Consider the following 57,671-nt stretch of genomic DNA (forward strand, 5'->3'; position numbering starts at 1 on the left):
TTCCGACGGACGGGGTATCAACATATCTGGCGTTGATTTTTGGCACGCTGTTGAGTTCTCAAGGAACGGTCGCTTCCTTTGTACTCACCCTCTCGGGCTTTCCTCCGGGCTCCCCTTCGGTGTTTCCGACTCTATCAGATCTTTTCTCGATCCGATTTCCTCGGTGCTTTCCAGGTTCTCGCTTTCGCGTTTCCCTTTCCGGCGGCTCCGACTTTATCAGAAGTTCTGAGCCGGATTTCCCACCCGCTCCGGGGCACCGTCGTCCAGCACACGAGGTACTGGGGGGTTCCCGGTTGGGCGGAGCCGTAAACGTACTGGAGCGGGGCGCCCCGATGCAAATCGAGGGGCCCCGCTCCGAGTTCACGCGGACGAGGTGTCAGACCTCCACCACGACCGGCAGGATCATCGGCCTGCGGCGATACGTGTCGGAAACCCACTTGCCGAGGGTGCGCCGAACGAGTTGCTGCAACTGGTGGGGCTCCACCACACCGTCCTGGGCCGAGCGCTCCAGAGCCTCGGTGATCTTCGGGAGGACGTCGGCGAAGGCGGAGTCCTCGATGCCGGAACCGCGGGCCTGGACGTGCGGGCCACCCGTGATCTTGCCGGTGGAGGAGTCCACCACCACGAAGACCGAGATGATGCCCTCGTCGCCGAGGATCTTGCGGTCCTTCAGGGCCGGCTCTCCGACGTCACCGACGGAGAGGCCGTCGACGTAGACGTAACCCGCCTGGACCTTGCCCGAGATCTTGGCCTTGCCCTCGATCAGGTCGACCACCACGCCGTCCTCGGCGATGACGATCCGGTCGTGCGGGACACCCGTGAGCGCGCCCAGCTCGGCGTTGGCGCGCAGATGCCGCCATTCGCCGTGGACCGGCATCAGGTTCCTCGGGCGGCAGATGTTGTAGAAGTACAGCAACTCGCCCGCGGAGGCGTGGCCGGAAACATGCACCTTGGCGTTGCCCTTGTGGACGACGTTGGCGCCCCAGCGGGTCAGGCCGTTGATCACGCGGTAGACCGCGTTCTCGTTTCCGGGGATGAGGGACGAGGCCAGGATGACCGTGTCGCCGTCGACGATGCGGATCTGGTGGTCGCGGTTGGCCATGCGGGACAGGGCCGCCATCGGCTCGCCCTGGGAGCCCGTGCAGACCAGGACCACCTCGTGGTCCGGCAGGTCGTCCAGCGTCTTGACGTCGACGACCAGGCCCGCCGGGACCTTCAGATAGCCGAGGTCGCGGGCGATACCCATGTTGCGGACCATGGAGCGGCCGACGAAGGCGACCCGGCGGCCGTACTCGTGCGCCGCGTCCAGGATCTGCTGGATGCGGTGGACGTGGCTGGCGAAGCTCGCCACGATGATCCGCTTGCGGGCGCCGGCGAAGACCTGGCGCAGGACGTTGGAGATGTCCCGCTCGTGTGGGGTGAAGCCCGGGACCTCGGCGTTCGTGGAGTCGGTGAGCAGGAGGTCGATGCCCTCGTCGCTCAGCCGTGCGAACGCGTGCAGGTCGGTGAGGCGGTTGTCCAGCGGCAGCTGGTCCATCTTGAAGTCGCCGGTGTGCACCGCCATGCCGGCGGGCGTGCGGATGGCGACGGCCAGGGCGTCCGGGATGGAGTGGTTGACCGCGATGAACTCGCAGTCGAAGGGGCCGATGCGCTCGCGGTTCCCCTCCGCCACCTCCAGGGTGTACGGGCGGATCCGGTGCTCCTGGAGCTTGGCCTCGATGAGGGCGAGGGTCAGCTTGGAGCCGATCAGCGGGATGTCCGGCTTCTCGCGGAGCAGGAAGGGGACGCCACCGATGTGGTCCTCGTGGCCGTGCGTGAGGACGATGCCCTCGATGTCGTCGAGGCGGTCCCGGATGGACGAGAAGTCCGGCAGGATCAGGTCGATTCCGGGCTGCTCCTCCTCGGGGAAGAGCACTCCGCAGTCGACGATCAGGAGACGGCCGCCGTACTCGAAGACCGTCATGTTTCGGCCGATCTCACCGAGGCCGCCGAGCGGGGTGACTCGCAGGCCGCCCTCGGGGAGCGGCGGGGGCGGGCCGAGTTCGGGATGCGGATGACTCAAAAGACTCTCCTCACCATGCGCGCCACGTACCGGTCGGGCACGTGGCGCGCATGACGTTCGTGCAGAAGCAGTTGTCGTTGTGGGGTGCGGGCACCGGTGGCCCGCTTATGCGGTTGTGTATTCAGTTGTGAAGCTCGGGTGGTGCCAAGTCTGTTGTCAGAGCTGTACCCCGCCGGCGGCAAGATCGATCTTGAGCTGGGCGATCTCCTCGGCCGAGCACTCGACCATGGGGGCGCGCAGGGGTCCGGCGGGAAGTCCCTGGAGGGCGAGCGCGGCCTTGGTGGTCATCACGCCCTGGGTGCGGAACATGCCCGTGTAGACCGGGAGCAGCTTCTGGTGGATCTCGGTGGCCTTGACGACGTCGCCCGAGGTGTACGCGTCGACGAGGGCGCGCAGGTCGGGGGTGACGAGGTGGCCGACGACCGAGACGAAGCCGACCGCGCCCACGGAGAGGAGGGGCAGGTTCAGCATGTCGTCGCCGGAGTACCAGGCGAGACCGGACTGGGCGATGGCCCAGCTGGCGCGGCCGAGGTCGCCCTTGGCGTCCTTGTTGGCGACGATCCGGGGGTGCTCGGCGAGGCGGACGAGCGTCTCGGTGTTGATCGGGACGCCGCTGCGGCCGGGGATGTCGTAGAGCATGACCGGCAGCCCGGTGGTGTCCGCGACGGCCGTGAAGTGCCGGTACAGGCCCTCCTGCGGGGGCTTGTTGTAGTACGGCGTGACGACCAGCAGGCCGTGTGCGCCGACACGCTCGGCCTCGCGGGCCAGCTCGATGCTGTGGTGGGTGTCGTTGGTGCCGACGCCGGCGACGATGTGGGCGCGGTCGCCGACCGCCTCCAGTACGGCTCGTACGAGGTCCGATTTCTCCGCGTCGCTGGTGGTGGGGGACTCGCCGGTGGTGCCGTTGATGATCAGGCCGTCGTTGCCTGCGTCCACCAGGTGGGTGGCGAGCCGCTGCGCGCCGTCGAGGTCGAGTGCGCCGTCCGCCGTGAAGGGCGTGACCATGGCGGTGAGGACCCGCCCGAAGGGGGTCTGCGGAGTCGAGGTCGGAGCCATGGGTAACACGCTACTCGGTGCTCCATGCGTGGTCTGCCCTTGGGGTGCCTGGAAAGTCCGGACAAATGCGGAGCCCGGCACTGCCTGCTCGGGGGTTCAAGCAGTGCCGGGTCCGTTTGATCAGGCTAGATGAACTTCTCCAAATGCCGCAATACGGACACTTCGCTCGGCTGATCCGTACATCCGTTCCGCGTGGGGAACAGGGCTTCGTTACGGGGCCACACGGCCGTTCGCATTGAAGGCGGCGTAGGTGAGCGGCATGAGCCTGGCCCACTCCGCCTCCATCTTCTCGCCGACCATCTCGATCTCCCGCTGCGGGAAGGACGGCACCTTCGCCAGCTCGTGCTGGGTGCGCAGGCCGAGGAAGTGCATCAGCGAGCGGGCGTTGCAGGTGGCGTACATCGAGGAGAAGAGGCCGACGGGGAGGACCGAGCGGGCGACCTCGCGGGCGACGCCGGCGTCGAGCATCTCCTGGTACGCCTCGTAGGCCTGCAGGTACGAGTCCTGCATGACACGGCCGACCAGCTCCTGCTGGGCCTGGGTGCCCTCGACGAAGACGTACTTGCCGGGACGGCCCTCCTGGACCAGCTTGCGAGACTCGTCCGGGACGTAGAAGACGGGCTGCAGCTCCCGGTAGCGGCCCGACTCCTCGTTGTACGACCAGCCGACCCGGTGCCGCATGAACTCGCGGAAGACGAAGATCGGGGCGCTGATGAAGAAGGTCATCGAGTTGTGCTCGAACGGGCTGCCGTGCCGGTCGCGCATCAGGTAGTTGATCAGGCCCTTGGAACGCTCCGGGTCCTTGTTCAGCTCGTCCAGGGACTGCTCCCCGACAGTCGACACACGGGCCGCGAAGAGAACATCGGAGTCCGCTGCGCTGTGTTTGACCAGTTCAACGGTGACATCACTACGCAGGTCGATCTTGAGCTGATCGTCGGGGGTGGGGGTCACGATTCGGCGGGTCCTTCCCATCTCGTCTGTTGCGGACGCCACTCTACGGCCCGCCAAACGGGGCGTTCGTCGTCGTGCCTGAATGAACTTGGTGAAACCGGGCACCGATTGCGACGCTTGTTCGTCTGTGTGGGTGAGACTCGTCCGTTTCCTCCCCGAAGGGAGCCGTACCCCCCATGTTCCGCAGCAATGTCGCTCCCCCGCCCCGTCAGCGGGCGTCCGCCGGCCGGATAGCCGGGAGCTGGCTGCTGGGCCTCACCATCGTGGCCGGGCTCGTCGGCGCGGTGATCCTCGGCATGCCGGCCCTGTCGACGCCGTCCAGTACGCCGGCCCCGCCGTCCCAGGCCTCGCAGGGGCGCTGACCCTTACGGCCGCCCAAGGGTGGTGAGCGGGAACCCGGCCGGATAGCCTCACCGGGCACAGCCCCAGCAAGGATTGAGTGAGGACCAGCCGTGCCCCTGCCCTTCCTGACGGCCGACCGCACCTTCGAGGCGGCTTCCGAGAGTCCGCTGCCCTTCGACGACCGGGAGCGCTGGCGGCGCCCCTACCGGCCCGGCCCCGGACGCGTGGGCGGAGCGGCCCTGTGGCTGCTGCTGTCCTCGTTCGTGCTGTTCGCCGCGGTCCTGATCGCCCTGACCGGCTCGGCGTCCTCGGCTGGCGTGGTCCTCGGCCTGGCGCTGACGGTCATCGCCTGCGCGCTGCGGATGCTGCGCATGGGCGTGTGGGTGAGCGCACACGGACTGCGCCACGTCAGCTTCCTCATGACGCGTACGGTGCCCTGGCAGCGGGTGATCTCGGTGCGGACGGCCCAGCAGCCGGTGCGCTGGCTGGGGCTGCCCCGCACGGTGCAGGGGCAGGCCCTGACGCTCGTACGCAAGGACCGGCCCACCGAGGACACCCCGCCCCTGCTGACCACGCACGGCCTGGACTTCCTGAACCGCCCCGTGGCCTTCGACCGGGCGGCGGACACGGTGGAGGCGTGGGCCGCGGAGTACGGCCGGAACGTTTGAGCTTCCGGTTGCGGTGATCTCCGCCCGACCACCGCAACCACTCGTTGAGGAACCACGACGGCGATCAGCCAGGTCCGCGAGAGCGGCGCCGGTTCAGGCGCAAAAAGGGGGTCTGCCGTCGTGCAGGGCGATGGCGCGCTGCATCGCCTTGCGGGCACGCGGGGTGTCCCGGGCGTCGTGGTAGGCGACGGCGAGCCGGAACCAGCTGCGCCAGTCGTCCGGAGCCGCCTCCGTCTCGGCCTTGCGCTTGGCGAACACCTCGTCGGCCGAGTCGCGGTCGATACGACCGCCCGCGGTGCGCTTCAGCTCGTCGACGGGGAGCCCGCCCTCGGCGTCGAGTTCGGCGGCGAGCTGGTTGGCCTTCCGGACGAACTGGGTGTTCTTCCACAGGAACCACAGGCCGATGACCGGCAGGATGAGCACCGCGATCCCGAAGGTGACGGTGAGGACCGTGCCGGACTGGATGAGCATGACGCCGCGGCTGCCGACCAGCACGAAGTAGAAGAGCAGGACGGCGGCCGTGACGAGGTAAGTGATCTTCGCGCGCATGACGTCTTCGGGCTCAGCTCAGGTCCAGGAAGTGCTCCAGGCCGAAAGTCAGGCCCGGAGTCGACACCACGCGGCGGGCGCCGAGCAGGATGCCCGGCATGAAGCTGCTGTGGTGCAGGGAGTCGTGTCGGATGGTGAGGGTCTCGCCCTCGCCGCCCAGCAGCACCTCCTGGTGGGCCAGGAGGCCGCGCAGCCGCACAGCGTGCACCGGGACGCCGTCGACGTCGGCACCCCGGGCGCCGTCCAGGGCCGTCACGGTGGCGTCCGGCGCCGGGGCCGTGCCGGCGGCGCGGCGGGCCTCTGCGATGAGCTGAGCGGTGCGCGTGGCGGTCCCCGAGGGGGCGTCCACCTTGTTCGGGTGGTGCAGCTCGACGACCTCGACCGACTCGAAGTACGGCGCGGCGATCTGCGCGAACTTCATGGTGAGGACGGCGCCGATGGAGAAGTTCGGCGCGATGAGCACGCCGGTCTCCGGGGACTGGGCGAGCCAGCCCTTCAGCTGTGCGAGGCGCTCGTCCGTCCAGCCCGTCGTACCGACGACCGCGTGGATGCCGTGGCGCACGCAGAAGTCGAGGTTGCCCATGACGGAGGCGGGGGTGGTCAGCTCGACGGCGACCTGGGCGCCGTTCTCCGCCAGCGTCTCCAGCTTGTCGCCCCGTCCGAGAGCGGCGACCAGCTCCATGTCGTCGGCGGCCTCGACCGCCCGTACCGCCTCGGACCCGATCCGGCCCTTGGCACCGAGGATCGCCACGCGCAGCTTGCTCATGTTCCCTGCTTCCTAACCGGTGGTGTTTCAGGCGACGGCGTCGTGCAGACGGGAGGCCTGCTTGTCCTTCAGCGGGCCGATGACCGACAGCGACGGGCGCTGTCCCAGGATGTCGCGGGCGACCGAGCGGATCTCGTCCGGGGTGACCGCGGCAATCCGGGCCAGCATGTCGTCGACCGACATCTGCTCGCCCCAGCACAGCTCGCTCTTGCCGATACGGTTCATCAGCGCGCCGGTGTCCTCCAGGCCCAGGACGGTGGAGCCCTGGAGCTGGCCTATGGCGCGGCTGATCTCGTCGTCGGACAGGCCGTTGGCTGCGACGTGGTCGAGTTCGTCGCGGCAGATCTTCAGCACGTCGTGCACCTGGCTCGGGCGGCAGCCCGCGTACACGCCGAACAGGCCGCAGTCGGCGAAGCCCGAGGTGTACGAGTACACGCTGTAGGCGAGGCCGCGCTTCTCCCGGACCTCCTGGAAGAGGCGGGAGGACATGCCGCCGCCGAGGGCGGTGTTGAGCACGCCCATGGCCCAGCGGCGGTCGTCCGTGCGGGCCAGGCCGGGCATGCCGAGGACGACGTGCGCCTGCTCGGTCTTGCGGGCGAGCAGCTCGACCTTGCCGGCCGTGCGGATCGTACGGCGGCCGTGGCGCGGGGCGATGGGCTGCGCGTCCAGGTTCTTGAAGGCGTCCGCCTTCTCGAAGGCCGCGCGGACCTGTCGTACGACCTTGTTGTGGTCGATGTTGCCGGCGCAGGCGACCACGAGGTGGGTCGGGTCGTAGTGCTTCTTGTAGAAGCGGCGGATGCGGTCGGCGCCGAGGGCGTTGACCGTGTCGACCGTGCCGAGGACGGGGCGGCCGAGGGCGTTGTCGCCGAACATCGTGTGCGCGAACAGGTCGTGCACACAGTCGCCCGGGTCGTCCTCGGTCATCGCGATCTCCTCGAGGATCGCGCCGCGCTCGACGTTGACGTCCTCTTCGAGGATGAGCGAGCCGGTCAGCATGTCGCAGACCACGTCTATGGCGAGCGGCAGGTCGGTGTCGAGCACGCGCGCGTAGTAGCACGTGTACTCCTTGGCCGTGAACGCGTTCATCTCGCCGCCGACCGCGTCGACGGCGGAGGAGATGTCCAGCGCCGACCTGCGGCCGGTGCCCTTGAAGAGCAGGTGCTCCAGGTAGTGCGTGGCGCCGTTCAGGGCCGGCGTCTCGTCGCGGGAGCCGACGTGCGCCCAGATACCGAAGGTCGCGGAGCGGACCGAGGGCAGGGTCTCGGTGACGATGCGCAGGCCGCCCGGGAGGGTGGTCTTGCGGACCGTGCCGATGCCGTTGGTGCCCTTGATCAGGGTTTGGGTACGGGCGACGGCCCGCGCCTCCGAAGAGGTGCGGGCCGTCGCCTTGGAGCTACGGGACGTCACTGCTCGGCGTCGTCCTTCTTCGTCTCGTCGCCTTCTTCGCCCTCGATCACCGGAACGAGGGACAGCTTGCCGCGGGAGTCGATCTCGGCGATCTCGACCTGGACCTTCTGGCCCACACCGAGCACGTCCTCGACGTTCTCCACGCGCTTGCCGCCGGCGAGCTTGCGGATCTGCGAGATGTGCAGCAGACCGTCCTTGCCGGGCAGCAGGGAGACGAACGCACCGAAGGTGGTCGTCTTCACGACCGTACCGAGGTAGCGCTCGCCGACCTCGGGCATCGTCGGGTTGGCGATGCCGTTGATCGTGGCGCGGGCGGCCTCGGCGGACGGGCCGTCGGCGGCACCGATGTAGATCGTGCCGTCGTCCTCGATGGTGATCTCGGCGCCGGTGTCCTCCTGGATCTGGTTGATCATCTTGCCCTTGGGGCCGATGACCTCACCGATCTTGTCGACCGGGATCTTGACGGTGATGATCCGCGGAGCGTGCGGGGACATCTCGTCGGGCCGGTCGATGGCCTCCATCATCACGTCGAGGATGTGGAGACGGGCGTCGCGGGCCTGCTTGAGGGCCGCGCCCAGGACGGAGGCCGGGATGCCGTCCAGCTTGGTGTCGAGCTGGAGCGCGGTCACGAACTCCTTGGTGCCGGCGACCTTGAAGTCCATGTCACCGAAGGCGTCCTCCGCACCGAGGATGTCGGTGAGGGTGACGTAGTGCGTCTCGCCCTCGATCTCCTGGGAGATCAGGCCCATGGCGATACCGGCGACCGGGGCCTTCAGCGGCACACCGGCGTTCAGCAGCGACATGGTGGAGGCGCACACGGAGCCCATGGACGTCGAGCCGTTGGAGCCGAGGGCCTCGGACACCTGGCGGATCGCGTACGGGAACTCCTCGCGCGTCGGCAGCACCGGCACGAGGGCGCGCTCGGCGAGGGCGCCGTGGCCGATCTCGCGGCGCTTCGGGGAGCCGACGCGGCCGGTCTCACCGGTGGAGTACGGCGGGAAGTTGTAGTTGTGCATGTAGCGCTTGCGGGTCACCGGGGAGAGGGTGTCCAGCTGCTGCTCCATGCGGAGCATGTTGAGGGTGGTGACGCCCAGGATCTGGGTCTCGCCACGCTCGAACAGCGCGGAGCCGTGCACCCGCGGGATGGCCTCGACCTCGGCGGCCAGGGTGCGGATGTCGGTGACACCGCGGCCGTCGATGCGCTTCTTCTCCTTGATCACGCGCTCGCGGACCAGCTGCTTGGTGAGCGAGCGGTACGCGGCGGAGATCTCCTTCTCGCGGCCCTCGAACTCCGGCAGGAGCTTCTCGGCGGCGAGCGCCTTGACGCGGTCCAGCTCGGACTCGCGCTCCTGCTTGCCCGCGATGGTCAGCGCGGAGGCCAGCTCCGGGCGGACGGCGGCGGACAGGGCCTCCAGGACGTCGTCCTGGTAGTCCAGGAAGATCGGGAACTCGGCGGTCGGCTTGGCGGCCTTCGACGCGAGGTCCGCCTGGGCCTTGCACAGGACCTTGATGAAGGGCTTCGCGGCGTCCAGACCGGCGGCGACGACCTCCTCGGTCGGGGCCTCGGAGCCGCCCTCGACCAGCTTGATCGTCTGGTCGGTGGCCTCGGCCTCGACCATCATGATCGCGACGTCGCCGTCCTCCAGGACGCGACCGGCGACCACCATGTCGAAGACGGCGTCCTCGAGCTCGGTGTGCGTCGGGAACGCGACCCACTGACCGCGGATCAGCGCGACGCGGACGCCGCCGATCGGGCCGGAGAAGGGCAGACCGGCCAGCTGCGTGGACGCGGACGCGGCGTTGATCGCGACGACGTCGTACAGGTGGTCGGGGTTGAGCGCCATGATCGTGGCGACGACCTGGATCTCGTTGCGCAGGCCCTTCTTGAAGGACGGGCGCAGCGGGCGGTCGATCAGACGGCAGGTGAGGATCGCGTCCTCGGAGGGACGGCCCTCACGGCGGAAGAAGCTGCCGGGGATCTTGCCGGCGGCGTACATCCGCTCCTCGACGTCCACCGTCAGCGGGAAGAAGTCGAGCTGGTCCTTGGGGTTCTTGGAGGCGGTGGTGGCCGACAGCACCATGGTGTCGTCGTCCAGGTACGCCACGGCGGAACCGGCGGCCTGCTTGGCCAGGCGGCCCGTCTCGAAGCGGATGGTACGGGTGCCGAAGGCGCCGTTGTCGATGACGGCCTCGGCGTAGTGGGTCTCGTTCTCCACTAGCGTTTTCTCCTCGTCTTCGTCCCTGGGCTGCCCGTGTGGCAGGGGGACGGTTACGGAGAAGCGCGCCGTGCTGTGCGGGCCGGTCTTCGATCGAAGCACCCGGGGCTCGCTTCCCCCCGGGGGCCACTACCGAGGACCGGCGGCGGCTAAGGAGCGCTTCTCCTTTTCGTTGTCGTGCTGTGTCGTCCGTACTGCGTTGTGCTACCACACTACAAAGCGTGAGTGACACTCCGCACGTTTCCGCACGTACGACGGGGGCTTGCCTGCATACGACAGGACTTCCCCGCATACGGCAAAGGGAGCGGTTCCCGAGTCCCTCCGGGAACCGCTCCCCTCATGCCGTCTTACTTGGCGCCCGCAGCACCGCGGCGGATGCCGAGGCGGTCGACCAGCGTACGGAAGCGCTGGATGTCCTTCTTCGCCAGGTACTGCAGCAGGCGACGGCGCTGACCGACCAGGATCAGCAGACCACGACGGGAGTGGTGGTCGTGCTTGTGGGTCTTGAGGTGCTCCGTCAGGTCGGAGATCCGACGCGAGAGCATGGCGACCTGGACCTCGGGGGAGCCGGTGTCGCCCTCCTTGGTACCGAACTCGCTGATGATCTGCTTCTTCGTAGCGGCGTCGAGCGACACGCGTACTCCTCATAGTCCGTGAGTGCCCACCGAGCGCCCCCGGTCTGCGTCTCGGGGGAGGCTTCCATGACTCGGAAGGCGGGGATCCGCTGGGCGCGGCCTCCGGAGCCTTCTGAGAAGGGTTCCGGGGGTGCGTACACAAACGGCCGTCACACAGCGTACCAGCCAGTGGCGGGAACCCCCTCCCGCCTTCAGGAACGGACCGGGTCCGCGGGATGCGGCCACTAGGGTGAGCGTGCTGATCGTACGTACGTCGGGAAGGGGTCGCTTCGGGATGGCGGAGACGGAAGCGGAGATCAAGGCGCGCAAGGAGCGGGAGCGCGACGAGCTGTACGCGCTCGACATCTCGGGCGTCGAATGGCACTGCGCCCCGGGTACGGAGGAGCACGAGGAGCGGGTCGAGATCGCGTACCTCCCGGACGGGGCGGTGGCGATGCGGTCCTCCCTCGACCACGGCACCGTGCTGCGGTACACGGAGGCGGAGTGGCGGGCGTTCGTCCTGGGTGCCCGGGACGGGGAGTTCGATCTGAAGCCGATGCCGCACAACGGCGGACTCGCTTCCGAGTGAGCGGACCGCAGAAATGGCAGAAAAGGGCGGCACGCGCGCGTGCCGCCCTTTTCTGCCATTTCTGCGTCCGGTGAGCCGGCGAGGACCTAGCTGGTCATCGCCCGCGCCCGCTCGTACACGTCGAACACGGCCAGCGCCAGCGGGATCAGCGTGAGCAGGACGAAGCTCTCGGCGATCTCCAGGAAGCGGCCCCAGAAGGGGGTGACACCGCGCCGCGGGGTGATCAGACCGATCGCGGTGACCAGGGCGGTGGCCGCGCCGACCGCCGCGGCGAGCCAGACGCTGCGGATGTCGAGGGCGTTGCTGTCGCCCTGGAAGGCGTCGATCAGGTAGTTCCGGGGCGGGTTCAGCGCGAGCCCGAGGCCGAGGAAGACGATCGCGGCCAGGCCCGCGGCCAGGGTGGCGCCGACCTGCGCGGTGTAGCGGAACAGATGCGCCCGCATCAGCATCGCCACGCCGGTCGCGAGGGCCAGGAGCTGGGCCCAGGTGTTGCTGGAGAAGCCGAGGACGATCGAGGCGCCCACCGCGACCAGGGCACAGCCGCCGACGAAGCCGACGAGGAGTTCGTGGCCGCGCCGGGCCTGGGCGGCCACCCGCTCCAGGTCCACGGGCTCCTGCGGGGCGGGCTCGCCGCGGTCGTAGCCGCCGCGAGAGGGGTTGGGCGGCTCGAAGCCGATGGGCAGCCGTGCGAAGCGCATGGACAGGCCCGGCAGGAAGGCCAGCGCCACGACGGACAGCGGGGCGCAGACGGCGGCCGTCTCGATGGGCTTCAGCTCGGTGAGGATCGCGATGAAGCTGGTGACCAGACCGATGGCGGAGGCGAAGACGAACGCCACGAAGGGTCCGTCACCGCCCGGCGACACCAGGGTGAGCACCACGGAGGCGACCAGGACCGCCGCGCAGGCGAGCAGGAACTGGAGTCGTCCGATGCCCTGTCCGGCGGAGAGCGACAGCAGCCCCGAACCGGCCACGGCGACGTTCGGCAGGGCGCCGAGCCCCAGCGCGACCGCGGAGCCCCGGTCGCCGTACACACGCGCGCGGACGCAGGCGAGGGTGACCAGCAGGACGCCGGTGACGCCCGCGATGATGCCCTGCAGGCTGTACATGTCGTGGTGGATCTGGGAGCTCCAGGCCACGAACGCGAGCAGCGCGGGCAGGATGCCGCCCGCGACGAGGCCGGCGGCACGGGTGAGGTCGCCGCTCCACAGGGTGCGGTCGCGGGTGACGGCGGAGGCCACCGCCTCGGAGACGTCGTCGAGGACCGCGGGCGGCAGCGACTCGGCGAACGGGCGCAGGGTGAGCAGTTCGCCGTCGAGGATGCGCTGCGCCGTGAAGGACCGCGCGCCGTCGAGGACGGTGCCGTCCCGCCGTACGAGGTGGTAGCCGACCGGCGCACCCTCGGCGGGGCTCTGCTGGGACAGGCGCAGGATCTCCGGGTACAGGTCGGCGACCGGTACGTCGTCGGGCAGCGCCACGTCTATGCGGCTGTCGGGCGCCACGATGGTGACCCGGCAGAAGCCGAATCCCATGCCTGCCCCGGAAGGGGCTCCGGTGCCCGGTCCACCGGTCGCGCCGGCAGGCGCGGAGGCCGTCATGCTCACCTGCTGTTCCCCCTCGTCGGCGGTGGGGCGGCCTGCGGTGCCGCCGCACACTCTTCCGCCCGTAAAGATCCTGTGTAGGTTGTGCCGCGCCATCCGCACCGCCGGCCAACCGAGCGGTCGTATCCGGGGGTTGCGGGGTGGCGCTTGTTTCGAACCGTTGCGGATTGCCCGGGTTTTCCCGGCCCGATTCGCAACTGCTCACGCGTCTCACCGGCACCCTACCGCCCGCCGTTGTCCGTGGTTGTCAGTAGGATCGCGCTTCGCGGTCGACGTCCGCCTGACACGGGGCGGCGGACGAAACATCTCGGTCCGGCAAGGGAATTGGTGCGTAGTGAGCCACATCGTCGTCAAGCGCCCACCACGGGCACTGCCGAAGGAAGTGCCCACGGACGAGGTCGTACTGCAAGCACCGCCGGAGCTTCCGCGCGGTCAGCAGGAAGGCGCTCTGATGCAGCTCCTGCCCATGCTCGGCATGGGCGGGTCCGTGGTGTTCTTCTTCAACCCCCAGGCCCAGCCCTTCATGAAGATCATGGGCATGGTGATGGTGGCCTCGACGATCGGCATGGGCATCTCGATGCTGATCCGCTACCGCCGCGGCAGCCAGGGGCAGATGGCCGACATGCGCCGTGACTACCTCCGTTACCTGTCGCAGACCCGGCGCGCCGCCCTGGAGACCGCGAAGTCCCAGCGTGACGCCCAGTACTACCTGAACCCTTCGCCGGAGCAACTGTGGGCGCTGGTCGCCGAGGGCAGCCGGGTGTGGGAACGGCGCACCGGTGACGAGGACTTCGGGCAGGTGCGGGTGGGCCTGGGCCCACAGGCCCTGGCCACTCCCCTGATCCCGCCTCAGACCGCTCCGGTCGACGAGCTGGAGCCGCTGACCGCGGGCGCCATGCAGCGCTTCCTGGCCACGCACAGCACCCTCGACGACCTGCCGATGGCGGTGTCGCTGCGCGCCTTCTACCACGTGACGATCAGCGGCGAGCCGGGCACCGTGCGCGGCACCGCCCGCGCCGTCACCGCCTCCCTCGCCTCGCTGCACTCCCCCGAGGACCTGGTCATCGCCGTCGTCACCGGACGCGCGTCGGCGCCCGAGTGGGAGTGGGCCAAGTGGCTGCCGCACGTGCAGGCCCCGGGCGTCGCCGACGGCGCCGGCAGCGTGCGCCTGATCACCACCGACCCGGTGGAACTGGAGGACCGGCTCGCCTCCCGCCTGCAGGGCCGCCCGCGCTTCCACCCCGGCGGAGCGCCGGTTCCCGAGCAGCCGCACGTGGTGGTCGTGCTCGACGGCATCTCCCTGCCGCCGACGTCGTTGCTGGCCAGTCCCGAAGGCATGCAGGGCGTGACGGTCCTGGAGGTCGTGCCCGGCGACCTCACCATCGGCCGCGGCGACCTCTCCGTCATCGTGCAGCCCCACGAACTGCGCCTGGAGTCGGCGCACGGCATGGTCTACGACGGAACCCCGGACGTCCTGTCGTACCAGGCCGCGGAGGCGCTCTCCCGGCAACTGGCGCCGCTGCGCATGGCGTCGGGCGGCGACGACGACCAGCCGCTGCTCGCCAACCTGGAGTTCACGGACCTGCTGAACCTGGGCGACGCGGCCTCGGTCGACACGAAGCGGACCTGGCGGCCGCGCTCGCAGTCGGAGCGGCTGCGCGTGGCGATCGGTCTCGGCGAGGACGGCCGGCCCGTGATGCTGGACCTCAAGGAGGCCGCCCAGGAGGGCATGGGCCCGCACGGCCTGTGCGTCGGTGCGACCGGTTCCGGCAAGTCCGAGCTGCTGCGCACGCTCGTTCTCGGTCTCGCCGTGACCCACTCCTCCGAGACGCTGAACTTCGTCCTCGCCGACTTCAAGGGTGGTGCAACGTTCGCGGGCATGGCCCAGATGCCGCACGTGGCGGCCGTGATCACCAACCTCGCGGACGACCTGACCCTCGTCGACCGCATGGGCGACTCGATCCGCGGTGAGCTCAACCGCCGCCAGGAGATGCTCCGCGACGCGGGCAACTACGCGAACATCCACGACTACGAGAAGGCCCGCGCGGCCGGCGCGCCGCTGCAGCCGATCCCGTCCCTGGTCCTGGTGATCGACGAGTTCAGCGAACTGCTGACCGCGAAGCCGGACTTCATCGAGATGTTCGTGCAGATCGGCCGTATCGGCCGTTCGCTGGGCGTGCACCTGCTGCTCGCCTCCCAGCGTCTGGAGGAGGGGCGGCTGCGCGGCCTGGAGACCTACCTCTCCTACCGCATCGGTCTGCGGACGTTCTCGGCGGCCGAGTCGCGCGCCGCGCTCGGCGTCCCGGACGCCTACGAGCTGCCGAACGTCCCGGGTTCGGGTTTCCTGAAGTTCGGTACGGACGAGATGGTGCGCTTCAAGGCGGCGTACGTCTCCGGTGTGTACCGCACCAGCTCGCAACAGGCCGCCGCGCTCGGCGGTCCGCTGCCCGTCGACCGCAGGCCGGTCCTCTTCACGGCGGCCGAGGTCCCTGTGCAGTACGTGCCGGTCCCGAAGCAGCGCCAGGAGGCGCCCGACCAGCAGAAGGACGACGCGCTCGCCGACACCGTCCTGGACGTGATCGTGCGGCGCCTGGAGGCGCAGGGTCCGGCCGCCCACCAGGTGTGGCTGCCCCCGCTGGACAGCCCGCCGTCGCTCGACACGCTGCTGCCGGGACTCGCCCCGGTGCCCGGCCGTGGCATGACCCAGCCGGGCTACGAGGGCGCGGGCCGGCTCGTCGTCCCCGTCGGCCTCATCGACAAGCCCTACGAGCAGCGCCGCGACCCGCTGTGGCTCGACTTCGGCGGCGCGGCCGGCCACATGCAGATCATCGGCGGCCCGCAGTCCGGCAAGTCGACGCTGCTGCGTTCGATCATCGCGTCGTTCGCCCTCACCCACACCCCGCGGGAAGTGCAGTTCTACGGCCTGGACTTCGGCGGTGGCGGTATGGCCGCGGTGGCCGGCCTGCCGCACATGGGCGGTTTCGCCTCGCGTCTGGACCCCGAGAAGGTCAGGCGTACGGCAGCCGAGGTGTACGGCGTCATGACCCGCCGCGAGGAGTACTTCCGCTCCGCGGGCATCTCCTCCATCGCTGAGTTCCGCTCCCGCCGCGCGCGCGGCGACATCTCGGTGACCGACCAGCCCTGGGGCGACGTCTTCCTGGTCATCGACGGCTGGGGCAACTTCCGTACGGACTACGAGGCCCTGGAGCCGCTGGTGCTGGACATCGCCGCGCGCGGTCTGGGCTACGGCATCCACCTCATCCTCACCGCCTCGCGCACGATGGAGGTCCGCGCAAACCTCAAGGACCACCTGATGAACCGCCTGGAGCTGCGGCTGGGCGACCCGATGGACTCCGAGATCGACCGCAAGGTGGCGGCCAACGTCCCCACCGGTGTGCCGGGTCGCGGCCAGACCCCGCAGAGGCAGCACTTCATGGCGGCGGTCCCGCGCATCGACGGCCTCTCCTCCGACACCGACCTCGCGGAGGCGTCGACCGCCCTCGCGGCCGAGGTCAGCCGTCACTGGCAGGAGCCGGGCGCGCCGGAGGTACGCCTGCTGCCCCGCGAGTTCGCCGCGGCCCAGCTTCCTCCGGGCGACCGTTTCCCGAACCGGGGCATCTCCTTCGCCCTGGACGAGGACAACCTCGAGCCGGTGTTCGTGGACTTCGAACAGGACCCGTTCTTCCTGGTGTTCGGCGAGAGCGAGTCGGGCAAGTCGAACCTGCTGAAGCTGCTGATCAAGCGCCTCACCGAGCGCTACGACGGCAACTCCTGCAAGCTGTTCGTCGTCGACAACCGCCGCTCGCTGCTCGGGGTGACCCCGCCGTCCCATCTGGCGGAGTACATCCCCATGTCCAACCAGATGCAGCACCACATGGACGCACTGGCCGACCTGATGCAGCGCCGCACGCCGACGGCCGACGTCACCCCGGAGCAGCTGCGCGATCGCAGCTGGTGGCGGGGCCCCACGGTCTACGTCATCATCGACGACTACGACCTCGTGTCCACGTCCAGCGGCAACCCGCTGTCGGGCCTGACGGAACTCCTCCCGTTCGCCCGCGACGTCGGCGTCCGCTTCATCATCGCCCGCTCCACCGCGGGCGCGTCCCGCGCCGGCTACGAATCCTTCATGCAGCGCATCAAGGAACTCGGCGCCCAGGGCGTCGTCCTCGCGGGCGACCCGGCCGAGGGCGACCTGCTCGGCGGGGTCCGGCCGCGGGCGATGCCTGCGGGGCGGGGGGTGTTCGTTTCTCGGAAGAGGGGGAAGCCGATGGTGCAGGTGGGGCTGGTGCGTGATGGCGAGTGAGCGGTTCGTAGCTGCTCACGGGACGACTTCCCGAAGCGGTCCGGAGTGACAGCGTCAGGAGTCCCACTGCAGATCCCCTCACGTCTCGGCTCGTACGCCGTTCTGACGGCGCTCGACGGGGACGCGCTGAGCACCGTCGCCGAGCGCCGCTACATCGCCCGGAGCCACGACGGCAACCGTACGGTCGTAGTGGCGCTCCCGCCCATCGGCGCGGACCACGCCCGGTGGGCCGCCGAGGCAACGACAGCCCGAGGACTGGCGCTGCCCGGACTCCTGCCGATCGCGGAGCTAGACACTTCGTCGACGCTCCCTTGGTACGGCATCGAATACCGCCCGCTGCTTGCGCTGCCGACGGTGCTCGGTGCCCACGGCGGTCCCCTGCCCGACCACACGGTGCGTGCGCTCGGCGCGTCCCTCGCCTCGTCGCTCGCTCTGGCCCACGCTCAGGGTGTGACTCACGCGGGGCTTTCCCCCGAGGCGGTGTTGCTCGGCATGGAAGGGCCGCGCATCAGCTGCTTCGGGGCTGCACGGGCAGCGGCACCTGATGGGGTGGCTCGCTCCGGCATTCCATGGCTCAACCCCAGCTGCCTTGCGCCGGAGCAGGCGTCCGGCGGGCGGCCCCGTCCGCCTGGAGACGTCTTCGCCCTGGGAGCCGTACTCTCCTACGCGAGCACCGGTCATACCGTTCCCGAATTCGGCGAACTACCCGTCTCCCTTCGTTCTCTGGTCTCTCGCTGTCTGTCCCGTGACGCCGCACAGCGACCACAAGCGAGCCATCTCGCCAAGGAATTGGCTGGTTCGACTGCAGCAGCGCTGGGAGCCACCGTCCTGGACGTGTCCGCCCCAGTTCCTCTTCCCGGGAAGGTCATCGCCGCACTGGCCCGACAGTCTGCCGCGTTGCTCGCCGCAGAAATCCGCCTCGACTCCCGAATATGACGGGCTCCCGATGCTCTCGCCTCTCACACACGACGATCCAGCCCACATCGCGGCGTATCGGTTGCTCGCCCGGCTCGGCAGCGGCGGCATGGGGACGGTCTACCTTGCACGAGCGGCTTCGGGGCGCACCGCCGCCCTGAAGACGATGCACGCCCGGATCGCGGCGGATCCGGCGTCCCGTACCCGGTTTCACCTGGAGATCGATGCGGCTCGGGTGATCGGCGGGCGGTACGGGGCCCAAGTGTTCGACGCGGATCCGTTCGCGCCCACACCGTGGCTGGCGACGGAATACGTGATCGGGCCTCCCCTCGGTGACGCGATCGCCGCCTTCGGCCCACTGCCGGAGCGTGCAGTGCGCGCGCTGGGGACCGCGCTGTGCGAGGCCCTGGGGCAGCTGCACAGCTCGGACGTTGTCCACCGTGATCTCAAGCCGTCCAACATCATGATCACCACCGACGGCCCTCGCCTCATCGATTTCGGCATCGCACGCGCCCTCGGTGACGAGCACCTCACGCGTACGGGAACGGCCGCGGGCACACCGGCCTACATGTCACCCGAACAGGCCATGGGTCAGGAGCACACGGCCGCGGGCGATGTCTTCGCGCTGGCAGGCGTGCTGGTCTTCGCGGCGACCGGCCGCGCCCCGTTCGGTTCGGGACAGGCCGCAGACCTGCTGTACCGTGTCCGCTACGCCGACCCCGACCTGAGTCATGTTCCGCCGGTCCTCGCGCCCCTACTGTTGCGCTGCCTCGAGAAGGATCCGTCGCAACGACCGACCACTTCGGAGCTTGGCGCCCAACTGGCCGCGTTCGGAGAGGAATTCCCGAACCTCCTGCCTCAGCCGCTGCTCGACGAAATCGGTCGACGGGCTTCGGCCGTATGGCAGGCCCCTCCTCCCCGGCTCCCTGTGCCGGCCCCGGATCCATACGACCCGACGGTCACGTCCGGTACCACTCCAGCCCCCGCCGGACCGTCTCGCCGCAAGCTCCTCACGATCGGCGGAGGTTCGCTGCTCGCGGTAGCGGCCGCGGGGACCGGAGCATGGTCATGGTGGGGACGCGGAGGCCGTGAAAAGGCTCCGTCGGCAGTGTGGCGGGCCGCCTTCACGGCGCCAGCTTCGGAGGAGCGCACGCCTCCCGTGGTCGTCGGCGACCGTCTCGTCGTGAACGGCACCTCCAGTGTGCGCGCATTCGACGTGGCGACCGGCCAACCGGCCTGGGACAGCGGGGATCTCGCTGGGCCATGGCGGGCAGCGACGGACGGCAGCCATCTCTACGGTCTGTCCCCGGTCGGCTCGAATCCCTATGCGTTCACCATCTCCAGCGTCGGCCTGAGTGATGGATCCTTCACCTCCCTAGCCGCCCTGCTCGACAAGTGGGCCGGCGGCCTCAAGTACGAGCGGCTGCTGTGCGTTGCGAACGGCAAGGCTTTCGCCGTGGCGGGAGTCAAGACACGCAAGCAGGGCGAGACGCAGACCGACGGCCCGGACACCGTGTGGAGCCTCCTCTCCGCCGACCTCACCACTGGCGAGGTTCTCTGGGACCTGTCACTGGGACGCACCGGTTCCGCCGGGCAGACATACGTGATGGCGCGTGTCGTCGGCGAGTCCCTGATCATCTGCGGCAAGGGGAGTTCGGGGCCGTACATCGCCTCATACAACGCCCTTTACGATCACCGCGACTGGTCCGTCGAGGTTTCCCAGGCCGAGCTCCACTCTGGAAGCAATCAGATGGCCGCGGACAAGGAGAACGTCTACCTCGGTGGTGATGTGCTGCGCGCGAGGTCGCTGAGCACCGGAAAGACCGTCTGGTCCTATCGCGGCCCCGCAAAGCGATACGGCGCTCCGACCGTCGAGGACGGTGTCGTGTACGCGACTGAGGGCAAGGGCTCCCGCGGGCTCGTCGCCGTCGGCGCCGACAACGGCAAGCTGATCTGGCGCGAGAGCGATGCACCGGCAGCGGCCCCCGGCCTCGACACGGCACCGGTGGTGGGCAGGACATACATCTACCGGCGGTCCGCCGAGGGAATCGTCGCGGTCGACCGCACGAGCCACAAAGCGGCCTGGACGTTCCGAACCGATGCGACTGCCCTGGTGGCGCTGCCGAGTCGGGAGCTGCTGTTCGGGGTGGCGGAACGCTCTGTCATCGCTCTGCCCCTGGAATGACCCTATTCCGCACCCAAGCCTTCGTCGCAGTACGCCTGGCCTTCGATGAAACCTCGTTGAAGAGAGACTTCACATGACTCCCCTCGGCCTCGGTGATCCGCTCCGCCTCGGCCCCTACCGGCTCCTCGGTGTGCTCGGCGAAGGTGGCATGGGCAAGGTGTACGTGGGCCGGGATGCCTCCGGCACCGTGGCCGCGGTGAAGGTTCTGCGTCCCGAACTCGCCCACGACCAGAATCTGACCCACCGTTTCCTGCGCGAGGCCCACACCGCCCAGGCAGTGAAGAGCAGCGGCGTCGCCCGGGTGCTGGGTGCTCAGCTGGAAGGTGGGCGCCCCTGGATCGCGTCGGAGTTCCTGTCCGGTCCAACACTCGAGCAGGCTGTCGGCGCGCACGGCCCGTTCGACGAGACCGGCGTCCGGGTGCTTGCCGCCGCCCTCGCAACCACCCTCTCCGACATTCATACCGCCGGACTGGTCCATCGTGACCTGAAGCCCGCCAATATCGTGCTGACCTCGAAGGGGCCCCGGATCATCGATTTCGGCATCGCACGCCCCGAGCACGGCCTCACCCTCACGACGACCGGTCAGGTCCCGGTCACACCGGGATTCGGTGCGCCGGAGCAAGTTCTCGGGCATCGGGTGGGACCGGCCGCCGATGTCTTCTCCCTCGGGGCCGTCCTGGTGTACGCGGCCGGCGGACGGCCTGCATACACCGGATCGCACGTCGCCACAGTTCAGTACACGGTCGTGCACGGCGAACCCGACCTCACAGCGGTACCCCCGAGTCTCCAACCCCTCATCGCTCCCTGTCTGTTCAAGGAACCGGCACAACGCCCGGTGCCGGCGCAGATCTCCACTGCCTTCGCCCCGCCGCGAGGAGCACAACGGGTGTGGCAACGGGGTCGAGTCGCCGAAGTGATCAAGCATCACGAGACTCAGACCAAGCAGTACACGACCGTTGTGGGGAGCGAACGGCGATCGGGAGCGTCCCGGCGCCGGTTCCTTGCCGGGCTCGGAGCGGGCGGTGCGCTTCTTGCCGCGGGCGGAGGTACGACGGCGTGGTGGATGTTGCGCGACGACTTCCCGCCAGCCGGAGACGCCCCGCCCGCCAAGCTCATCAAGGATCCGAGCTCGGGCAACTACTACGACAACAAGCCGCCTCGGCCCTTCTGGGGCCCGCTCAAGGTGGCCGCCACGGACTCCCCCGCACCGCTGGTGCTGCGCGACGTGGTGATCTTCGCCTCAGCAGACGGCGGACTGACCGCACGCAAGATCACGGACGGTACGGAGAAGTGGGCGTTGCCCGACATCGACGCCACCGCACGGTATGTGGCAGTAGGCCGCACTCAGTTCGCAGCTGTCGACGGGAAGGGCAATCTTCACATCCACGACGCGTCCACCAGCGAGCGCTTGTGGAGCGTCTCGCTCGGGGTGACACGGGTGCTCGCTTCCGACGGTTCCACCGTGTATGCCGCAACAGCCGACGACAATCTGCGCGCAGTGGACAGGACCAGCCACAAGAACAGATGGCCGGCGCCCACCGCCTACGTCGCACCCATCGGAAAGACCGCCGAGGCCGCCGCCGCCGACGGCTATCTGGTCGTGTCCTGCGAGGACGGCACCGTCTTCGCCTTCAACTCAAGGACAGGCAAGAAGGCATGGGACCTGACGGGACAGAACAAGGGGACGGCCTTCGCTCCCCTCATCGCCGACGAGACGGTGTATCTGGGCGGCAATGACCTCATAGCGTGCCGTCTGAGTGACGGAGAAGAGGTCTGGAAAGCCCTTGGTACCTGGGGCCCGCCGATTCTGGAGGGGGATTACGTTCTGTCCGTGGACGGCGGTGGCGAATGGTCCACATATGACCAACGTCCTGTTCGCTTCTCGGCGGGTACGGGCGACGAAGACTCCGACTGGTATGCGGCACCCGAGGGCGACGACGCGCCTATGGCCGCCCCACTCATCCAAGGTCACTCGATGTGGTTGGTCGAGGGGGGCGACACCAAAGGCGTCACCGCCCTCAACAAGGACACCGGCGACCGAGCTTGGACATACAAACCCGAGCGTGGCGGCACCTGGCGCATGGCGGCAGCGGGCAACCGGGTCTTTCTCCTCAATGGCGGAGAGGCTGTGGCCATGCCGGTCTTCTGACGGCTCTTGTCGCCTTCCGTCTATGTCTCACCGAGGCCTTCAGAACACTGGCAACGCGTAGAGCGAGCTGTCGTTTCTGATGAACACCCTGTTGCCGGCGACTGCGATCGCATGCTGCTTGGCTTCGGGCAGTTCGTAGGACCAGACCGACAACCCGTCGTCCAAGTTCACGGTGTTGACGACGGTGCGGTACTCACGGTCGATCATCCACACTCCGGTGCCTTGGACGAGCACGGAGCTGTCGCTGCCGCCACCCATACGAGAGGTCCAGATGTTACGGCCGTCGACGGTGCTCCGGCGTTGGGGGAACATCCCGCCGTCCGCGTAGACCGAGTCTCCGTGGACACTCACCGGACCCCATTCCGCCGGGGCCTCGTACATGTCTCTGGTCGTCTTGCTCCAGATCTCCTTGCCGTCGATGAGTCTCAGTGCGGCCAATGTCCTGCCGTTGAGGTACACGACGCCGTCCCGCACGACGGGATTGATCGAGACCTCTTTCGCCTGGTTGCGCCGCTGCCACACCAGGCGGCCATCACCTGTCGCCATGGCCAGTACGTGGCCGTCGACCGTCGGGAGCACCAGACGTCCGCGGCCGACGGCTACCCTCGCGGAGATCTTTCCGCGGTGTTCGGACGGGATTTGTGCCGTCCAGCGGACCTTGGCATCCGAGCGGCCCACGCTGCGTAGCCGGTGGTCCTTCGTCATGACGTAGACGGCCCTGTCGTCGGCGGCCACGACAGCCGCGGCGTCGGCTGCCGCGGTCCACTTGCGCTCGCCGGTGGACGGCACGAACGTATGCAGAGTTCCTTCGGCGTCGACGGCGACGATCAAGCGGTCGGAGAGCGAGAGGTAGTGATCCGGCTGTACATCTCGTGCCGCCCAGCGCCGTTTTCCGTCCACGACGTTGTAGGCCGCGATCCCGCGTTTGCCGTAGCCGTAGTCCCCGATCACGACGACGTCCCGCACGGGCAGCGGAGCGGCGGAATCCTGGTCGATGATCTCGCGACGGCTCCACAGCGCTTTGGGTGACCCGCCGACGATGTAGTCACCGTCATCTGCGACGAGCAGCCGGGCCTTCGGTGTCGTCACGGCAGGAGGGATGTCGAACAGGCTGTCCTTCTGGTCCTGGCGCGCCTGCTGCCGGAGCAGCCACCATCCCGTCGTACCTCCCCCCGCGGCGAGCACCGTGCCGCCGGCGGCGAGGCCCGTGAGCAGACGGCGCCTCGTCACGGTCGTCGAGGAGCCCGTCGTGGGCGGCGCGGTGAGCTGACGTACCTGGCGTTCCCGCTCCTTGATCTCGTCCCCGACCGGGCCGCGCTGCCACACGCGGCCGCTGTTCTTCGGTGGAGCGAATGCCGTGGCGATCTGCCCCGGGGCCGGCCGTGACGCACCGTCCTTGGCCAGACAGGGGGCGACGAGCGTGTGCAGCTGAGGGGGCAGGCCGTCCCAGCGCGGTTCGCCGTGGACGACCTCGTACTGTACGGCGGCCACGTGGGCCCCCTCGAACGCGCGTCGGCCGGTGGCCGCGTAGACGAGGACTGCGCCCAGGGAGAACACGTCCGCAGCGGGTGTCACTCGCCGCCCCAGCACCTGCTCAGGGGCGCCGTACCCCGGCGTGACGGGGATCTGGCCGGTGGTGGTGAGCGTCAGGCCGTGCTCGGGGCGGGCGATGCCGAAGTCGATGACCCGTGGCCCGGTCGACGTCAGGACGATGTTCTGGGGTTTGAGGTCACGATGAATGAAACCCGCGGCGTGGATGTCCGCGAGGGTCTGTGCGATCGACGCCGCCAAGGCGCGCACGCTCGTCTCATCGAGCGGTCCATGCTTGTCGACCGCCTGGTCCAGGGTCGGTCCGGCGAGGAACTCGGTGGCGATCCAAGGGCGCCCGCCCTCGGTCTGCGCGCCCAGGACCGCCGCCACACCCGGGCTTCGCACGGCCTGCGCCGCGAGCGCCTCACGTACGAAACGCTGGGCGAGATTTGCGTCGTGGGCCAGTTCCGGGCGGAGCACCTTGATCGCCGCGATGGTCCCAGCGCCGTCCTGGCCGGCGTACACCTTGCCCATGCCACCCTCGCCCAGCACGCCGAGCATGCGGTACGGCCCGAGGCGGATCGGGTCGCCGACACCCAGGGGATTCATCGCTGACTGCTTTCTCTTCTGCCCATCGGGGAACGACCGCTCACTTCAGGGGGAACGCCGCGAGGAACTTGCCGCCCAGCGCGATGGTCACCTTGGCCTTCTCATGGGCGATGAAGCGGTCCCCGGTGGTCTTGTAGGAGGCCGTGGGCGTGTGCGACGAGAGATCGATCGCCCAGAGAGCCGAAGAGCGCTTGCTGTATGCATAATCCGTGCCGATCACCGGCGCGGCGGACACATCCGCCTTCGTTCCCTCGCCGCCCTTCTCCTTCCACAGCACCTGCCCGCTGCGGGAATCGAAGGCGACGAGGCCGAGACCCTTCTCGACGGCGTAAATCACGCCGTCCTTGACCGCCGGGGGACCGTACGTGCGTCCGGGGCGCTCCGTCCTGGAGTCCCACACCTGAGCGCCGTCGCTCAGCCGCAACGCCCGCAGCCGGCCGGTACCCACGTACAGATTCTGGGCGTCCGTCGCCAGCGGCGCGTAGACGCGGCCGGGTGCGACGCCGTCGAACGGCTTGTCCCAACGCACCGCACCCGTCCGGACGTCCCGTACGACGATGCGCACCTTGCCGGCGTTCGTCTCCTGCAAGGCCACCAGGTTGTGGCCGACGACTCGGGCCGTGAGGAAGTGCAGGCGGTCGGTCTTGTCCGGTCGTGAGGGCAGCGGCGCGGCCCACAGCTTCTTCCCCGTGCCGATGTCGACGGCGAAGACGGACCAGGACTGGGACGCCCGGAAGTACGCAACGTCGTACTTCCCCTGGCCCGCCGCCGCATACACGACGCCATCGGCCGTGCACAGCACCTGGTTCTCATCGATGACCCCGTTGAAGTCCGTGAGCTGGGCGAACGGCTCGGCGGCCACGCCCGTGTCGATGTCGACGGACGCCAGGATGAGCGGAAAGCCGCCGGGCTTGCCCGCGTTTCCGTCAGATCCTGGCGGGGCCACCATGCGGATGAGGCGCTCGCCGTCCGTGGCGAACTGCCAGTGGATCTCCATCTGCCCCGACGTCCACCGGATCTGCCCCGAGCCGGCGTCGATTCCGCCCAGACCGGTACCGGCCACCAGCGTTACGAGGTCTCCGACGGCGAGCGGCTGTGCGGGTGGGACCGTGCCGTACGGCGGATCGGCGACCTGGATCTGCCAGATCGAGTCGAGCTTCTTCTTCGGCAGCAGGCTATTACTGGGACTCGCGACGGGCTGCTTCCCGTGCGATCCGGACCGCCGGCTCCACGCCCAGGCTCCCGCCCCTGCGGCCGCCGCGCTGAGGGCCCCTCCACTGCCCGCCAGCAGCAGTCGGCGACGGGACATCTGCGCGGCAGGTGCGGCCGGCGACTGCGCGTACGGTACCGACGGTGCGGGGAGTCGCTGAGGGGTGACCTGCCAGACCTCGGTGGCACGGCGGGCGATCTCCGCGAGCAGTGCGTCCGGCAGGTGCTCTGCGAACTCACCGGATCCGTCGTGGAGTTGAGCGGCGAGTGCCGCGGTGGTCGGTCGGCGGAACGGGTTCTTGTCGAGGCACGGGCCGAGAATCGCGACCAGGGCGGCGGGTACGTCGCTCAGGTCCGGATCGCCGTACCGGACCCGGTAGAGAAGGTCGGCGGTCTGACCGTGGCCGAACGGTGCACGGCCGGTGGCGGCGTAGACGAGCACTCCGGCCAGCGCGAACACGTCGCCCGCCCCGGTGTGTTCCTCACCGCTCGCCTGCTCCGGTGACATGAACGCCGGAGTGCCCACGGCCGCCCCGACTCTGGTGAGACGGTCGTCGCCGATCGCGCGCGCGATGCCGAAGTCGATGACCTTCGGCCCGTAGGCCGTGACCAGGATGTTGGACGGCTTGAGGTCGCGGTGGACCACTTCGGTGCTGTGCAGCTGGCCGAGCGCCCCGCACAGAGCCGCTCCGAGGGCACGCACGGTCGCCTCGGGGAGCGATCCGGCCAGTTCGACCGCCTCGTCGAGCGGCGGACCGAGTACGTACTCGGTGGCGATCCAGGGTGTCTCGGCCTGCGTGTCCGCCTCCACGACCTGGGCGCCGTGCCGCCCTCCGATGACGCGCGCGGCATCGGCCTCCAGCCGGAACCGGGTTCGGGCGCTGGCGTCCGAGGCGATGCCGGCGTGCATCGTCTTGACCGCGACGGTCCGTCCACCGCCCGAGCGCGCCAGGTAGACCGTGCCCATGCCGCCGCTGCCGAGGCGGGCGATCGGGCGGTACGGTCCGAACGCTTGCGGGTCGTCATGAGTGAGCGGAGTGGGCATGGCGGTGGTCGTCAGTCCTGGCGTGAGGTGGGCACGGTGGAGCGCGGGATATCGGCGCTGAGTACGGCGGCCGACTGGTGGGCGATGGCGGCGATCACGCGGCTCGGCAGCCAGCCCGAGCCGAGCAGCGCGGCGGTTCTGGTCGCGAACCCGGCATCGGCCGGCACCTGGGCCACGGCGGAGGCAGTCGGCGCGGTCGGGGCGAACAGGTCGAGCAACTCGGCCAGCTGAGGCCTCGTCCCGGGGTCGCGGGCCAGACAGCGACTGACGACGGTACGCAGTGCGGAAGGAAGCTCGTCGCGTTCGGGCATGGTGTGACCGGTGGCGGCATAGGCGAGCGTCGCGCCCAGAGCGTACACATCGCCCAGTGGCCGTGGCCGCCCGCCGGACGCCTGCTCGGGTGGCAGGCTGCCCTGCTCCAGTCCCGGCAGGCCGGAACGGGCCGTGTCGTCCGGGGCCGCGGCCCGTACGGCTCCGAAGCAGGTGAGGCGTGGCCCGTCGGCGGCGAGCAGCACGGCCGCCGGGGACACACCGGCGTACGTCAGGCCCTGCCCGTGGGCGACGACCAGAGCTTCGGCAAGAGCGGCGCCAAGGGCCCGGACGGTGCGCTCGGGAAGTGGGCCGCCGTGCACGGCGACTGCGGTGGGAAGAGGAAGCGCGGGGAGATAGGGGCGGGCGTGCCAGGCGGCTTCCCCGGAGGCGGCGTATGTGACGGCGGGCGTCATGAACTGACCGAGGAGGTAACGAGAGGCCTCGGCTTCCGCCATGAAGCGCTGTGGATCGGTGCCTGCGAGCGGAGTGCTGAGCAGGACGGTGTGCTCACCGTCGGCGCTGCGGGCGATGTGGCGCCGCTCCGGCACCGGGATACGGCTACGGGGGTCGTCCAGCGCGGTGATCAGGACGTAGGGGCCGATCCGCCGGGAGGCCGAGACGCCCTGCTGCGCTTCACCGGATCCGGCGGTTGTCGCATGCACCTGATTCCCAGTCCTTGTCTGTGCGCTTCCCGACGCCTCAGCCGCGACACAGAATCGGGCGACCAGTGCGAGATCGGGCTGCGGACCAACGACAGGGTGGGCGCCTCCCGCGCGCGCCCACCCTGGAGTTGCTATTGCGAGGCTCGGCCTACCGGAAGTAGGAGGCCGCCTTCTTGTCACCTTCCATGTACGTACCGCCGGACTGGGCGACGACGTGGCCGATGCCGGTCAGGGCCTGGTGGATGTCGTTCGCCTCCTTGTCCCAGCGGTGCAGCTTCTCGTTGAAGGTGCCCTGGGCCTCGCCCTCCCAGTACTGCAGGCTGCTCACGACCATCTTGCGGAGCTCCTGCAGGTCCTGCTCGAGCGTGCTCGCCTCGTTACCGATCTTGGTTGCCGCGACGTCGAGCCCGTCATAAGTGACTGACAGTCCCTCAGCGTTGTTGGCCATGCCTGTTCCCTCGTCTCGCTGATGTGTAGCTGGTGGGTGCGCCGGCTGCCCGGCAGATGTGCTGTGTCTCGCTCGACTCAGTAGGAGCTGAGGGAAGACGTCGGAACGGTGGGAGCGCCGTCCTGGAGGTCGATCTTGTTGACCGCCGCGCGCACCTCGTCTTCCTTGCTGTCCTTGATGTTGCGCGTCGAGGTCATCGCCTCGATGACGTCACCGAGGATGTTGCCGATGTTGCGCAGCGACTCGTTGATCTCGAACTGCTTCTTGTCGAAGGCGGCACGGCCGATACCCTGCCACTGGCCCTCGAGGCCGTCGATGACGCCCTGAAGCCCGTGCACCCGCTTCTGGATGCCCTCGTACTTCTCGGCCATCTGCTTCTGCAGGTGGACTACTGCGGCATCTTCGAGCTTCTGCTTTCCGCCGGCCATGATCGGCCCTGCCTTTCGTGTGTCCGTTGTTGATCTGATGGTTTCGGCTCACCGCTGCGCTTGTTGCTCGGCAGAGTGAGTACGAAGTCCCTGTTCTGCCCGAACAGCACAGGGCTGCTACGTCTGTTGACGACTGATCACATCACTTGGCGCGTCGCGCCCGCATGACGGCCAGGCCTCCGCCGCCGATCACGACGACCGCGGCGATGGCGCCGAGCGCGATCCAGAGGGTGTTGCTCTTGCTGTCGCTCGACGATTCCGTGCTTGATCCTGCCGCTGAAGTAGCGCCACTAGAACCCTTTTCCGGGGCTTGTGACGGGGTTGATGCAGAAGGGGAGGGCGAGGTCGAGTTGGAAGACGAGGAGGAGCTTCCCGACTTGGCCAACACGTCCCCGCCGTTCTCCTTGCGGAGCGGATCGACGTTCGCCGGGCCGGGGTTGTAGTTGGGGTTCGCCAGCACCGCGCGGGGGCGAATGGCACCGTAGCCAAGGTATGTGCTCGGTTTGTTCTTCGGCCAGCTACGGCCGGCTGTGTCGATCAGCGCCCGGGTGACCTGGTTCACCGTCCAGTCGGGGTGTGCTGACCAGATCAGGGCGGCGGAGCCTGACGCGATCGCGGCGGCCGAACTCGTGCCATTCATGTTGTCGCAGTACGAGCGGAAGGTGCCGTCGCACCAGCCGGGGAAGTTCTGGCCCGGGGCCGAGAGGTCGATGTAGCCGCCGGACGAGGAGAACTTGGAAACCGTGCCGGATGCATCGGTCGAAGCGACACCGACTACGTAGTCGTCAGCTGCCGGATAACCGATGTGACCGCCTTTCTCGCCATCATTACCGACTGCGGCAATCAGCAGCTTTCCCTTCGAAGCGGCGTAATCGATAGCAGCCTGTTCGTCGGAGTCAGGCCCATCAGAACCGAAGGACATGTTGATGATCTTCGCGTCAGTGTCAGCTGCCGCCCGAATGGCGGTGGTGGTGTCAGCCGTCCTCTTCAGCTCCTCCGCGCTACCCTTCAGATCCTCGAACCTGACACGGATCGGGATGATCTTCGCTCCAGGCGCCAGACCCTTCAGGCCGCCGCCTGCTCCAGTACCCGCGATCAACTCGGCAATGGTTGTGCCATGGCCGTCGTAATCGTCGGTGGCCCGGTACGCGACTGATTTCGGAACTTCGTCCGTCAGGACCTGTCCCTTGAGCGACGAGGTGTTCGCGTTCACTCCGCTGTCGATGACAGCGACCTTCACGCCCTTCCCAGTGCTGACCTCCCACATCTTTTCGGCCTGCATCGGACCGAGGTACCACTGCTTCGACTGAACGTCGTCCGCGACGGCACTCGGAGCCAAGCCCACCGTGGTGGCGGCCAGGGCTCCGACGACCGCGGCCACAGCACGCACTCGTCTACCGCGACGCGTTCCGTGAACCGTGGCCTGCTCGGCTCGTCGGCTGATCCCTGACTTCATCGTCTTTCGTGTCCTCGCTCGCGCTCAGTTGACCACCGGCGGCACATCACGCCGGGGCTTGTCGGGCAGGTGTGTCTCTTCGTCCTCGACCAGGTAGTCGGGCCGCGGCGATCCCTCCGTCTTCCGCTCGTCGCCGGGCTTTCCGTTGTGGCCGGCGCCGCGCGTGAGACCGGCACCACCACTGGTCATGCCGTTGCGCTCAGCGCTTGCCACGGAGTTGCGCGCGGTCGGCCTGCCGGTAACGGCCTCGGACGATCCCGAAGCGCCACGGGAACCCGCCGTGCCCGAACCGGGCCGCGCCGTGGACTCAGGCGTTCCGAAGACACCGCGCTGGCCGAGCCGAGCAGTCGTGGGCCGGGAGTTGGCCGCTTCCTCGCCACCGATGACGGTGCCGCGAGGGATCCTCGACCCATTCTTCGACAACGGATTCGTGGTGGACGGCCGTCCTCCGACAACTCCGTTGGTCCGGCCGGCGCCAGTGGTCGGCCCGCTGCTCGTACGTGGTGCCGCCGTGCCCCCAGGTCGGGGCGTACCCCCCGTGACTCCTCGGCCCATCGGGGACGACCTCGGTCCGGAACCGGTGCTCTTGCCAGCGGACTGACCGGTCGACGTGGCGCGGCCCATCTGGTCCATAGGCCCTCGCGCCGTGGCACGCCCGGAGCCCTGGTTCGTCAGGCCGGACGTACTCGCGCGCCCCTGTGTGGACGAAGGAGTACGGAGACCGCCGGCGCCGCTCAGGCCCCTGCCAGGAGTGGCATTGGGCATGGGGAGCCTGAATCCACCACCGTCGAACACATTGGGCTGACCGCCACTCGTGGGAGGAGTGCCCGTGACCGGCGGAGTGTGGCTGGGCCCAGACGTGGTAGTCGTGGGCGGAGGCAGCGTGCCAGTGGTGTCGATGTGCGTGCCGACAGGTTGGTCGGGATGCGGAATCTTGTCGGGGATGTGCTGGGTGGGCGTCGGGCTGTCGCTTGTGACGTGCCTGGGGACGTCACCGCTCGGCGCCGTCACGTGATGGCTGCCGCTTGATACCGATCCGGTACCCCCCTGCGAGCCCGAGCCCGTGGAGGCCCCCGAACCACCGACGCCGTACCTCTTCGTGGGCTCGGGAACCCCCACGTTAGGCGGCATGGTCGTGAAGTTCGGTGTCTTCTCCTTGGTGGGCAAGGACGACAGCACCTCTTCGGACACCGCGTAGTACGACGCCAACCGGTTCATCTGGTTGATCGCCTCTTGGCGGTCCTTCTCCACCTTTACGGCAGTGGCGTACCCCTCTTTGTCCGCCGCCTTCTCGGCCGCCGTGAAATCCTTGGGCCGCGTCCGGTTCGCTTCCGTGTCACGAGGGGGCATGGCTCCGCGGACGGCGGCAAGGCCCACTGCGGCAGCCGTGATCTCGTCGCCTGCCGCTCCGGCGAACTCGGTCAGGTGGTGCGCGTTTTTGACGAGATCCCTGCCCCAGGTACGGAAGTCACTGCCCGATTGGCCAACCCAGTGCACACCCTCGATGTAGGCATGAAGGTCGTCGGCTGCTGACTTGATGGCGTCGCGCGCATCCCATAGGGCCTTGCCGGAGGTCTCGAGATCCTCCGGGTCCATCTGCTCGACCAGGTCGATCATCTTGTTGAGAGGGAGATCGCTCTTGCCGAAGTCCGTGCGAGTAGCGACCGCTCGCCCGACGGGTGTGGCCCTGATGGCCACGTCAACCATTCCGAGAAGGAACCCGCTGTGCGGACTGCTCTCGTAACCGCGAACCCAGTCGGTGGCGTCGTTCTGATTGCCGACTCGCTTCAGATCGGCGTCGTGCTTGTCAGTCATCGTTACAACTCCGCACCGCTCTTGGCGTCGTTGCCGGCGTGCTGCTTGCCGTCCTTCACATCCTGGCTGTCCCGGATGTGCTCCTGGATCGCCCAGAACCGCTGACGCTGTTCCTCTTCGAGCTCGTCGAAGCCATGGCGCGCACCATCAACCGCGATACCCATCGCCTCGATCTGCAGATGCAGGCTCTTGGACAGGTCCGTGAGCTCTTTATGGACTCGCTTGTACTGGTTGTACAGATCGTGCGCCTCAGGGAAGATGCTTGCTGGCCCCGAAGTCAGAGACGCGGGCCTGATCCGCTGCGCATCAACCCTCGTCGGGTTGCCGGCGGACTCTTCGAGCTGACGAAGCACGGCGTCCACCCGCCCCACGAACTTCTTCAGCGCGTCCCGGCTGGCCTCCAGGTTCGGCCCTGACCCGCCCCCGCTCATGTTCCTCCCCGTTTCCCCGTACACCATCGGCCCCGACGGGATCGAGACCGACCACCCACTCGCCGTACGATCGCAAAGCGAGCCGCGTCTCACAACGCGTTTACCACTGTAGTCAACCTGTCCAACGGGTCCAACCGGCGTATGTGTTGACTCAGTTACAAGCCTGAACCAGGCCCAGCGCTTTGCCCGATTTGCACGTCTGTGACGGGCGGGTGTACGGACACCTCGCCACCCGCGCTTCAAGGTGCCGATCGATCGTGACCGCGAACAGCACTGACCATGCGCCCCAGTTTGCGATCTTCGCAAAACTTCCACACGCGACTGATCACGACTCCGCAGCAACGCCCGTGCGGTACGAACCGGTCTTGCTAGCGTGCTTCAGACTCTGCCGGAGTCTCAGATGGTTCGACGAGGGCAGCAAGCAGTCGAGCACGGCCACGGGGAAGGATCCTGTCGGATGGCATGGGACGAGTGGGAGCAGCTGAAGTCCGAGGCCGCCGAGAGGCGTTCAACGCACATGCGCCTCAATCAGCTGCCCGCCGACGGCGGTGGCGGGGGAGGTGGCGGGGACCTGGTCGTGTACCAGGACGACTTGGGCGTCGTCGGACATGAGGCCTTTGCGCTGCACAGTGACCTGCACGATCAGGCAGATGTGACCCGCATGGGAGTGGACGCGCACGGCTCCGGTTCCACGATGCAGGCGGCGACCGAACTGTCTAACTCGAATTTCACCTTGGGCGAGAGCCTTTCGCTGACCGTCGAGATGTGGACGAGTCAGGTTAAATCACTACTGGACGCCTGCGCTCTCATCTCGAACCACCTCGACTTCTCGAACAAGCTGCACGCGAACGATGACGCGGAAATCGCAGCGGCGGTCAAAGGCAGGGACGGGTCCGGCAGGTCGGTCTCGGAGCTCGACAAATACTTCAAGTAGCGGGGGCTGCTGTGTCCGGCATCACCATGACGAACCTGTCCGAAGTCAAACTCGGGAAGCTGAAGACCTCTGTCGGCCACTGGAAGAAGACTGTCGACATTCTCGAGAAGCTCGCGGACAGAGCCGAGAAGGGTCTGCTTGCGAAGTCGGAGGGCGCCCGATGGGCCGGCGCGAACTCCGACGTGACACGGCAGTTCGTCAAGAAGACGGCCAAGGAGTTCAGGGACGCTCACGCTGAGGCCTCGAGCATCTACCAGCTCCTCGACGATGCCTGCAACGAGATTGTGGAGCTCCAGAAGAAGCTGAACACGGCCCTACATACAGAGGCACCCCAACTGGGGCTCAGGGTGACCGACACGGGCGACGGGAATGTCCACGTCTTCTACCCGCACGATCGCACCACCGACGACACCCACACCCAGAGCGAACTCAACACGGCACAAGAGCTCGCCGATCGCATCGCCGAGATCATTGCGCAGGCGCGGGAGATCGATGACTCGGTGAGTCGGGCGCTGCGCAAGAGCCACGGCAGCGACCAGTTCAACTTCGGTCACGAGAACTACAAGTCGCTCGACGATGCCCAGGAGCAACGAGCCGAGGAGTTGGCCAAAAGGAGCCTGCGGCTCTACAAGGAGGGCAAGGAGCTCCCTACAGAAGAGCTGCGGGAACTCCAGACACTCCTCAAGTACAACGCGGACGACAAGGAGTTCGCGACCGATCTGTACCGCGGCCTCGGACAGGAGGGGGCACTCCGGTTCCAGGCTCAGCTCTCACTCGATGGCACCGCGGAGGGCGGGGAGCAACTGCGTCTTGCCAGAAGCATCCAGGACAGCATGGGCACGGCGCTTGCCACCGCGGCTCCCGGCTTGGGGGACAAGTGGACCGACGAACTCATGCGCGCCGGACGCAGTGACCTCGATCTCCAGATGCAGGGTAACCAGATGGTTCCCAAGGGGTATCAGGTGCTCGGCACGCTTCTGCGGCACGGGGAGTACCCGAAGAGCTTCCTCGACAAGGTCGGCAACGACATGATCGCGTACGAGCGGGAAGGCGGATCCTGGGGCCGTCCCGACGGAAGTTACGCGAGCATGAAGGATTTCGGTCTGAACGCCGACAAGGAAGGCGGCCGCGGCTGGGATCCGATCACGGGCCTCCTGGAGGCCTATGGTCACAATCCGGATGCAGCGACCGGCTTCTTCCATGCCAACGTCGCCGGGTCGGGCAAACAGATGACCAATCTCGACTATCTAATGGGGATGGGGGCGGATGGCAAAGGCGACGGCGCTCGCGAGTGGATTCCTGACATGACCGCTCCCTTCGCAGCCAAGGACCCTGAGATCTATGGCAAGGACGCGCTGGGCCACGCCCTCGAAGCGGCGGTGTCCGGGCTCCCGTACGACCACGGCGACGTCGGTGCTCACCCCGAGCACGAAGAACAGCGCCAGGACATCATGGACCAGGTCATCAACGCCGTCGCGGCGAACCCCAAGCTGGCCGACGACACGATGGCCGACAGCCTCGGGCGGATGGCCGGCGAGTACATGCCCGAGGTCAATTCGACGCTGAGCCAGTCCAACGACTTCGACGGTCTCTACGGCAGTCCGAAGAAGTTCACGAGTGCGCTCGCCACCACGGAGTTCCTCGACACCGTCGGCAGGAACCCTGACGGCTATGCCGAAGCCACCTTGGGGGCAGAGAACTATTCGGCCCGGGTGATGCACGACGCCACCGCGCATCCAGAGAAGTACACGGGAACCCCGTCCGAGAACCTGAAGCACATCGCCTACAACACAGGCACGGTCGAGGGCATCCTGTCTGGAGCCCGGCACGACCAGATTGTTACCGGAGGCCAGCAGAGCGACCAGGACTACAACGACGCGTTGCAGAAGCGGGCGGACATGTTCAACACCGCCTTCGGCTCCACGGTTGGTTTGGCGACCGAGCGCGTACCCATCGCCGGAGAGGTCATCAATGGCGTAACCGAAGTGGTTGTGGGCAAGATGGTCGAGGGAGCAGAACGGAACACCGCTGCCGAGACGGCACGCACAGCGGGTGAGTCTTCCTTCAACGCCCGTCAGAACGCTCTTGACCAGGCGTCGAACGCACTTCAAGTCACCGGCACCCCGGACGGTGTGGATCCGACGGACATGCATCGCGCCGTGACGCAACAGACCGGCGAGGGCTTCGACCACGGCAAGGAGCTTCAGCGCGAGGCGAAGGACCACTACAAGCGAAACCCTCCGAAGTGACCTTGATTTCAGTATCAGTTGACGTAGCTTCGTAGCGCGAGCAACCAAGCAGGGAAGACATGAGCCTCGGAAGAATGTCCGGCAGAGCGAAAGCACTCTGCGTCGTAGTGATACTGGCGGTCCTCGGAGCGGGCATCTATGTCTCGTTGACCCGCTCCGACGACGGCCATGCCGATGCGCTCGAGGCCCCGGCCAAACCGTGCTGGAACGGAACGCCGAATCAGGCAACCCTGCAGAAGCTTCTTGGGCCGGGCAACAAACTCCTGCATCAACAGGATGACTTCCGGGTGGTCGACGAACACTATCCGAGCCATTGCCAATACGAGGCGCGAAGCGACGGCTCGCTGGACACTGTTCTCGATGTCGACATCGCCTGGAACCATGACGCTCTCCCGATCAAAGACCTCCCCACGTCCGACGCGCAGGGGGACGAGCCTCGTACCCGGATGAGCATGGGCGTCCTCGCGTACTACCTCAGGGCCTCGCAGGTGGTGTTCTTCGAGTGCACCGCCGATCTTCCTGCCGACGCACCTGCATACATGAAGCGGGACAAATACATAAAGGTCGATGTCTTGGCGCGGCCCATGAAGGGAAGCGGCCTGTCCGCGGCCGAGGCTCGCAAGGTCGGCCTGGACGTCGTGCTCCAGCTGGCGCACCACGTCGCCAAACTGGCCGGCTGCAAGAACGACACCAATCTCCCGAGTTCGGTTCCTTCAATCAGCAAGGTCAATTGGCCCGGGTACGAGGAATGACTTCGTGCATGAGTGAGTGGGCTACCCGGCGCAGTGCCGGCCCCGTGGATCTGCGCACTTGAACACCATGAATCTTCACTGAGTGCGCACGCCGTCTTCGCGAGGTCCACGGAACCCTCTCTCCGGAAGCTTGCGTGAGCGATCTACTCCTGGATGAGCCCCCGTCAACGTCTCCGTGCCTGCGACCAAGCGGAAGCCTCCGTTCACCACCTCACCCCCGTCCGCCATAATCGGACCCATGGAGCATTGGGCTGGGGAACTGATCAAGTGGTCGCTGTTCGCCTTCATCGCGGGATTGTTCATCCTCGTGTTCACGGTGTCGACGCGTGGGCGTAAGAAGGATGCGCGGATCAGGAAGGGCTATGAGCAGCTTGCCCGGATCGCACCGGAACGTGGGTGGACATACCAGAAGCGCGTGCAGGGGCAGATCGATCAGTATTGTGGTGTGCGGCCCTTTCCGGGTCGTGGGAGCAATCTGCGAGCCTGGCACTACACCACGGGAGTGTTCCGCGGCCGCTCCTTCAAGTACTTCGAGTACCGGTCCATGAATCTCCAGTCGGGCGCGGACACCGGGGAGCGCAAGCAGCCCAACATCGAGTCTGTTTTCATCGTCACGGCGCCTGGCTCCGGGCCGTTCGTGCAGATACTGCGCCCGAGTGTGTTGGACACGCTGTTCGACCGGAGGCCCAAGATGCAGCTCGGCGTGCCGGAATTCGATCAGAACTTCCGGGTCATCACCCGGGATGAGGATTTTGTGCGTAACGCGCTCAGCCAGACGGTGGTGCCCTATCTGGTGACCGACCCGAAGGCGAAGGGCTCGCTCCAGCTGCGCGAGAACGAACTGTTCACGTGGTACAGGGGTCCCCTGACTCCACAGGCCGTCGACGAGAAGCTGAACTATCTGTGCGATGTCCTGGACCGGATTCCGGAGCAAGCCTGGAGCGCCGCCTGAGCAAGAGTTCAGAGCAAAAGTCTCAGTACAAGTCAGAGTGCCCGTTCTTCCGGAGCCTGCAGGTTCGCGGGAGAACGGGCACTCAGTCGTTCAGTCGGATTCTTCCTCGGCCGGGCGCACCGTCCGCAGGAAGGACTTGAAGTCGTCCAGCACCTCGGCCATCTGACTCTGCTTCGCGGTGAGGACGAGTTCGATCACCGCGCGCTTCGCCGGGTTCCTGACGTCCTCCATGCCGAGGTACACCTGGCTCTGGAGCAGCTCCAGCGGCTCGCCCCGCAGGGTGGTGTGGAGGCGGAGGTTCTGGATCACCCCGGGGGCGTCCGTCAGGCCCGGGATGTCCGGGGTCCCCACTTCGGTCTTCTTGGCGACCTCCACGGTTCCCGCCTGTTCGAGCCGGTGCACCGACTCGTCGGCGATCTGCCACATGGTGGCGTTGTCGTTGCGCATCCGGCCGGCGATGGTGATGTTCGCCGTGAACCCGCCGTCGATGGAGGCGGGATGCAGCGCGACGAAAGCTGCGCCGGGTGCTCCCACCTCGTCCGGCGGCGCCGCCTGCCAGCCCTCCGGCAACGAGAACGAGATCTTGACCGGCAGCGTGGCCGCCATGATGCTCCCTTCCTTGATGAGCGTCAGCTCAGCTTAGAACCAGTCACCGATCGCGTCGGCTGCGTCACCGAGCGAGTCGACCACCTTGTGCGGATCGACGGTGACGTCGAAGGAGACCTTGCCGCCGATGCCCAGGCCGACTCCGACCTCGCCGCCGATGGTGAACTTGCCGTCCTTCATGCCCAGGTCGGCGCTGGCGGACGCGCCGGCACCCGCCCATGCCTCGCCGCCGACACCGGCGCCGACGCCGGCGACGTCGCCGGAGACCGAGCCGGTGGCCTTGGCGCCGGCGAACGCCTCGGCGCCGGCGTGCACGCCGTCCTTGCCGACGCCCACGTTCGCGGAGGCCTCGGCACCCGCGTAGGCCTTGCCCTCGGCCTGGACCGCCGCGTAGCCGTACTCGGCATTGCCGCTCACGGAGGCCTGGGCGAGGTAGGCGCTTCCCGAGAGACCCGCCTGGAGTCGTCCGTTGGTGATGCTCGCGGCGGCGGACCCGTCGACACCGAGCGCCGAGACGCCGGCCGAACCCTTCAGCTTGCCGTCACCCGCGAAGGACGTCTCTCCGTTCACGCCCGCCGACCCGACGTTGGCACCGCCCTGCCACTCGGCGAGCTTGACGGTCAGGTTGGTCTTCTTGGCGGGGGTGGCCCCGTCCTCTTCGTCCCCGGTGGGCTCGGGCTTGTCCTTGATGAACCAGTTGCCGTTCTCGTCCTTGCCCCAGACCTTGTCGGCGCGGTAGTGGCCGTCCCCCTTCGGGAGCCAGCGCTCGGTCTCCAGCTTCCACCGGTTCTGGGTCGTCTTGCCGACGCTGTGGTCCTGGATCCACTTCCAGTCGTCGACCCGCTGCCTGGCATTCGTCAGCCAGCCGGGACTGTGCGCCGCACCGCCCGCGAGGTCATCGAGCTTCTTCGTCAGCTTCTCGAGCTCGGGTTTGAGTTGCTTGCGCGCGGCGTTCAGCGTCGTCTGTGCCGCGTCGTGGTCCCCGGACTTCCACTGCTCGATCGCCGTCGAGGCCTGCTTCTGGGCCCATCCCAGCGTGGAGGAGTACGAGGTGACCGCGTCGGCCGCGCCCGACATCGCGTCGGCCGCGAGGTACCAGTTGGACTTCTCCTTGGACAGGGTGGGCCAGAAGGCGTCGCTGGCCTCACCCTTCCAGCCCGTGATCTTCAGGTCGCGCAGGCCGTCGCCGATCTTGTCGAACTTCTTGGACCAGCTGGTGAGGGTGGAGGCGAGCTCGGTCAGCTTTCCAGTGTCACCCGGGACGAGCTCCTTGGGGTCGGTCGTCGACCCCAGCTCGGTTGCCATGGATTCGGATTCCCCGTCTCTGATTCAGTTTTCTAACTCAAGTCCGACTTGACCGAATTCACCGCGTCGCGGATGGCCTGGTCCGTCTCCGTGAAGTTGTTGTTGGCCGAGTTCAGGCCCTCTGCCAGGGAGGCCGCGCAGTCGGCGAGGAACTCGGCCCCCAGCTCCCAGGTGCCGCAGAACGTGACCAGCGCCTCGGCCGCGGAGTCGTCTCCGATCGCGGAACCCTGCTCGGCCAAACTCTTCAGGTCCACCTTCTGAACGGGCGTCAGACATTCCAGAATATCCGAAGCGCCCTTCTTAAGGACCCCCGGCTCCACTCCCAGATCAGTCGACACGAGACCCCAGTCCCCCTTTCCTCAACCCGACCTGGACACGTATGTCTTGGCGATTAGCTCGCATACGCTAGCACCAAGGCACCAACCCTGGATGTGCCCAGCTCACCGCCCTCACACGGCCCTTACCGCTTGGCGCCACGAGGTTCATGATCAACGACCTTGAAATTTATCGGCGTTACTTCCCTCTGACCGGCTCCGGATTCGTCGTGCCCTTCACCGGAACCTTCGCCGGAACCTTCACTGGCACCTTCAGCGGTATCGTCTGCCGACATCCGCGCGGGACCGACTTTCACCTCCTGGCCACATTTCTTGATCCATCTCCTCACCGGTGAGGATCATTTGCAGGATTGCGGCGTCGATTGCTTCGGCTCGCACCATGCAGCGGCTCCAGCACGGAGTTCGGATCAATGCCATCGGTATGCTTCAGCCACCCCCTTTTCTTGATCACCTGAAATGGAGCCCAACATGACCACAGGCCGTGTATCCGCAGCAGCTTGGAGCCTTTCGGCCGTGGCCACCGGTGTGCTGCTCGTCGGCTGTTCCGCCTCGGTCGACGTGGAGAAGTCGGCGCCGAAGTTGTCCGCCGACAAGCTGGCCACCACGGTCTCCGAGAAGCTCGCCGCGCAGACGGGCCAGCCGAAGCCGAAGATCACCTGTCCCGAGGACCTCGCCGGGAAGGTCGGCACCACCACTCGTTGCACGCTCACGGCGAACGACGGCAGCACTCTGGGAGTGACGGTCACCGTGACCTCCGTCAAGGACGACCAGATCAACTTCGACATCAAGGCCGACGACAAGGCCTCCCCTGCGGCCAACTGACCTTCGTGGTCAGGGCGTCGTAGGCGCGGCACAGCCGTGCGCCTTAGCCGACCGCTCGGCGAAGGTTCGCAGGACGGTTCTCGCGTACGCGCGTTCCGCTGCCGTCGCCCGTTCGTGGCCCCTGGGACTGGTACGGCGTACGACGAACACCGCCCGCTCGCCGCCGTCGACCGGACAGGCGGCGGTCCCCCAGTACGCGCCGTCTTCACGGAGTCGGCCCCTTGGCGCGTCGGCCGGTGTGGGATCCGAGGTGTACCGCGCTTCCGCGTAGCCGGCTTTGAGTTGAGTCGCGTACGCACCGAAGTGGGCTTCCAGGGAGTAACGGTGGTTGCCCAGGCCGTCGTCTCCCAGGAGGCAGGTCTCGAGCGGGGCTCCGGCGCGGGCCGTCTCGCGGGCTGTCGTCACACCGGGGGCCGGGGGGATGCCGGCGCAGGTGCCCGACGCGTCCGACAGGGGCTCGAACTCCTCTTCCGTCACCGGGAGTCCGACCGTTCGAAGCGGGCGGTGGCCCAGGTGGGTCACGCACCCGTACGCCTTGGCGGCCTTCGCGGCCGTGCCCGTGGCGATGCGGACGTAGGCGGGGCGCTCGGCGGGGTTGTCGAGCGTCGTGCCGAGTTCGGTCCTGACCGAGACCGCCAGGCCCTTGACCGGCTTGCCGGCCGATGTCTTCTTGCTGCCCTCGGCGCAGGTCAGGGTCAGGGTGGTCGTTGCCTCGCCGTCGTCGGTGTCCGCGGCGAAGACGCCGGACCAGCCCTGTCCGACCGGCACCGACAGCATGTCGCCGGCAGAGCCCCCGGCCAGGGCGGGAGAGATCCAGCCGTCCTCACCCACCCGCGCCGTGTCGACGATGCTCACCCTCGCGCTGGCTCCGTCGGCGTCGGCGCTCACCTCGCAGGTGTCGACCCCGTTGCCGGATCTGCTGTTCACGTCCAGATGGTCGTCGCCGAGCACCGCACGGACGTCGTCCACGGGCAACATGCCGCCGCAGGCTCGTCCCAGTGCACGGTCGTTCATGCCGTACAGCCAGAGAAAGCCGCCGAGCGCCACGAGTGCTCCCGCTGTCGCGAGCGCCGTGTTGCGGATGACCCGCTTCCGTCTCAGGTCCATTCCTCGACCTCACCCAGCAGCTTCGTGTCGTGGCAGTGCTGTGCCTTCGGCCATCCGCCAGGGGCGTTCAGATAGCCGCTCATCAATCGCCGTGCGCTGTGGGAGAGTTCTGCACGCTGGGAGCGGGTCAGACGGATTCCGCCGGACTCGTCGTCCGCGAGGTGGTCGAGGTTCGGGCGGACCGAGACCCGGTGGTACGTCGTGCCACCCGCACACTCCGATCGGGCCCAGAGGGCGAGTGCGGCCTCCTCGTCCGTGATGGTGTCCGGTCTGTCGTCGAAGCCGGGGTACTCGCCGTCGCGCTCGTAGTCGCGATACGCGCTGCGGCCCAGCTCACCCGCCCAGCTGGCCGCGTCGGCGGTGACGGGCTCCAGGTCGGCCGGCTGCGGGTCGGTGTACTCGTCCGTCTCGTAGTCCCAGCGCCGGGCGTGGCAGACGCTCAGCAGGCGGGACTGCTGGAGGTCACCGGTCGTGATCCAGGTGCCCCGCAACGGTGCCGATCCCCTGGCCGCCATCCACCCGCACTTCCTGATGCCCCGGCCCGGCTCGTCGACACGGATGGAGTCGTAGTCGTCCCCCTCGTCGACCGGACCCCCGTGGGCGTCGTGTTCCTGGTACGTGTCGATCACTCGGGTGGGGACCTTCAGCGCGGTGCCGGACGGCGCGGACGCCGTTCCGCAGTGTTCTCGTTCCGCTATGCCGTCGGCGATGTCCACCGCGATGCGGAATTCCGTTCGTATGGATGCTTTTTCCATTCCCACGGTGACGTACATCTGGGACGCCGGGCGCGCCCGCCCGGTCAAGCCCTTCGGGCACTCTGCGACGATCCAGAGCGTGTCCTTCTCGTCGCTGTGGCGGCCGGTCACGCCGGGGGCTTCGTGGCCCGGTGCCAGGAGGTCTTCGGTCTTCAGCTCGTAGGGAAGGTGGTTGACGAGCGTCGCGGCCTCCACGTGCAGGCCGCCGTGCCCCTCCCACTCGAGGGTGCAGTTCAGCAGCGAGCGGCTCTCCTGACCGGGCTGCAGCAGGGTGCCGTACTGATCGAGCGTTCCCCTCGCGTCGTCCGGTATGTGGTCGTGGAGTTCGTCGTACGGCAGCAGGCCTCCGCAGGCTCGCTTCACCTGGGCCCTGTTGGCGGCGAGGTGGCCACCCCGGTCGCGCAGGACCAGCGTCAGACCGGCCGCGACCAGGCCCAGGGCCAGCGCCGCGGCCAGGAACAGCCGCAGTCTTCTCGGGATCCGCCCGACGGAGGTCAGCACTCCCCGTCCCGCATACCCACCCCGATCCGGTACCCCCGATACGTCAGCGTCCCCTCCCCGCCACCGATACCCGGCGGCGTGTAGTCGTCCTTCTTCGACCGGCTGCGCTCGACGTGCGTGCAGAACGCGTCGTCCGCGCCCTTCGCCGTGACCGTGAAGTACGCGTCGTCCAGGGTGTTGGCGTCGGCCGGGGTGGCGGCCACGCCGTACTGCGGGGCGTCGCCGCCGCCGTACTGGATCACCTTGTCCTCGATCAGCGAGGCGTAGTCGTCGAAGTGGAGAGGACTGCCCGAGTCGTCGGACTGGTACGTGAAGCCGTCCAGGTCGTCGGCGGCCTGCTGCACCGCGCCGGCCAGCTCACTGTTGTCCCACGCCATGTCGTCGGAGACGCCGAAGCCCTGGACGGCCGCGTAGATGCCGAGGCCGGCCAGGGTCACGAAGATGACGCGGGCGACGACGAAGGCGGAGTCGGGGAGGTCCGGGGCGGACGGGTTGATGCTGGAGCGCCAGGCGCGTACCCGGTCCGCCTTCACGCAGGCCATGGCCAGGAGTACGGCGGTCAGGGCCAGACCCAGGACGTTCAGCTCGGTCAGGCCGTCCATCGGCCGCCCGGCCGCTGCCCGCCGCGCCTGCGGCGTCCGTCCCGTACCGCCACGGCCGTACCGCTCAGCCCCGCCACCACGACCAGGCCTCCCACCATGACGTATGTCGCCATGCGGGAGTTGCGTTCGTCCGCCGTCTCGCCGAAGTGCAGGGGCGTGACCGAGGGGGCCTCGCCCTTGGCGACGCCGTCCTCGGGCTTCGGTGACTCGACGGGGTGCTCCGGATCCACCTCGGTCAACGCCTTCACCGGGTCCACCACGCCCCAGCCCACCAGCCGGTCCTGCCCGGGGATCGAGCGTTCAGCGGTCTGCTCGATCTGGGCGGCGACCTCCTGGGCCGTCCACTTGGGGTACTTGGCCTTCAACAGGGCCGCCACGCCTGCCACATACGGCGCCGAGAAGCTCGTGCCGTTGTCCGAGCAGTGGCCGCGGCCCGGGACCGTGGAGATCATGTCGACACCTGGGGCGGAGACCCCCACGAAATCTCCCGACTGTGAAAAGGCCGCCCGTTCGTTGTTGCGGTCGGACGCCCCCACCGCCAGGACGCCCGGGTACGACGCCGGGTACGTCCGCTTGACGTTGCCGCCCAGACCGTCGTTGCCGGCCGACGCCACGACCACGACCTTCCGGCCCAGGGCCTCGTCGACGGCCTGCTTCAGGCGCGAGTCCGGCTCGACCGCGTTGGCCGTGTCCTGGGAGATGTTGATGACGTCCGCGCCCGCCTGCACCGCGTAGTGGATCGCCGAGGCCAGGGTGAGCGCCGTGCCGTCGCCCTCGGCGTCGTTCTGCTTGATCGGGATGATCGTCGCTTCCGGGGCCAGGCCCACGAAGCCCGTTCCCTTGGCCGGGCGGGCCGCGATGATGCCGGCCACGCGCGTGCCGTGGCCGACCGTGTCCGTGGTGCCCGAGTTGTTGCCGCGCTCGATCTTCTCGCCCTTGGCGTTCTTGATGGGCAGCAGATTCTTGCCCTTCGACACGTCAACGGCCTTGGTGAGCTGCGGATTCTTGATGTCCACGCCGGTGTCGATCACGGCCACCCGGACGTTCTTGCCCGTCGACTGCGCCCACAACGCGTCCAGGTTGACGCGCTGCAGCGCCCACGGCCGGCCCGCGTAGTCCTTCGACGGAAACGTGCACTGGCCGTCGTCCGCCCGGGCCGGGGAGGCCGGGAGGGCGACCACCGTGGTCGTCGCGGTGAGGACCACCGCGGCGGCCACGCCCGCCGTCCGGGCCGCGGTCCCCGGTGTCCTTGCCTTCAGCATGAGTTCGCTTCTCCTCCGCCCGCTCCGCTACGAACCCTGCGGCTGGCGCGCCGCCGCCTCCGACAGGCGCGGGCCCGTCGGCAGGAACCTGGACCACTCCAAGGGGATGGGTGTGGGCTTCACGTTCTCGTAGCCGAGGCGTGTCTGGGCGATCTTCGCCTCGCTCAGCTCCTCCTTGCGCTGCTTGGCGGAGGTGCCGATGCCCTGGTCGTCGGTGGCGCTGTCGCTGTTGGACTGCAGGGCGTAGCGCAGGCCCGTGTCGGTGACCAGGAAGACACCGCCGGCGCCGGTCGCCGTGCCCTGGAACTGGCGGTAGAGCTGGCCGGAGCCGGCGGTGACGTAGCCGCTGGAGGAGCCGGTGGGCAGCTGGGCGGGAAATTCCGTGCCCACCCAGGTCGACAGCGTGGTCTCGCCGTTGCCGGCGACCGAGCGCATGACGTTGCAGACCGTGTTGCGGCCGCTGGTGGTGCTGGCGCCGTCGTTCACCGTCTTCGGCTTGTACGTCGGCCAGTTCTTGTTCCCGTCGAACGTGGTGCTGTCGGCGACCGCGCCGGGGCTGACCTGCTGCGCCTCACCGGCCTGGCCCGCGCCGATGAGGTCCCCGCTGTTGAGCAGGAGCGTGGCCGTGAACTCGGAGATCCGCGCGACCTTTCCCTGCAGCACGACGTAGTACTGCATCGACTGGCCGTCGTACGCCTTGATGACCTCGCCGACCTTGTCGTACTGCCGCAGCAGACTGGAGGCGTTGGCCTTCGCGCCGGGCGTGCCCTGGATCGACGGGATCGCGATCGGGTCGCCCTTGTGGAGGGTGTCGAGCCATTGCTGGGAGACGCGCTGCGGGGCGCGGCCCTGGGTGTCGAGGGCCTTGAGCAGTTCCTTGTCGGTCGGGTTGGCGATCTGGTACGCCATGCCCCGCGCGTCGACGACGTACTGGGTCTTGCCGTCCGGGGCGACGACGTACATCAGGTCGCCGTGGGTGAGCTTGTTCGACCCCTCCGTCTTCGCCCATTCCTTCTTCGCGAGGACGAACGCCGCCTTCTGGATGGCGCGGCCGCCGTCACCGGGGCGTTCGCAGACCACCCAGCGCTTGGCGGCCTCGGCCTCGTCCGAGGTGGGCAGGCGGTCGGGGGCGTAGGGGATGCCGATGGTGGCGCCGTGCGGGGGCTTACCGCTGTCCAGGACCTTCTCGTCGACGGTGATGACGCTGTCGTGGCTGGGGTCCAGAAGGAGCTTGGCCGAGGCCATGTTGAGGACCGGGTGCAGCTGGCTCTGCTTGCCGGTCTTCAGGACGACGTACCGCGTGGTCGAGTCGCTTGCGACGATGACGTGTTCCTCGGGTGTGTCCCAACCCTTGGGCGCGGTCGGGCTGAACATGCCGATCGCGCCGAACACCGCGAGGATCACGACGCCGACGACGGCGCCGGGCACCAGTGCGCCCAGCGGCTTGGGGGCGCCCTCCTCCGAGCCGGAGGGGGAAGGCTGCAGGAATGATGCGAGCGTGCGGCGCTTCGCGAAGGTGTAGGCGTTGAGTTCGTCCCGCCGTGATGCCATCTGTGTCCGCTCTCTCCCCGTTGCGGAGCCGTGGGGGACCTGTGAAGATCCGTCCCCCGCCCTCGGTTGCTCTGGTGTCTCGACTGTCAGACCCGGCCCCTACTATGCCTGTTGCTAGGACGTGCGTGTGGCACGGGTAGGGTGCTCAGGGCTTGAAAGGACCGGAGCGCAAGGGTTTTCGGGAGAGTTCGGGGGTTTTGGAGTGATGGCTTCCGCAACGCGGAACCGGTCGCGATCGCAATCGGGGTCACGGTCGGGTGGTGCGCGCCGGTCGCGTGGTCGCGGCACTTCTTCCTCCCGGACGGGCGCCCAGCAGGCACCGACGCCGTACCAGGGCGCTTTCGCGCCGCATCTGGAGTCCCGTTCGGGGCGCGGCGGTTCGTTCGCGGTGCAGCGGCTGGTGCTGCTGGAGATCGCGGGTGCGCTCGTGGTGTGCGGGTGGCTTCTCGGTACGGTCGCGTTGATGGCCGCCGGCGCCGTTGCGGCCGTGTTCGTGGTGCTCGCCGTCGTACGACGCCGGGGGCGCTCCCTGCCGGAATGGCTCGGCACCCTGCTGGCGCTGCGGGCCCGCACACGGCGGGCCGCGAGCACACCGGTGCCGCCGGGCACCGACTCCGGTCTCGCGCCCGCCGTGGAGTGCGACCCGACCCTGCGCACGTACAGCTACAGCCGCGGCGACGACCGCGACCAGCGGCCCATCGGCATGGTGGGCGACGGCGGCTTCCTGACCGCGGTGCTCCAGGTGGAGTCGGGCGCCGACGCGCTGCGCGCGGAGCGCAGTCGCAGACCGCTGCCGCTGGCCCTGGTGCGGGACGTCCTCGAAGTCGACGGGATCCGCCTTGAGTCGGCGCAGATCGTGGTGCACACGCAGCCCGCACCCGCGCTGCACCTGCCCCAGCAGTCGGTCGTGGTCAGCAACTACGCGCCGCTGCAGGCCCAGACCGGCTCCCCCGCGGTGCGCATCACGTGGATCGCGCTGAAGCTCGATCCCGAGCTGTGCCCGGAGGCGGTGGCCGCGCGTGGCGGCGGTCTTGTGGGCGCGCAGAAGTGCCTGACCCGCTCGGCCGAGCATCTGGCGAGCCGGCTGACCGGCGCCGGGTTCCAGGCGAACGTACTCACCGAGGAGGAGCTGACGGCCGCCATCGCCACCTCCGCGTGCGCCAACCCGATGGTGACGGCCCAGGCGGCCCAGGCCGGGCGGGGCGAGGCGCCGCAGCGACGGACCGAGGAGTCCAGCCGCAGCTGGCGCTGCGACAACCGCCGGCACACCACCTACTGGGTGCGCCGCTGGCCCCAGCTGGGCGGATCCGGCGGCTCGCTGGCGCAGTTGGTGGCGCAGCTGACGGCGGTTCCCGCGCTGGCTACGACCTTCAGCCTGACGCTGGCCAAGGGGGCGCAGCAGGACGTGGCCATCACCGGCCATCTGCGGATCACCGGCCGCAGCAACCAGGAGCTGACCAACGCGCGGCGCGATCTGGAGCATGCGGCGCGGCAGACGCGGACCGGGCTCGCGCGCCTGGACCGTGAACAACTCCCCGGCGTTCTCGCCACCCTGCCGCTCGGAGGTGCCCGCTGATGGCCATGACCACTTCGCCCGCCCCGTCGGAGACGAACCGGTCGACGCCGGGCCTCGGCGAGCGGCTGCGCACCGGCTTCGGCCTGCTGGGCCCCCGCCACCCGCGGCACGCGCTGCCCCTGGAGCAGGCCGACGCGCTGTCCCTGCCGATCGGCGACGACGGTGTGGTGGTCGGCGACAACGCCGAGGGCCAGCCCGCCGTGCTCGGGGTGAACCGTCCGACGCCGTACGACATCGTGCTCATCGGCGGCCTGTGGACGGCACAGGTCATGGCGCTGCGCGCGGCCGCGACGGGCGCCCGCGTGGCCGTGGAGACGGGCCGGGCGCAGGCCTGGATGCCGATGGTGCACGCCATGGGCGGCGGGCAGAACGGCCTCGCGGTGTACGACGTCGGCCGCGTGCCCCCGCAGGGCGCCTCGGCCGGCACGCCCGTGCTCGTGGTGCGGGACTGCGGCATGCGGCCCCCGCGCGGGCGCGTGGTGTCGGCGCCGTGGCAGTCGGTGCTGACGCTGCTGCCGTATCTCAGCCCGGTGGCACCGCGGTTGATGCGTCAGGCGCGTCTGGTGGGCGTGCAGCGGGTGTCGCCGGACGAGGCGGCGGAGATCGGGCGCGTGCTCGGGCTGCCGCGTCCGGAGCTGGAGTCGCTGCCCACGCTGCCGGACGGCGTGACGCTGTGGTGCACGGAGCGGGACCGGCAGTACGTGGTGACGCGGGCGACGGATGCCGAGACCGGACTGCTGGGCGTGGCACGCCGGATGGACTGACGGACGTCCAACTTGGCCCGTTTTCAAGGGAACTGGCGCGCTATCGCGTGAATTCGCGTGCTATCGGGGGCTGAGCGCGCCGCGCCTTCGTCACGTTTTGGTGTACGTACAGATGCGCCGCGGAGGTGTCGGGCCCGGTGTGACGCGTCGGACGGGCACGAAGGGGCGGCCGGGCCTGCCGGGCCCGCGCTCGAGGTGATTAGGCTGGTACCGGGCACGTCGCGAGTTTCCGTGAGCGGGCGATGCGCGCCCCGCGACAAAAGGGGTCAACCGACCCCAGGGGGAAGCCCGGCGAATCGTACGACAGGAACGGTCGCCCCCAAGCACGGCACAAGGGTGTTCGACCACACCAGGAGGAACTGTGAACAGCGATCGGGACGGGATCCGCGGGGGTTGGGACACACCCGACGACGACCAGACCGACGCGGAGTCCGGCATCGAGATGACGGGCGAGTTCACGATCGACTACGCGCCGCCCGCCTGGTACACGCAGAACGCGTCGGGTGGTGCGTCCGGTGCGCCCGCGTCGGCTCCGGTGCCGCCCCCGGCGGCCACTCCCGCCGTGCCTCCGCCGCCGGTCGGCCAGCCCTTCGGGGTTCCGGACGTGCCGCCCGGTAGCGGCTTCCAGCCGGCCTGGACGGCGGGATCCGCCCCTGCCGCCCCGCCTGCGGCCCCGGCCACCCCCGTCGCCCCGCCTGCCGCCCAGCCCGAGGCCCCGGTCACCCCTGTCGTCGCGCCCTTGGTACCGACCGAGGGGGACAGCGGAGACCTCGTCAGCGGCGCGACCATGCGGATCTCCTCCTCCGCCCTGAAGCGGGAGATCGCGGAGCGGTCGGCCGCGGCGGCCGCTGCCGAGCAGGCCGCGACGAACGCCGACACCGGCAGCCACGCGTACGGCAGCGAGCCCTCCGCCGAACAGCCGGTCGGTGCGGCCGAGTCGGCGGCGAGCGGGGACGGCGACGGCGACGGCGATCCGGGGGCGAACGCGGACACAGACACGGACGCTGAGGGCAACTCCTCCGCTGCCGCCACGGCGCACGTGGGCGAAGAGCCGGACCGCGGCGACACCGGGTCCGAGGGAACGGAGCCGGACGCCCACAAGGCCGCCACGGAGACCGCCCTCCCGGACACGAGCGACGAGTCCGCGCCCGCCAGTGAGCACGAGCACGGCGAAGCAGACACGGCCGGCGCCGACGCCGCCCAGGCCGACGGCTCGTCCCCGGAGACGGCCTCCGCACCGAGCGCGCAGGCGCGGACGGCTGCCGCGGAGAACAGCGACGCCCAGCCGGGCGAGGCTCCCGCCGCGAGCGCGGACGCGCAGGGCGACGGACCCATCGCCGTGGGCCCGGAAGCCGCACAGGCCGCCGCATCCACCCCCGCCAACCCCGAGGCCGCACAGGCCGCCGGGTCCGCCCCCACCGGCCCAGAAGCCGCGCAGGCCGCCGCATCTGCCCCCTCCGGCCCTGAGGCGGCACAGGCCGCCGGATCCGCCCCCACCGGCCCAGAAGCCGCGCCGGTCGCCCAGCCGGGCTGGGCTCCCCCGCCGGCACCGCAGGGCAACGTGCCCCCGCTGCCGCCCTCCTACCAGCCCGCCGCCCCGACCCCGGCCGCACAGTGGCCCGCGCAGCCGCAGCCGGCCGACCCGTCGATGCCGCAGCCGAACGCTGCCCAGGCACAGCCCCAGGCCGCTCCGGGGCACCCGGCCGTGCCGTCCCAGCAGCCGCCGTTCCAGCCGCAGGCGCCGCAGCCCGCGCCCGCCGCCTGGAACCAGCCCGGCATGCCGACTCCGCAGGCCCCCGCGCAGCCCGCACCGCAGCCCGGCCAGCCCTACATCCCGGGCGCTCCTGGGGTCCCCGGCGTCCCCGTTCCCACGGCGGAGCAGCCGGCGGCACCCGCGCCGCAGCAGACCCCGCCGGGCGGTTACGGCTTCCCGCAGCCTCCGGCGCCGCAGCCGACCCCGAGCGGTCCCACCCCGCTGTCCGGCTACGGCTTCCCGCAGCCCGGCACCCCCAACCCGCCAGCTCAGCCCGGCGGTTACGGATTCCCGCAGCCCGGTCAGCAGTCGGCCCCCAGCGGCCCCCACCCGCAGCCCGGCACCCCCAACCCCCCGGCCCAGCCCGGAGGTTACGGCTTCCCGCAGCCGGGACAGCAGCCCCAGCCCCCGCAGAACCCCGAAGCCGCTCAAGGCGCCCCGCAGCCCGGCACCCCCACCCCGCCGGCCCAGCCCGGCGGCTACGGATTCCCCCGGCCCGGACAACAGCCGGCCCCCAGCGGCCCCAACCCGCAGTCCGGCTACGGCTTCCCGCAGCCCGGCACCCCCAACCCCCCGGCCCAGCCCGGCGGCTACGGATTCCCGCAGCCCGGACAGCAGCCCCAGCCCCCGCAGAACCCCGAGGCCGCTCAGGGTGCCCCGCAGCCGGCCGTCGACCCCCGTGCCGGTGCCGCCTGGCCGCAGCCCGTGCAGCACGACCAGCGGCAGATGACCAACCCGGGTGCGGCGCCGCTGGGTTACACCGCGGCCGTGGAGCTGTCCTCGGACCGGCTGCTCAACTCCAAGAAGCAGAAGGCGAAGAGCGGCCGACCCACGGCCGCCTCGTCCCGCTTCAAGCTGGGCGGCAAGAAGGAGGAGGCCGAGCGGCAGCGCAAGCTGGAGCTGATCCGCACGCCGGTGCTGTCCTGCTACCGGATCGCGGTCATCAGCCTCAAGGGCGGTGTCGGCAAGACGACCACCACCACCGCCCTCGGCTCCACCCTCGCCATCGAGCGGCAGGACAAGATCCTCGCCATCGACGCGAACCCGGACGCCGGCACGCTCGGCCGACGGGTGCGCCGGGAGACCGGTGCGACCATCCGCGACCTGGTCCAGGCGATCCCGTACCTCAACTCGTACATGGACATCCGCCGCTTCACGTCGCAGGCGCCCTCCGGCCTGGAGATCATCGCCAACGACGTCGACCCGGCCGTCTCGACCACGTTCAACGACGAGGACTACCGACGCGCGATAGACGTGCTCGGCCGGCAGTACCCGGTCATCCTGACCGACTCGGGTACGGGTCTGCTGTACAGCGCGATGCGCGGGGTGCTCGACCTCGCCGACCAGCTCATCATCATCTCGACGCCGTCCGTCGACGGTGCCAGCAGCGCCAGTACGACCCTGGACTGGCTGTCCGCGCACGGCTACGCCGACCTGGTCTCCCGGTCCATCACCGTGATCTCCGGGGTCCGCGAGACCGGCAAGATGATCAAGGTCGAGGACATCGTGGGGCACTTCGAAACGCGCTGCCGCGGTGTGGTCGTGGTGCCGTTCGACGAGCACCTGGCCGCCGGTGCCGAGGTCGACCTCGACATGATGCGGCCCAAGGTGCGGGAGGCCTACTTCAACCTCGCCGCCATGGTCGCCGAGGACTTCGTACGCCACCAGCAGTCGCACGGGCTGTGGACCAGCGACGGCAACCCGCCGCCGGTGGCCGCCCCGCCGATGCCCGGCCACGCGATGCCGGGCCAGCCGGTCCCGGGCCAGCCGATGCCTGGTCAGCCCATGCCGGGCCAGCAGCACCCCGGCCAGCCCTACCCCGGTCAGCCGTACCCGCCGCAGCAGGGACAGCCGCAGCCGTACCCGCCCCAGCAGCCGGGCCAGCCCTACCCGCAGGCCGCCCCGGGCCAGCCGTACCCGCCCCAGCAGGGACAGCCGCCGCAGGGACAGCCGCCCCAGCCCGAGCTGTACGGCTACCCGCAGCCCCCGCAGGGCGGGCAGCCTCCGCAGGCCCCTCCGCAGCAGTAGGACGGCACAAAAAGGGCGGCCGGTGCTCACCGCACCGGCCGCCCTTTCGTGTCGTAGAAACGTCGTCGTAGAGGAGTCGTAGAGGACTCAGGCCTGCGAAGAACGCAGGTCTACGCCTCCTCGGCAACGATCTCCCGGCACCGCTTCACGTCCTCGGCCATCTGCTCCAGCAGGGCCTCCAGCGACTCGAACTTCGCCTGGCCACGCACGTACGCCAGGAAGTCGACGGCGACGTGCAGGCCGTACAGGTCGAGGCCGACGCGGTCGATGGCGTACGCCTCCACCGTGCGCTCGGTGCCGTCGAACTGCGGGTTCGTGCCGACGGAGATCGCGGCGGGCATGATCTCGCCCTGCGCGTGCAGATAGCCGGCGTACACGCCGTCCGCGGGGATCGCGGTGTGCGGGAGCGTCTCGACGTTGGCCGTGGGGAAGCCCAGCTCACGGCCGCGCTGGGCGCCGCGCACGACCACGCCCTCCACCCGGTGCGGGCGGCCCAGGATCTCGCGGGCGCCGGCCACGTCGCCCTCGGCTACCAGGCGCCGGGTCAGGGTCGAGGAGAACGGCTCGCCGCCGCCCGCCGCACCGCTGACGTACAGGTCCACGACCTCGACCTCGAAGTCGTAGACCTTGCCCTGCTCGGTGAGGAACTCCACGCTGCCGGCCGCCTTGTGGCCGAAGCGGAAGTTGGGGCCCTCGACGACCGACTTGGCGTGCAGCTTGTCGACCAGGACCTTGACGACGAAGTCGGCCGGCGACAGCTTCGAGAACTCGGTGGTGAAGGGGAGGATGAGGCAGGCGTCGACGCCCAGCTCCGCCATCAGCTCGGCACGGCGGTGGTGCGCGGCGAGCAGGGGCGGGTGGCTGCCGGGGCGGACGACCTCGCTCGGGTGCGGGTCGAAGGTGACGACGACGGCCGGGACGCCCAGCTCGCGGGCGCGGTCGACGGCATGCTTGATGATCAGCTGGTGGCCGCGGTGAACGCCGTCGTAGGAACCGATGGTGACGACGCTGCGCCCCCAGTCCTGGGGAATGTCCTCCAAGCCACGCCAGCGCTGCACTGTGACCGCTCCTCGAACCCGTGTCCGTGTCTACCGTTGACCTCTTGTGCAGGTCTAAGGGTGCCATGCCGGGTGCCCGGGGCCCGCATCGGCATCGGGGCTGTGACCGGGCGCACGTTCACGGCGGGCGCTCAGGCCGGTACGCGCACGCCCGCCAGGTTCTCGATCATGCGGCGGGCGCTGGGGCCCACCACCGCGGCCCAGTCCTGAGGGGTCTCGCCCAGCCAGCGGGCCATCCGTGCGGCGAAGCCGGGCACGTGCCGGGACAGGACGACCAGGCCCCAGTCGAACCGGGTCGCGCCGTTCGGGGTGCGGACGAGGAGGAGGCCGGTGCGGTGGACCAGTGCGCGCAGCTCCGCGTCCCGGCCCTCGCCGTGCGGGGCCGCCGCCTGCAGGACGGCGTCCAGGACGTCCGGCTCGTGCTCGTGGGCGAGCAGGAAGTCCAGCAGCTCGCGGCGCAGGGGGCGGGAGGCGGGGGTGCCGGGGGCGGCGAGCACGGTGGCGAGGGCCGCCCGGACCCCTTCGGGGCCGCCGTCGAGGAGGCCGGTGACCAGGGGCAGCAGGACGGGGCGGGCGGCGGGCCCCCGGTCGAGGCATCGGTCGACGTACGCGGCCACGTGCCCGGCGGTCTCCGGCCGCAGCCCCACCGCCTCCCGGACGAGGGCGGCGACCCGGCGGGCCAGGGCCGGGGTGGTGACGTCGGCGAGCGTGCGGAGCGTCTCACCGGCGTCCGGGCCGCCGCGCAGACGGGCGCGGAAAGCGTCGAGGACGGGCTCGGGGTGGCTGGTCAGGGCCGGGACCAGGACGCCGGGCGGGAACTGCGGGTCGCCGTCGGCGAAGTGGCGCAGGGCCTCGGCGAGATGACGGTCGCGGGTGTCCGGGTCGCGCACCAGGACGGCGAGGGCGCCGCCGTGCAGGGTGCGGTCGGCGGGGCGGGCGAGCAGGGCGAGGGCGGCGTAGCGGAGCAGTTCGCGGTCGGCCGCCGAGCGGACGTGGGGGGCCGCGCGCAGCCCGTACGCCACCGCGGCCGCCCGGCGGGCGGGGCGCTCGTCGTGGGCCCAGCGGTCGACGGCCCGGCAGACCGCCGAGGGCTCGTCCTCGGCGAGGCCGGTGAGCAGCTCGTCGGCCCTGGGGTGCGCGCTCTCCACGAGCACCTCGGTGAGGTCGTCCAGGGCCCCGTGCCGGTGCGTGTGCAGCAGGGCCTGCGCTGCGGTCGCCACGGTGGCGTGCGGGGTCGCGGGCAGCGGCCGCTCGTCGTCGAACCAGCGGGTGAGCTGCGGCTGTACGGCTCCGGGTGCGGCGGCGAGCAGCCGGGCCACGGCGTCCAGGTGGCGCTCGCCCGCGGCGGTGCACGCCGGCTGCGACGGTTCCCGGTCCGCGAGGACCAGCTCCCGCAGCAGTGCGAAGCGCTCCGCTTCCGGGAGGGGCAGGGCGGTCCAGAAGGCGGGGCCGAACTCGGACGGTACGGGCCGCCCGCCCAGGCTCCAGGCGACGACACGGTCGGCCAGGAGGCGGAGCACCTCCGTGTACGGCGTCGCGTCCGGGACCTGGAGGAGGGTGCGGGCGAGCAGCCGGGCAGCCCACCAGGAGGTGGGGTCGAGATCCAGGGCGTCCACCAACTCCCGTAGACGGAAGGAGAGTTGGCGGTGTCCCTGTTGGCGGCCGAGGAGGAGCAGGGCCTGGACGACCGGGCCGACGCGGTGGTGCGGGACGGGGAGCGGGTGGGCTCCCTGCGGGGTGCGGGGGCGGTGGACCAGGGCGTGCAGGGCCTCGTCCAGGTCGAGGTGGATGCCCTGGATCCAGTCGGCCAGCTCCTCGTGGGCGAACCTGTACCCGGCGCCGGCCGGGACCAGGAGGCCTTCGGTGAGGACGGCGGAGGCCCAGCCTGAGCCGCCGCCGAGCCGGGCCGGGGCGGGACCCCAGGGGAACACCGCCTCGAAGGAAGCCCGGTCCAGCTCGCCCTGGCCGGGGCCGAGACTGCGCCGGGCGGCCTCGTGCACCTGCCCGGCCACCCGGGCAGCGAGCCGCCGTACAGCCGTGCCGCGCAGCCCGTTCTCGGCGGCGAGGCGGACCGCGACGCGCAGGCACATCAGGTCGAGGTGGGCGGCGAAAACCTCGTGCCGGTCGAGCGGCCCGGCGGGCGGCGCGTCCGGGAGGGCGGCGCGGACCTCGGAGAGGAGGCGCAGGGTGAGCGGGTGCCGGGCGTCGCGGTCGATGAGGGCGCCGTCGGGGACGCCGTAGCGGGCCCGGGCCCGGCGGGCCTCGTCCTGGGTGAGGTCGGCGAGCCGCACACATGCCGGCCCGTGGACCAGGTCCGCCGGGAACTCGGCCCCGGCACGCTCCCAGTGCTCCTCCCGGCAGGCCACCACCAGCCGCGCCCCGGTCTCCCGCAGCCACCCGGCCGTCCCCCGGGTCCACTCGGGCAGCCGGTGGGCGAGAACGGGGGGCATCTCCTCGGGGCCGTCGAGCAGGAGCAGCAGCGGGCGGCCGGCCTGCCCGGCGAGGCGGGCCAGCCGCTCGGGGGTGAGGTCGCCGAGGTCGGCGGGGTGCACGGAGCGGGCGGCGGCGACGATCCGGACGGCGCGCCGCAGGGAGCGGCGGGCCGCGTCGGCCACGGAGTCGTCGGCGTCCCTCAGGTCGGCGCCGCGCAGCCACAGCGTGGGCGCGGGCCGCTCGGTTCGGCCCCGGCGGGCGGCGAGGGCCGCGAGTTCCGTCGTACGACCGCTGCCCGGGGCGCCGACCAGGCCGAGCACGGCGGCGCTCCCGCTGTCGGCGAAGGCGGACAACTCCCGTACCGCGTCGGCGCGTTCGACCGGCTGCACATGGCCGGGACCGGCGCTGCCGACGTACCCGGCGAGGGCGCCCCCGGGTCCGTCCTGGCCCACCGAGGTGGCGGTCAGCTCCAGGACACCGGCCAGGTTGAGGTCAGCGCCGTAGGCGGGCACGGTGGCCGCGTTGCGGGCGAGCAGCTCGGCCAGCGGGCCGTCGGCCGGCCGCAGCGGCACCGCGAAGCCGGCGTCGCGCCGGTCGGAGTGCAGGGCAGTGCCGAGGACGCCCACGACCGCGCCGGTCGCCGCGTCCAGCACCGGTCCCCCGGAGGCGCCGCCGCCGAGCCGGAGCGCGTCCCGGCCGGCCGTGCCGATGGCCAGCTCCAGGGCGTCCTCGATCAGGTGGAAGCGATCGGTGGCGGTGTACGTCACCTGGGTGGCGGCGAGCACGCGTGCCTCGCGCCAGCAGCCTGCGGCGACCCGGACGTAGGTGCCGGCCTCGACACGTTCCCGGACGGTCAGCGGGAGGGGGTCCACGCCCAGGTCCTCGGTGCGGACCAGGGCCAGGCCGAGCGCGGGCAGCGGGGTGACGGCGTCGGCGCCGACCACACAGGTGCGGTCCGTGGCGGTGTGCAGGACCAGCCGGGCGAGTCCGTCGACGGCCTCGTGGCTGGTGAGAAGGGTGCCGTGATGATCGGCCAGGAAGCCGGCCCCGCGGGGGCGCCCTGCCAGGTCGCGGATCCGGACGAGGACGTGTGTGACGTCTGTGCGAGCAGGGTCGCCGGCACAGTGCGTGCCGTCCCCGCGGCTCTCGTCGTGGTCCCTGTGGCCCTCGTCCCGGGCCCGGCCGAAATCGTCCCGCGCCCGGCCGAACACGCCAGTACGGTTCGCATCGCCGCCCCGACCCGCCATGGCCGTACCTCCCCGCCCGTACACACGCGCCCTCGTGATCGACGGTAGGGGCGCGGTGATCAGCGGAACAGCACGCGAAGTGAAAGCGCCCCCTTCCGCTCCCCCGCTTCACTCCGAGCGCCTGCCCGGTCGGGTGAATAGGCGGGGGCGGCTGGATACACCCTAGGGGTGGGGGAACCGAGGGGGGACCGTGGAGCGGCGGCAAGGGCAGTACCCCGTGGCCGCCGCTCCACGGAGGGGCTCCGTGGAGCGGCGCGGTCCGGACGCCGGTCAGCCGAAGACGGCCAGGCTCTTCGCCTTGCCCTTGTGCTCCTCGACCAGAGCGAGAAAGCGGCCCTCGGGGTCGAAGACGGCGACGCTGCCGACGCCCGCGTAGGCCTCGGGCATCTCCAGCCGGACGCCGTTGAGGAGCAGCCGGGCGCGCTTGGCGTCCACGTCCCAGCGCGGGAACGCGGCCGCGGCGGCCTCGGCGATCGGCATCACGGTCAGCTCCTGCTGGAGCTGGTCCAGCGTCTTCGCGGAGTCGAGCTTGTACGGCCCGACGCGGGTGCGGCGCAGCGCGGTGAGGTGGCCGCCGACGCCCAGGTCGGCGCCCAGGTCGCGGGCGAGGGCGCGGATGTAGGTGCCGGAGGAGCAGACCACCGAGACGACCAGGTCGAGCACGGCGGTGCCGTCGTCGGCGACGGCGTCCCGGACGTCGTACACCGCGAAGGAGGAGACGTTCACCGGCCGGGCGGGGATCTCGAAGTCCTCGCCCTCGC

44 protein-coding genes (1 of these 44 running past the window's edge) are annotated in these 57,671 nt (G+C 69.5%); 16 read left to right on the plus strand and 28 right to left on the minus strand.

Annotated features, from left to right (window positions below):
• Positions 1-376: 376 nt before the first annotated feature.
• The 3 genes from ACFY3C_RS22520 to thyX all read right to left on the minus strand — a co-directional run bounded on the left by ACFY3C_RS22520 (position 377) and on the right by thyX (position 4,069).
• On the minus strand, positions 377-2,062 hold the full coding sequence (locus tag ACFY3C_RS22520; RefSeq protein WP_386581919.1) for a ribonuclease J: 1,686 nt from the start codon (positions 2,060-2,062) through the stop codon (positions 377-379).
• A 156-nt stretch (positions 2,063-2,218) separates the two neighbouring features.
• Positions 2,219-3,118: a 4-hydroxy-tetrahydrodipicolinate synthase gene (gene dapA / locus ACFY3C_RS22525; RefSeq protein WP_386581921.1), complete on the minus strand. Its 900-nt coding sequence runs from the start codon at positions 3,116-3,118 to the stop codon at positions 2,219-2,221.
• Between the two features lie 210 nt (positions 3,119-3,328).
• The gene (gene thyX, locus ACFY3C_RS22530; protein WP_386581922.1) at positions 3,329-4,069 is read right to left on the minus strand and encodes an FAD-dependent thymidylate synthase; all 741 of its coding nucleotides are present in this window, start codon (positions 4,067-4,069) and stop codon (positions 3,329-3,331) included.
• Positions 4,070-4,245: 176 nt separating this feature from the next.
• Here thyX and ACFY3C_RS22535 point away from each other — a divergent pair, with 176 nt between their 5' ends.
• Together ACFY3C_RS22535 and ACFY3C_RS22540 are read left to right on the plus strand one after the other, a co-directional pair.
• Complete coding sequence (locus tag ACFY3C_RS22535; protein WP_386581924.1) at positions 4,246-4,431, plus strand: hypothetical protein; 186 nt, start codon at positions 4,246-4,248, stop codon at positions 4,429-4,431.
• A 90-nt stretch (positions 4,432-4,521) separates the two neighbouring features.
• The gene (locus ACFY3C_RS22540; RefSeq protein ID WP_390772002.1) at positions 4,522-5,079 is read left to right on the plus strand and encodes a hypothetical protein; all 558 of its coding nucleotides are present in this window, start codon (positions 4,522-4,524) and stop codon (positions 5,077-5,079) included.
• A 93-nt stretch (positions 5,080-5,172) separates the two neighbouring features.
• Here ACFY3C_RS22540 and ACFY3C_RS22545 read toward each other — a convergent pair whose 3' ends face one another.
• From ACFY3C_RS22545 to rpsO, 5 genes are all read right to left on the minus strand, one after another.
• Entirely contained in the window at positions 5,173-5,628 is a 456-nt protein-coding gene (locus tag ACFY3C_RS22545; RefSeq protein WP_386581927.1) for a hypothetical protein, read from the minus strand.
• Between the two features lie 13 nt (positions 5,629-5,641).
• The gene (gene dapB, locus ACFY3C_RS22550; protein WP_386581929.1) at positions 5,642-6,394 is read right to left on the minus strand and encodes a 4-hydroxy-tetrahydrodipicolinate reductase; all 753 of its coding nucleotides are present in this window, start codon (positions 6,392-6,394) and stop codon (positions 5,642-5,644) included.
• Between the two features lie 27 nt (positions 6,395-6,421).
• Positions 6,422-7,801, minus strand: coding sequence for a M16 family metallopeptidase (locus ACFY3C_RS22555; RefSeq protein WP_386581930.1), 1,380 nt, complete (start codon positions 7,799-7,801; stop codon positions 6,422-6,424).
• On the minus strand, positions 7,798-10,017 hold the full coding sequence (locus tag ACFY3C_RS22560; RefSeq protein WP_386581932.1) for a polyribonucleotide nucleotidyltransferase: 2,220 nt from the start codon (positions 10,015-10,017) through the stop codon (positions 7,798-7,800). The genes ACFY3C_RS22555 and ACFY3C_RS22560 overlap by 4 nt, the downstream gene beginning before the upstream one ends.
• A gap of 347 nt (positions 10,018-10,364) precedes the next feature.
• Positions 10,365-10,652: a 30S ribosomal protein S15 gene (gene rpsO, locus ACFY3C_RS22565; RefSeq protein WP_033529274.1), complete on the minus strand. Its 288-nt coding sequence runs from the start codon at positions 10,650-10,652 to the stop codon at positions 10,365-10,367.
• Between the two features lie 274 nt (positions 10,653-10,926).
• On the opposite strand from rpsO, the gene ACFY3C_RS22570 reads away from it, so the two are divergent.
• Positions 10,927-11,220, plus strand: coding sequence for a DUF397 domain-containing protein (locus ACFY3C_RS22570; protein WP_386581934.1), 294 nt, complete (start codon positions 10,927-10,929; stop codon positions 11,218-11,220).
• Between the two features lie 86 nt (positions 11,221-11,306).
• On the opposite strand, the gene eccD is transcribed toward ACFY3C_RS22570, so the two are convergent.
• Positions 11,307-12,815: a type VII secretion integral membrane protein EccD gene (gene eccD / locus ACFY3C_RS22575; protein WP_386581939.1), complete on the minus strand. Its 1,509-nt coding sequence runs from the start codon at positions 12,813-12,815 to the stop codon at positions 11,307-11,309.
• A gap of 337 nt (positions 12,816-13,152) precedes the next feature.
• Here eccD and eccCa point away from each other — a divergent pair, with 337 nt between their 5' ends.
• The 4 genes from eccCa to ACFY3C_RS22595 all read left to right on the plus strand — a co-directional run bounded on the left by eccCa (position 13,153) and on the right by ACFY3C_RS22595 (position 22,373).
• Positions 13,153-17,124, plus strand: coding sequence for a type VII secretion protein EccCa (gene eccCa / locus ACFY3C_RS22580; protein WP_390772003.1), 3,972 nt, complete (start codon positions 13,153-13,155; stop codon positions 17,122-17,124).
• Positions 17,125-17,169: 45 nt separating this feature from the next.
• Positions 17,170-18,060 (plus strand): serine/threonine protein kinase, encoded by an 891-nt coding sequence (locus ACFY3C_RS22585; protein WP_390772004.1) that lies wholly within the window; start codon positions 17,170-17,172, stop codon positions 18,058-18,060.
• A 10-nt stretch (positions 18,061-18,070) separates the two neighbouring features.
• Complete coding sequence (locus tag ACFY3C_RS22590) at positions 18,071-20,224, plus strand: protein kinase (protein WP_390772199.1); 2,154 nt, start codon at positions 18,071-18,073, stop codon at positions 20,222-20,224.
• Between the two features lie 73 nt (positions 20,225-20,297).
• Positions 20,298-22,373, plus strand: coding sequence for a PQQ-binding-like beta-propeller repeat protein (locus ACFY3C_RS22595; protein WP_390772005.1), 2,076 nt, complete (start codon positions 20,298-20,300; stop codon positions 22,371-22,373).
• 39 nt (positions 22,374-22,412) lie between these two features.
• On the opposite strand, the gene ACFY3C_RS22600 is transcribed toward ACFY3C_RS22595, so the two are convergent.
• From ACFY3C_RS22600 to ACFY3C_RS22635, 8 genes are all read right to left on the minus strand, one after another.
• Positions 22,413-24,512: a protein kinase gene (locus ACFY3C_RS22600; protein WP_390772006.1), complete on the minus strand. Its 2,100-nt coding sequence runs from the start codon at positions 24,510-24,512 to the stop codon at positions 22,413-22,415.
• A 40-nt stretch (positions 24,513-24,552) separates the two neighbouring features.
• Positions 24,553-26,766: a protein kinase gene (locus ACFY3C_RS22605; RefSeq protein WP_390772007.1), complete on the minus strand. Its 2,214-nt coding sequence runs from the start codon at positions 26,764-26,766 to the stop codon at positions 24,553-24,555.
• Positions 26,767-26,777: 11 nt separating this feature from the next.
• The gene (locus tag ACFY3C_RS22610) at positions 26,778-27,740 is read right to left on the minus strand and encodes a serine/threonine protein kinase (RefSeq protein WP_390772008.1); all 963 of its coding nucleotides are present in this window, start codon (positions 27,738-27,740) and stop codon (positions 26,778-26,780) included.
• 148 nt (positions 27,741-27,888) lie between these two features.
• Positions 27,889-28,188 carry a WXG100 family type VII secretion target gene (locus ACFY3C_RS22615; protein ID WP_094221041.1) on the minus strand — a complete coding sequence of 100 codons (300 nt, stop codon included), beginning with the start codon at positions 28,186-28,188 and terminating at the stop codon, positions 27,889-27,891.
• Positions 28,189-28,265: 77 nt separating this feature from the next.
• Positions 28,266-28,616: a WXG100 family type VII secretion target gene (locus ACFY3C_RS22620; RefSeq protein ID WP_386576370.1), complete on the minus strand. Its 351-nt coding sequence runs from the start codon at positions 28,614-28,616 to the stop codon at positions 28,266-28,268.
• A 142-nt stretch (positions 28,617-28,758) separates the two neighbouring features.
• Positions 28,759-30,006, minus strand: coding sequence for a S8 family serine peptidase (locus ACFY3C_RS22625; protein ID WP_390772200.1), 1,248 nt, complete (start codon positions 30,004-30,006; stop codon positions 28,759-28,761).
• A 90-nt stretch (positions 30,007-30,096) separates the two neighbouring features.
• Positions 30,097-31,887, minus strand: a complete 1,791-nt coding sequence (locus tag ACFY3C_RS22630; RefSeq protein WP_390772009.1) for a hypothetical protein — start codon at positions 31,885-31,887, stop codon at positions 30,097-30,099.
• A gap of 2 nt (positions 31,888-31,889) precedes the next feature.
• Entirely contained in the window at positions 31,890-32,318 is a 429-nt protein-coding gene (locus tag ACFY3C_RS22635) for a hypothetical protein (RefSeq protein ID WP_390772010.1), read from the minus strand.
• Positions 32,319-32,775: 457 nt separating this feature from the next.
• Here ACFY3C_RS22635 and ACFY3C_RS22640 point away from each other — a divergent pair, with 457 nt between their 5' ends.
• The 4 genes from ACFY3C_RS22640 (at position 32,776) to ACFY3C_RS22655 (ending at position 37,205) form a co-directional block, all read left to right on the plus strand.
• Positions 32,776-33,252 carry a hypothetical protein gene (locus ACFY3C_RS22640; protein WP_390772011.1) on the plus strand — a complete coding sequence of 159 codons (477 nt, stop codon included), beginning with the start codon at positions 32,776-32,778 and terminating at the stop codon, positions 33,250-33,252.
• An 11-nt stretch (positions 33,253-33,263) separates the two neighbouring features.
• Positions 33,264-35,501: a hypothetical protein gene (locus ACFY3C_RS22645; RefSeq protein WP_390772012.1), complete on the plus strand. Its 2,238-nt coding sequence runs from the start codon at positions 33,264-33,266 to the stop codon at positions 35,499-35,501.
• A 74-nt stretch (positions 35,502-35,575) separates the two neighbouring features.
• Positions 35,576-36,253, plus strand: a complete 678-nt coding sequence (locus ACFY3C_RS22650) for a hypothetical protein (protein WP_390772013.1) — start codon at positions 35,576-35,578, stop codon at positions 36,251-36,253.
• Positions 36,254-36,491: 238 nt separating this feature from the next.
• Positions 36,492-37,205 carry a hypothetical protein gene (locus ACFY3C_RS22655; RefSeq protein WP_390772014.1) on the plus strand — a complete coding sequence of 238 codons (714 nt, stop codon included), beginning with the start codon at positions 36,492-36,494 and terminating at the stop codon, positions 37,203-37,205.
• Between the two features lie 90 nt (positions 37,206-37,295).
• Here ACFY3C_RS22655 and ACFY3C_RS22660 read toward each other — a convergent pair whose 3' ends face one another.
• The 3 genes from ACFY3C_RS22660 to ACFY3C_RS22670 are packed head-to-tail and all read right to left on the minus strand — an operon-like array spanning position 37,296 to position 39,454.
• Positions 37,296-37,811 carry a hypothetical protein gene (locus tag ACFY3C_RS22660; RefSeq protein WP_390772015.1) on the minus strand — a complete coding sequence of 172 codons (516 nt, stop codon included), beginning with the start codon at positions 37,809-37,811 and terminating at the stop codon, positions 37,296-37,298.
• Positions 37,812-37,844: 33 nt separating this feature from the next.
• Positions 37,845-39,116 carry a putative T7SS-secreted protein gene (locus ACFY3C_RS22665; protein WP_390772016.1) on the minus strand — a complete coding sequence of 424 codons (1,272 nt, stop codon included), beginning with the start codon at positions 39,114-39,116 and terminating at the stop codon, positions 37,845-37,847.
• Positions 39,117-39,148: 32 nt separating this feature from the next.
• The gene (locus ACFY3C_RS22670; protein ID WP_390772017.1) at positions 39,149-39,454 is read right to left on the minus strand and encodes a hypothetical protein; all 306 of its coding nucleotides are present in this window, start codon (positions 39,452-39,454) and stop codon (positions 39,149-39,151) included.
• A gap of 146 nt (positions 39,455-39,600) precedes the next feature.
• On the opposite strand from ACFY3C_RS22670, the gene ACFY3C_RS22675 reads away from it, so the two are divergent.
• Together ACFY3C_RS22675 and ACFY3C_RS22680 are read left to right on the plus strand one after the other, a co-directional pair.
• Positions 39,601-39,786, plus strand: a complete 186-nt coding sequence (locus tag ACFY3C_RS22675; protein ID WP_390772018.1) for a hypothetical protein — start codon at positions 39,601-39,603, stop codon at positions 39,784-39,786.
• Between the two features lie 133 nt (positions 39,787-39,919).
• Positions 39,920-40,273 carry a DUF4333 domain-containing protein gene (locus ACFY3C_RS22680; RefSeq protein ID WP_386576379.1) on the plus strand — a complete coding sequence of 118 codons (354 nt, stop codon included), beginning with the start codon at positions 39,920-39,922 and terminating at the stop codon, positions 40,271-40,273.
• A gap of 9 nt (positions 40,274-40,282) precedes the next feature.
• On the opposite strand, the gene ACFY3C_RS22685 is transcribed toward ACFY3C_RS22680, so the two are convergent.
• The 5 genes from ACFY3C_RS22685 to eccB are packed head-to-tail and all read right to left on the minus strand — an operon-like array spanning position 40,283 to position 46,051.
• Positions 40,283-41,380, minus strand: coding sequence for a hypothetical protein (locus ACFY3C_RS22685; protein ID WP_390772019.1), 1,098 nt, complete (start codon positions 41,378-41,380; stop codon positions 40,283-40,285).
• Complete coding sequence (locus ACFY3C_RS22690; protein ID WP_390772020.1) at positions 41,371-42,636, minus strand: hypothetical protein; 1,266 nt, start codon at positions 42,634-42,636, stop codon at positions 41,371-41,373. Before ACFY3C_RS22690 ends, ACFY3C_RS22685 begins: the two co-directional genes overlap by 10 nt.
• Complete coding sequence (locus ACFY3C_RS22695) at positions 42,630-43,238, minus strand: hypothetical protein (RefSeq protein WP_390772021.1); 609 nt, start codon at positions 43,236-43,238, stop codon at positions 42,630-42,632. Before ACFY3C_RS22695 ends, ACFY3C_RS22690 begins: the two co-directional genes overlap by 7 nt.
• The gene (mycP, locus tag ACFY3C_RS22700; protein WP_390772022.1) at positions 43,226-44,500 is read right to left on the minus strand and encodes a type VII secretion-associated serine protease mycosin; all 1,275 of its coding nucleotides are present in this window, start codon (positions 44,498-44,500) and stop codon (positions 43,226-43,228) included. The genes ACFY3C_RS22695 and mycP overlap by 13 nt, the downstream gene beginning before the upstream one ends.
• Before the next feature lie 27 nt (positions 44,501-44,527).
• Positions 44,528-46,051 (minus strand): type VII secretion protein EccB, encoded by a 1,524-nt coding sequence (gene eccB / locus ACFY3C_RS22705; protein WP_390772023.1) that lies wholly within the window; start codon positions 46,049-46,051, stop codon positions 44,528-44,530.
• Between the two features lie 205 nt (positions 46,052-46,256).
• Between eccB and eccE the strand changes: the two genes are divergently transcribed.
• The 3 genes from eccE to ACFY3C_RS22720 all read left to right on the plus strand — a co-directional run bounded on the left by eccE (position 46,257) and on the right by ACFY3C_RS22720 (position 52,172).
• The gene (gene eccE, locus ACFY3C_RS22710; RefSeq protein WP_386576385.1) at positions 46,257-47,627 is read left to right on the plus strand and encodes a type VII secretion protein EccE; all 1,371 of its coding nucleotides are present in this window, start codon (positions 46,257-46,259) and stop codon (positions 47,625-47,627) included.
• Positions 47,627-48,391 (plus strand): hypothetical protein, encoded by a 765-nt coding sequence (locus ACFY3C_RS22715; RefSeq protein ID WP_386576386.1) that lies wholly within the window; start codon positions 47,627-47,629, stop codon positions 48,389-48,391. The genes eccE and ACFY3C_RS22715 overlap by 1 nt, the downstream gene beginning before the upstream one ends.
• 361 nt (positions 48,392-48,752) lie before the next feature.
• The gene (locus tag ACFY3C_RS22720; RefSeq protein ID WP_390772024.1) at positions 48,753-52,172 is read left to right on the plus strand and encodes an SCO5717 family growth-regulating ATPase; all 3,420 of its coding nucleotides are present in this window, start codon (positions 48,753-48,755) and stop codon (positions 52,170-52,172) included.
• A gap of 110 nt (positions 52,173-52,282) precedes the next feature.
• Here ACFY3C_RS22720 and ACFY3C_RS22725 read toward each other — a convergent pair whose 3' ends face one another.
• The 3 genes from ACFY3C_RS22725 to truB form a co-directional block, all read right to left on the minus strand.
• Complete coding sequence (locus tag ACFY3C_RS22725; RefSeq protein ID WP_390772025.1) at positions 52,283-53,230, minus strand: bifunctional riboflavin kinase/FAD synthetase; 948 nt, start codon at positions 53,228-53,230, stop codon at positions 52,283-52,285.
• Between the two features lie 131 nt (positions 53,231-53,361).
• Positions 53,362-56,910 (minus strand): trypsin-like peptidase domain-containing protein, encoded by a 3,549-nt coding sequence (locus ACFY3C_RS22730; protein ID WP_390772026.1) that lies wholly within the window; start codon positions 56,908-56,910, stop codon positions 53,362-53,364.
• 270 nt (positions 56,911-57,180) lie between these two features.
• Positions 57,181-57,671, minus strand: the 3' portion of a protein-coding gene (gene truB, locus ACFY3C_RS22735; RefSeq protein ID WP_389182583.1) for a tRNA pseudouridine(55) synthase TruB. The gene runs 415 nt beyond the window's last position; the window shows 491 of its 906 coding nt (coding positions 416-906); its start codon lies beyond the right edge, outside the window — the gene reads right to left on this strand; it ends in the stop codon at positions 57,181-57,183.

Origin of the sequence: Streptomyces sp. NPDC001410 (assembly GCF_042895235.1) — a bacterium.
Lineage (GTDB): Bacteria > Actinomycetota > Actinomycetes > Streptomycetales > Streptomycetaceae > Streptomyces.

Excerpts from the sequence above, each read along its gene's own strand:
- dapA (WP_386581921.1), bottom strand. The coding sequence starts at position 3,118 with ATGGCTCCGACCTCGACTCCGCAGACCCCCTTCGGGCGGGTCCTCACC.
- ACFY3C_RS22535 (WP_386581924.1), top strand. The coding sequence starts at position 4,246 with ATGTTCCGCAGCAATGTCGCTCCCCCGCCCCGTCAGCGGGCGTCCGCC.
- ACFY3C_RS22545 (WP_386581927.1), bottom strand. The coding sequence starts at position 5,628 with ATGCGCGCGAAGATCACTTACCTCGTCACGGCCGCCGTCCTGCTCTTC.
- dapB (WP_386581929.1), bottom strand. The coding sequence starts at position 6,394 with ATGAGCAAGCTGCGCGTGGCGATCCTCGGTGCCAAGGGCCGGATCGGG.
- ACFY3C_RS22570 (WP_386581934.1), top strand. The coding sequence starts at position 10,927 with ATGGCGGAGACGGAAGCGGAGATCAAGGCGCGCAAGGAGCGGGAGCGC.
- eccD (WP_386581939.1), bottom strand. The coding sequence starts at position 12,815 with ATGACGGCCTCCGCGCCTGCCGGCGCGACCGGTGGACCGGGCACCGGA.
- ACFY3C_RS22590 (WP_390772199.1), top strand. The coding sequence starts at position 18,071 with ATGCTCTCGCCTCTCACACACGACGATCCAGCCCACATCGCGGCGTAT.
- ACFY3C_RS22595 (WP_390772005.1), top strand. The coding sequence starts at position 20,298 with ATGACTCCCCTCGGCCTCGGTGATCCGCTCCGCCTCGGCCCCTACCGG.
- ACFY3C_RS22600 (WP_390772006.1), bottom strand. The coding sequence starts at position 24,512 with ATGAATCCCCTGGGTGTCGGCGACCCGATCCGCCTCGGGCCGTACCGC.
- ACFY3C_RS22605 (WP_390772007.1), bottom strand. The coding sequence starts at position 26,766 with ATGCCCACTCCGCTCACTCATGACGACCCGCAAGCGTTCGGACCGTAC.
- ACFY3C_RS22615 (WP_094221041.1), bottom strand. The coding sequence starts at position 28,188 with ATGGCCAACAACGCTGAGGGACTGTCAGTCACTTATGACGGGCTCGAC.
- ACFY3C_RS22620 (WP_386576370.1), bottom strand. The coding sequence starts at position 28,616 with ATGGCCGGCGGAAAGCAGAAGCTCGAAGATGCCGCAGTAGTCCACCTG.
- ACFY3C_RS22630 (WP_390772009.1), bottom strand. The coding sequence starts at position 31,887 with ATGACTGACAAGCACGACGCCGATCTGAAGCGAGTCGGCAATCAGAAC.
- ACFY3C_RS22635 (WP_390772010.1), bottom strand. The coding sequence starts at position 32,318 with ATGAGCGGGGGCGGGTCAGGGCCGAACCTGGAGGCCAGCCGGGACGCG.
- ACFY3C_RS22640 (WP_390772011.1), top strand. The coding sequence starts at position 32,776 with ATGGCATGGGACGAGTGGGAGCAGCTGAAGTCCGAGGCCGCCGAGAGG.
- ACFY3C_RS22650 (WP_390772013.1), top strand. The coding sequence starts at position 35,576 with ATGTCCGGCAGAGCGAAAGCACTCTGCGTCGTAGTGATACTGGCGGTC.
- ACFY3C_RS22655 (WP_390772014.1), top strand. The coding sequence starts at position 36,492 with ATGGAGCATTGGGCTGGGGAACTGATCAAGTGGTCGCTGTTCGCCTTC.
- ACFY3C_RS22660 (WP_390772015.1), bottom strand. The coding sequence starts at position 37,811 with ATGGCGGCCACGCTGCCGGTCAAGATCTCGTTCTCGTTGCCGGAGGGC.
- ACFY3C_RS22665 (WP_390772016.1), bottom strand. The coding sequence starts at position 39,116 with ATGGCAACCGAGCTGGGGTCGACGACCGACCCCAAGGAGCTCGTCCCG.
- ACFY3C_RS22675 (WP_390772018.1), top strand. The coding sequence starts at position 39,601 with ATGATCAACGACCTTGAAATTTATCGGCGTTACTTCCCTCTGACCGGC.
- ACFY3C_RS22680 (WP_386576379.1), top strand. The coding sequence starts at position 39,920 with ATGACCACAGGCCGTGTATCCGCAGCAGCTTGGAGCCTTTCGGCCGTG.
- ACFY3C_RS22685 (WP_390772019.1), bottom strand. The coding sequence starts at position 41,380 with ATGGACCTGAGACGGAAGCGGGTCATCCGCAACACGGCGCTCGCGACA.
- ACFY3C_RS22695 (WP_390772021.1), bottom strand. The coding sequence starts at position 43,238 with ATGGACGGCCTGACCGAGCTGAACGTCCTGGGTCTGGCCCTGACCGCC.
- mycP (WP_390772022.1), bottom strand. The coding sequence starts at position 44,500 with ATGCTGAAGGCAAGGACACCGGGGACCGCGGCCCGGACGGCGGGCGTG.
- eccB (WP_390772023.1), bottom strand. The coding sequence starts at position 46,051 with ATGGCATCACGGCGGGACGAACTCAACGCCTACACCTTCGCGAAGCGC.
- eccE (WP_386576385.1), top strand. The coding sequence starts at position 46,257 with ATGGCTTCCGCAACGCGGAACCGGTCGCGATCGCAATCGGGGTCACGG.
- ACFY3C_RS22715 (WP_386576386.1), top strand. The coding sequence starts at position 47,627 with ATGGCCATGACCACTTCGCCCGCCCCGTCGGAGACGAACCGGTCGACG.
- ACFY3C_RS22730 (WP_390772026.1), bottom strand. The coding sequence starts at position 56,910 with ATGGCGGGTCGGGGCGGCGATGCGAACCGTACTGGCGTGTTCGGCCGG.